General features: G+C 62.6%; 58 protein-coding genes, 1 other RNA gene and 1 pseudogene (1 of these 60 running past the window's edge). 34 read left to right on the top strand and 26 right to left on the bottom strand.

Going from position 1 to position 54,467, the window contains the following annotated elements:
* The 8 genes and pseudogenes from ABJ363_14300 to ABJ363_14265 all read left to right on the top strand — a co-directional run.
* A partial coding sequence (locus ABJ363_14300) for a cyclase family protein (protein ID MEP4380168.1) occupies positions 1–223 on the top strand: 223 nt, incomplete at its 5' end.
* A gap of 45 nt (positions 224–268) precedes the next feature.
* Positions 269–2,080, top strand: a complete 1,812-nt coding sequence (locus tag ABJ363_14295; GenBank protein ID MEP4380167.1) for a CocE/NonD family hydrolase — start codon at positions 269–271, stop codon at positions 2,078–2,080.
* Between the two features lie 192 nt (positions 2,081–2,272).
* Positions 2,273–3,346 (top strand): TRAP transporter substrate-binding protein DctP, encoded by a 1,074-nt coding sequence (gene dctP, locus ABJ363_14290; GenBank protein MEP4380166.1) that lies wholly within the window; start codon positions 2,273–2,275, stop codon positions 3,344–3,346.
* A gap of 92 nt (positions 3,347–3,438) precedes the next feature.
* Entirely contained in the window at positions 3,439–3,948 is a 510-nt protein-coding gene (locus ABJ363_14285; protein MEP4380165.1) for a TRAP transporter small permease, read from the top strand.
* A gap of 74 nt (positions 3,949–4,022) precedes the next feature.
* The gene (locus ABJ363_14280) at positions 4,023–5,399 is read left to right on the top strand and encodes a TRAP transporter large permease (GenBank protein MEP4380164.1); all 1,377 of its coding nucleotides are present in this window, start codon (positions 4,023–4,025) and stop codon (positions 5,397–5,399) included.
* 108 nt (positions 5,400–5,507) lie between these two features.
* Entirely contained in the window at positions 5,508–6,680 is a 1,173-nt protein-coding gene (locus ABJ363_14275; protein ID MEP4380163.1) for an L-rhamnonate dehydratase, read from the top strand.
* 85 nt (positions 6,681–6,765) lie between these two features.
* A pseudogene (locus ABJ363_14270) lies at positions 6,766–6,921 on the top strand (dihydrodipicolinate synthase family protein).
* Between the two features lie 19 nt (positions 6,922–6,940).
* Positions 6,941–7,618 (top strand): GntR family transcriptional regulator, encoded by a 678-nt coding sequence (locus ABJ363_14265; protein MEP4380162.1) that lies wholly within the window; start codon positions 6,941–6,943, stop codon positions 7,616–7,618.
* Here the strand turns inward: ABJ363_14265 and ABJ363_14260 are convergent.
* Positions 7,615–8,550, bottom strand: a complete 936-nt coding sequence (locus tag ABJ363_14260) for an SMP-30/gluconolactonase/LRE family protein (GenBank protein ID MEP4380161.1) — start codon at positions 8,548–8,550, stop codon at positions 7,615–7,617. The two genes, ABJ363_14265 and ABJ363_14260, sit on opposite strands and share 4 nt — an antisense overlap.
* The gene (locus tag ABJ363_14255) at positions 8,544–8,936 is read right to left on the bottom strand and encodes an IclR family transcriptional regulator C-terminal domain-containing protein (GenBank protein MEP4380160.1); all 393 of its coding nucleotides are present in this window, start codon (positions 8,934–8,936) and stop codon (positions 8,544–8,546) included. The genes ABJ363_14260 and ABJ363_14255 overlap by 7 nt, the downstream gene beginning before the upstream one ends.
* Before the next feature lie 24 nt (positions 8,937–8,960).
* Here ABJ363_14255 and ABJ363_14250 point away from each other — a divergent pair, with 24 nt between their 5' ends.
* The 4 genes from ABJ363_14250 (at position 8,961) to ABJ363_14235 (ending at position 11,790) form a co-directional block, all read left to right on the top strand.
* Positions 8,961–9,422 (top strand): hypothetical protein, encoded by a 462-nt coding sequence (locus ABJ363_14250; protein MEP4380159.1) that lies wholly within the window; start codon positions 8,961–8,963, stop codon positions 9,420–9,422.
* Positions 9,423–9,634: 212 nt separating this feature from the next.
* Positions 9,635–10,579, top strand: a complete 945-nt coding sequence (locus ABJ363_14245; GenBank protein ID MEP4380158.1) for a cyclase family protein — start codon at positions 9,635–9,637, stop codon at positions 10,577–10,579.
* 11 nt (positions 10,580–10,590) lie between these two features.
* The gene (locus tag ABJ363_14240) at positions 10,591–11,127 is read left to right on the top strand and encodes an OsmC family protein (GenBank protein MEP4380157.1); all 537 of its coding nucleotides are present in this window, start codon (positions 10,591–10,593) and stop codon (positions 11,125–11,127) included.
* A 321-nt stretch (positions 11,128–11,448) separates the two neighbouring features.
* A complete protein-coding gene (locus ABJ363_14235) occupies positions 11,449–11,790 on the top strand; it encodes a hypothetical protein (protein MEP4380156.1) in 342 nt (113 codons plus the stop codon).
* A gap of 27 nt (positions 11,791–11,817) precedes the next feature.
* On the opposite strand, the gene ABJ363_14230 is transcribed toward ABJ363_14235, so the two are convergent.
* Complete coding sequence (locus ABJ363_14230) at positions 11,818–12,375, bottom strand: pyridoxamine 5'-phosphate oxidase family protein (GenBank protein ID MEP4380155.1); 558 nt, start codon at positions 12,373–12,375, stop codon at positions 11,818–11,820.
* A 67-nt stretch (positions 12,376–12,442) separates the two neighbouring features.
* Positions 12,443–12,988, bottom strand: a complete 546-nt coding sequence (locus tag ABJ363_14225) for a carboxymuconolactone decarboxylase family protein (protein MEP4380154.1) — start codon at positions 12,986–12,988, stop codon at positions 12,443–12,445.
* A gap of 123 nt (positions 12,989–13,111) precedes the next feature.
* Between ABJ363_14225 and ABJ363_14220 the strand changes: the two genes are divergently transcribed.
* Both ABJ363_14220 and ABJ363_14215 read left to right on the top strand, forming a co-directional pair.
* Positions 13,112–14,038 carry a LysR family transcriptional regulator gene (locus tag ABJ363_14220; GenBank protein ID MEP4380153.1) on the top strand — a complete coding sequence of 309 codons (927 nt, stop codon included), beginning with the start codon at positions 13,112–13,114 and terminating at the stop codon, positions 14,036–14,038.
* Between the two features lie 82 nt (positions 14,039–14,120).
* Entirely contained in the window at positions 14,121–14,402 is a 282-nt protein-coding gene (locus tag ABJ363_14215) for a hypothetical protein (GenBank protein ID MEP4380152.1), read from the top strand.
* On the opposite strand, the gene ABJ363_14210 is transcribed toward ABJ363_14215, so the two are convergent.
* Positions 14,399–14,806: a GFA family protein gene (locus ABJ363_14210; protein ID MEP4380151.1), complete on the bottom strand. Its 408-nt coding sequence runs from the start codon at positions 14,804–14,806 to the stop codon at positions 14,399–14,401. The genes ABJ363_14215 and ABJ363_14210 overlap by 4 nt on opposite strands.
* A gap of 66 nt (positions 14,807–14,872) precedes the next feature.
* A complete protein-coding gene (locus ABJ363_14205) occupies positions 14,873–15,709 on the bottom strand; it encodes a CmcJ/NvfI family oxidoreductase (protein ID MEP4380150.1) in 837 nt (278 codons plus the stop codon).
* Positions 15,710–15,857: 148 nt separating this feature from the next.
* Between ABJ363_14205 and ABJ363_14200 the strand changes: the two genes are divergently transcribed.
* Positions 15,858–17,495 carry an FAD-dependent monooxygenase gene (locus tag ABJ363_14200; GenBank protein MEP4380149.1) on the top strand — a complete coding sequence of 546 codons (1,638 nt, stop codon included), beginning with the start codon at positions 15,858–15,860 and terminating at the stop codon, positions 17,493–17,495.
* An 8-nt stretch (positions 17,496–17,503) separates the two neighbouring features.
* Here the strand turns inward: ABJ363_14200 and ABJ363_14195 are convergent, their stop codons facing one another.
* From ABJ363_14195 to ABJ363_14185, 3 genes are all read right to left on the bottom strand, one after another.
* A complete protein-coding gene (locus tag ABJ363_14195; protein ID MEP4380148.1) occupies positions 17,504–18,139 on the bottom strand; it encodes a glutathione S-transferase in 636 nt (211 codons plus the stop codon).
* A gap of 83 nt (positions 18,140–18,222) precedes the next feature.
* On the bottom strand, positions 18,223–18,627 hold the full coding sequence (locus ABJ363_14190; protein MEP4380147.1) for a cupin domain-containing protein: 405 nt from the start codon (positions 18,625–18,627) through the stop codon (positions 18,223–18,225).
* A 92-nt stretch (positions 18,628–18,719) separates the two neighbouring features.
* Positions 18,720–18,887 carry a hypothetical protein gene (locus ABJ363_14185; GenBank protein MEP4380146.1) on the bottom strand — a complete coding sequence of 56 codons (168 nt, stop codon included), beginning with the start codon at positions 18,885–18,887 and terminating at the stop codon, positions 18,720–18,722.
* Between the two features lie 218 nt (positions 18,888–19,105).
* On the opposite strand from ABJ363_14185, the gene cysG reads away from it, so the two are divergent.
* Genes cysG through ABJ363_14160 form a run of 5 tightly spaced genes read left to right on the top strand, consistent with a single transcriptional unit; the run spans position 19,106 to position 23,760 of the window.
* On the top strand, positions 19,106–20,524 hold the full coding sequence (cysG, locus tag ABJ363_14180; protein MEP4380145.1) for a siroheme synthase CysG: 1,419 nt from the start codon (positions 19,106–19,108) through the stop codon (positions 20,522–20,524).
* Positions 20,525–20,536: 12 nt separating this feature from the next.
* Positions 20,537–20,848 (top strand): DUF2849 domain-containing protein, encoded by a 312-nt coding sequence (locus tag ABJ363_14175; protein ID MEP4380144.1) that lies wholly within the window; start codon positions 20,537–20,539, stop codon positions 20,846–20,848.
* Positions 20,849–20,861: 13 nt separating this feature from the next.
* Positions 20,862–22,517: a nitrite/sulfite reductase gene (locus ABJ363_14170; GenBank protein MEP4380143.1), complete on the top strand. Its 1,656-nt coding sequence runs from the start codon at positions 20,862–20,864 to the stop codon at positions 22,515–22,517.
* A complete protein-coding gene (locus tag ABJ363_14165; GenBank protein ID MEP4380142.1) occupies positions 22,504–23,025 on the top strand; it encodes a DUF934 domain-containing protein in 522 nt (173 codons plus the stop codon). Before ABJ363_14170 ends, ABJ363_14165 begins: the two co-directional genes overlap by 14 nt.
* A 3-nt stretch (positions 23,026–23,028) precedes the next feature.
* Complete coding sequence (locus ABJ363_14160) at positions 23,029–23,760, top strand: phosphoadenylyl-sulfate reductase (GenBank protein MEP4380141.1); 732 nt, start codon at positions 23,029–23,031, stop codon at positions 23,758–23,760.
* Positions 23,761–23,838: 78 nt separating this feature from the next.
* On the opposite strand, the gene ABJ363_14155 is transcribed toward ABJ363_14160, so the two are convergent.
* Both ABJ363_14155 and ABJ363_14150 read right to left on the bottom strand, forming a co-directional pair.
* The gene (locus ABJ363_14155; GenBank protein ID MEP4380140.1) at positions 23,839–24,477 is read right to left on the bottom strand and encodes a glutathione S-transferase N-terminal domain-containing protein; all 639 of its coding nucleotides are present in this window, start codon (positions 24,475–24,477) and stop codon (positions 23,839–23,841) included.
* Positions 24,478–24,571: 94 nt separating this feature from the next.
* The gene (locus ABJ363_14150) at positions 24,572–24,985 is read right to left on the bottom strand and encodes a lipocalin-like domain-containing protein (protein MEP4380139.1); all 414 of its coding nucleotides are present in this window, start codon (positions 24,983–24,985) and stop codon (positions 24,572–24,574) included.
* 158 nt (positions 24,986–25,143) lie between these two features.
* Here ABJ363_14150 and ABJ363_14145 point away from each other — a divergent pair, with 158 nt between their 5' ends.
* On the top strand, positions 25,144–26,520 hold the full coding sequence (locus ABJ363_14145; protein MEP4380138.1) for a leucyl aminopeptidase family protein: 1,377 nt from the start codon (positions 25,144–25,146) through the stop codon (positions 26,518–26,520).
* A gap of 13 nt (positions 26,521–26,533) precedes the next feature.
* Here ABJ363_14145 and ABJ363_14140 read toward each other — a convergent pair whose 3' ends face one another.
* Entirely contained in the window at positions 26,534–28,309 is a 1,776-nt protein-coding gene (locus tag ABJ363_14140; protein MEP4380137.1) for a tetratricopeptide repeat protein, read from the bottom strand.
* Positions 28,310–28,536: 227 nt separating this feature from the next.
* Here ABJ363_14140 and ABJ363_14135 point away from each other — a divergent pair, with 227 nt between their 5' ends.
* Together ABJ363_14135 and ABJ363_14130 are read left to right on the top strand one after the other, a co-directional pair.
* The gene (locus ABJ363_14135) at positions 28,537–29,847 is read left to right on the top strand and encodes an LLM class flavin-dependent oxidoreductase (protein MEP4380136.1); all 1,311 of its coding nucleotides are present in this window, start codon (positions 28,537–28,539) and stop codon (positions 29,845–29,847) included.
* Between the two features lie 99 nt (positions 29,848–29,946).
* Positions 29,947–30,567: a glutathione S-transferase gene (locus tag ABJ363_14130; GenBank protein ID MEP4380135.1), complete on the top strand. Its 621-nt coding sequence runs from the start codon at positions 29,947–29,949 to the stop codon at positions 30,565–30,567.
* An 11-nt stretch (positions 30,568–30,578) separates the two neighbouring features.
* On the opposite strand, the gene ABJ363_14125 is transcribed toward ABJ363_14130, so the two are convergent.
* The 8 genes from ABJ363_14125 to ABJ363_14090 all read right to left on the bottom strand — a co-directional run bounded on the left by ABJ363_14125 (position 30,579) and on the right by ABJ363_14090 (position 39,430).
* On the bottom strand, positions 30,579–31,514 hold the full coding sequence (locus ABJ363_14125; protein MEP4380134.1) for a glyoxylate/hydroxypyruvate reductase A: 936 nt from the start codon (positions 31,512–31,514) through the stop codon (positions 30,579–30,581).
* A 17-nt stretch (positions 31,515–31,531) separates the two neighbouring features.
* Positions 31,532–33,181: an ABC transporter ATP-binding protein gene (locus ABJ363_14120; protein ID MEP4380133.1), complete on the bottom strand. Its 1,650-nt coding sequence runs from the start codon at positions 33,179–33,181 to the stop codon at positions 31,532–31,534.
* A complete protein-coding gene (locus tag ABJ363_14115) occupies positions 33,178–34,200 on the bottom strand; it encodes an ABC transporter permease (GenBank protein MEP4380132.1) in 1,023 nt (340 codons plus the stop codon). Before ABJ363_14115 ends, ABJ363_14120 begins: the two co-directional genes overlap by 4 nt.
* A gap of 73 nt (positions 34,201–34,273) precedes the next feature.
* Entirely contained in the window at positions 34,274–35,392 is a 1,119-nt protein-coding gene (locus ABJ363_14110; protein ID MEP4380131.1) for a microcin C ABC transporter permease YejB, read from the bottom strand.
* Between the two features lie 32 nt (positions 35,393–35,424).
* Complete coding sequence (locus ABJ363_14105) at positions 35,425–37,296, bottom strand: extracellular solute-binding protein (protein ID MEP4380130.1); 1,872 nt, start codon at positions 37,294–37,296, stop codon at positions 35,425–35,427.
* A 171-nt stretch (positions 37,297–37,467) separates the two neighbouring features.
* A complete protein-coding gene (locus tag ABJ363_14100; protein ID MEP4380129.1) occupies positions 37,468–37,992 on the bottom strand; it encodes an ACT domain-containing protein in 525 nt (174 codons plus the stop codon).
* A 27-nt stretch (positions 37,993–38,019) separates the two neighbouring features.
* Complete coding sequence (gene hisN / locus ABJ363_14095; GenBank protein ID MEP4380128.1) at positions 38,020–38,850, bottom strand: histidinol-phosphatase; 831 nt, start codon at positions 38,848–38,850, stop codon at positions 38,020–38,022.
* A 40-nt stretch (positions 38,851–38,890) separates the two neighbouring features.
* The gene (locus ABJ363_14090) at positions 38,891–39,430 is read right to left on the bottom strand and encodes a cytochrome c family protein (protein MEP4380127.1); all 540 of its coding nucleotides are present in this window, start codon (positions 39,428–39,430) and stop codon (positions 38,891–38,893) included.
* Between the two features lie 202 nt (positions 39,431–39,632).
* Between ABJ363_14090 and ABJ363_14085 the strand changes: the two genes are divergently transcribed.
* Together ABJ363_14085 and ABJ363_14080 are read left to right on the top strand one after the other, a co-directional pair.
* Positions 39,633–40,409, top strand: a complete 777-nt coding sequence (locus tag ABJ363_14085; GenBank protein ID MEP4380126.1) for a 3-deoxy-manno-octulosonate cytidylyltransferase — start codon at positions 39,633–39,635, stop codon at positions 40,407–40,409.
* Positions 40,410–40,445: 36 nt separating this feature from the next.
* Positions 40,446–41,315: a prephenate dehydratase gene (locus tag ABJ363_14080; GenBank protein MEP4380125.1), complete on the top strand. Its 870-nt coding sequence runs from the start codon at positions 40,446–40,448 to the stop codon at positions 41,313–41,315.
* 129 nt (positions 41,316–41,444) lie between these two features.
* On the opposite strand, the gene nudC is transcribed toward ABJ363_14080, so the two are convergent.
* Entirely contained in the window at positions 41,445–42,356 is a 912-nt protein-coding gene (gene nudC, locus ABJ363_14075) for an NAD(+) diphosphatase (GenBank protein MEP4380124.1), read from the bottom strand.
* A 131-nt stretch (positions 42,357–42,487) separates the two neighbouring features.
* Here nudC and ffs point away from each other — a divergent pair.
* The 4 genes from ffs (at position 42,488) to recR (ending at position 45,556) form a co-directional block, all read left to right on the top strand.
* An RNA gene (ffs, locus tag ABJ363_14070) (signal recognition particle sRNA small type) lies at positions 42,488–42,580 on the top strand.
* A gap of 29 nt (positions 42,581–42,609) precedes the next feature.
* Complete coding sequence (locus tag ABJ363_14065; protein MEP4380123.1) at positions 42,610–44,625, top strand: DNA polymerase III subunit gamma/tau; 2,016 nt, start codon at positions 42,610–42,612, stop codon at positions 44,623–44,625.
* Positions 44,622–44,951, top strand: coding sequence for a YbaB/EbfC family nucleoid-associated protein (locus ABJ363_14060; protein ID MEP4380122.1), 330 nt, complete (start codon positions 44,622–44,624; stop codon positions 44,949–44,951). The genes ABJ363_14065 and ABJ363_14060 overlap by 4 nt, the downstream gene beginning before the upstream one ends.
* A 14-nt stretch (positions 44,952–44,965) precedes the next feature.
* Complete coding sequence (recR, locus tag ABJ363_14055) at positions 44,966–45,556, top strand: recombination mediator RecR (GenBank protein MEP4380121.1); 591 nt, start codon at positions 44,966–44,968, stop codon at positions 45,554–45,556.
* 20 nt (positions 45,557–45,576) lie between these two features.
* On the opposite strand, the gene rmuC is transcribed toward recR, so the two are convergent.
* A complete protein-coding gene (gene rmuC, locus ABJ363_14050) occupies positions 45,577–46,719 on the bottom strand; it encodes a DNA recombination protein RmuC (GenBank protein ID MEP4380120.1) in 1,143 nt (380 codons plus the stop codon).
* Between the two features lie 116 nt (positions 46,720–46,835).
* On the opposite strand from rmuC, the gene def reads away from it, so the two are divergent.
* From def to ABJ363_14030, 4 genes are read left to right on the top strand one after another with little or no spacing between them, the layout of a single operon-like run.
* Positions 46,836–47,348, top strand: coding sequence for a peptide deformylase (gene def / locus ABJ363_14045; GenBank protein MEP4380119.1), 513 nt, complete (start codon positions 46,836–46,838; stop codon positions 47,346–47,348).
* 58 nt (positions 47,349–47,406) lie between these two features.
* The gene (gene fmt, locus ABJ363_14040; GenBank protein MEP4380118.1) at positions 47,407–48,321 is read left to right on the top strand and encodes a methionyl-tRNA formyltransferase; all 915 of its coding nucleotides are present in this window, start codon (positions 47,407–47,409) and stop codon (positions 48,319–48,321) included.
* The gene (truA, locus tag ABJ363_14035) at positions 48,318–49,055 is read left to right on the top strand and encodes a tRNA pseudouridine(38-40) synthase TruA (protein ID MEP4380117.1); all 738 of its coding nucleotides are present in this window, start codon (positions 48,318–48,320) and stop codon (positions 49,053–49,055) included. The genes fmt and truA overlap by 4 nt, the downstream gene beginning before the upstream one ends.
* 1 nt (position 49,056) lies before the next feature.
* Positions 49,057–50,259 carry a multidrug effflux MFS transporter gene (locus tag ABJ363_14030; GenBank protein MEP4380116.1) on the top strand — a complete coding sequence of 401 codons (1,203 nt, stop codon included), beginning with the start codon at positions 49,057–49,059 and terminating at the stop codon, positions 50,257–50,259.
* Here ABJ363_14030 and ABJ363_14025 read toward each other — a convergent pair.
* The 4 genes from ABJ363_14025 to ABJ363_14010 form a co-directional block, all read right to left on the bottom strand.
* Positions 50,256–50,831 carry a hypothetical protein gene (locus tag ABJ363_14025; protein MEP4380115.1) on the bottom strand — a complete coding sequence of 192 codons (576 nt, stop codon included), beginning with the start codon at positions 50,829–50,831 and terminating at the stop codon, positions 50,256–50,258. The genes ABJ363_14030 and ABJ363_14025 overlap by 4 nt on opposite strands.
* Before the next feature lie 28 nt (positions 50,832–50,859).
* Complete coding sequence (gene dapE / locus ABJ363_14020) at positions 50,860–52,047, bottom strand: succinyl-diaminopimelate desuccinylase (GenBank protein ID MEP4380114.1); 1,188 nt, start codon at positions 52,045–52,047, stop codon at positions 50,860–50,862.
* Positions 52,048–52,061: 14 nt separating this feature from the next.
* Positions 52,062–52,907 (bottom strand): 2,3,4,5-tetrahydropyridine-2,6-dicarboxylate N-succinyltransferase, encoded by an 846-nt coding sequence (gene dapD / locus ABJ363_14015; GenBank protein MEP4380113.1) that lies wholly within the window; start codon positions 52,905–52,907, stop codon positions 52,062–52,064.
* 109 nt (positions 52,908–53,016) lie between these two features.
* On the bottom strand, positions 53,017–53,706 hold the full coding sequence (locus tag ABJ363_14010) for a pyrimidine 5'-nucleotidase (GenBank protein MEP4380112.1): 690 nt from the start codon (positions 53,704–53,706) through the stop codon (positions 53,017–53,019).
* A 159-nt stretch (positions 53,707–53,865) separates the two neighbouring features.
* On the opposite strand from ABJ363_14010, the gene ABJ363_14005 reads away from it, so the two are divergent.
* Positions 53,866–54,467, top strand: the 5' portion of a protein-coding gene (locus tag ABJ363_14005) for an EAL domain-containing protein (GenBank protein ID MEP4380111.1). It continues 1,135 nt past the right edge of the window; only the first 602 of its 1,737 coding nucleotides appear in the window; its start codon is at positions 53,866–53,868; the stop codon falls past the right edge of the window.

The following is a 54,467-nucleotide window of genomic DNA, read 5'->3' as shown; positions in this document are numbered from 1 at the left end:
CTGGGGCTGCGAAGTCATCCCGAACGAGACGGATGACGTGTTCCAGCCCTGGCACTGGATCGTGATCCCGCAGATCGGCATCACCATGGGCGAGATTTTCTACCTCAAGGACCTCGCGAACGATTGTGATGCGGACAAGGTGTACGAGTTCATGTTCGTCGCCCCGCCGCTGCCGATCACAAAGGGTGTTGGTTCGCCGATCAACCCGCAGGCCATCAAGTAGGCTCATCCGACCCCGTTCGACACAAGCAAACCCGGGACGAAATCCTTGCGCTACCGATCCGCCAAAATCCACGCGAAGACCGCCAAGCGCGACGAAGATTATCTCGACGAACAGTCCTGGACGAATTTCTGGGACGGGATGCGCATCGACTGGGATGTGCCCATCGAGATGGATGACGGGCTTGTTCTTCGATGCGACGTGTTCCGTCCGGTCGAGGACGGCAAGTACGCGGTCATCATGTCTTATGGGCCGTACGGCAAGTTCCTCCAATTCGACGACCCGGTGTTCGGCGATCAGTGGCGGCAGATGTGCGAGAAGCACCCCGATGTACCGGCCGGTTCGACGAACAAGTACCAGAACTGGGAGGTGGTCGATCCCGAGAAGTGGGTTCCGGACGGCTATGTCGTGGTGCGTGTCGATTCGCGCGGGGCCGGCCGGTCGCCGGGCGTTCTCGACATCTGGTCGGCGCGTGAAGCAAAGGATCAGGCGCTGTGTGTCGACTGGGCCGGAGTCCAGCCATGGTCGAACGGAAAGGTCGGACTGTCCGGCATATCGTACTACGCGATGAACCAGTGGCAGACCGCGTCGCTGCAACCGAAACACCTGGCGGCGATCTGTCCATGGGAGGGGGCCGCCGACTTCTATCGGGACATGGGCCGGCACGGCGGCATTTATTGCGATGGCTTCGCCAAGCCGTGGTCCGAAGCGCAAGTCTACTCGGTGCAGCACGGTCGTGGGGAGAACGGGCTTCGTTCGCGGATGAATGGTGAACTGGTTTCCGGCCCGCCAACGCTCAGTGAAGAGGAGCTTGGTACGAACCGTCGGAATTTCGATTTCGATTGCGTTTCAAACACCCTGGATACGGACGAATACTGGCAATCACGGATGCCCGATTGGGACAAGGTCGAGGTGCCGATGCTGTCTGCCGCAAACTGGGGCGGCCAGGGCCTGCATCCACGTGGCAACTTCGAAGGCTTCGTGCGCGCCAGATCAGCTGAAAAATACCTTGAAGTGCATGGAATCGAGCACTGGACCGAGTACTACACGGATTACGGTGTTGAGCTACAGAAGAAGTTCTTTGGCCACTATCTCAAGGACGAAGACACAGGCTGGGCCGAACAACCAAGGGTCCAGCTTCAGGTCCGGCACGCCGACGGCACGTTCGTTAAGCGCCATGAAAACGAATGGCCGCTCGCCCGGACCCAATGGACGAAATACTACCTGGATGCCGAGACGCACACGCTGTCGACGGCGTCGCAGTCCCTCGATAGTTCCGCCACCTACGCCGGATTTGGCGACGGTGTCACGTTCATGACGTCACCGCTCAAAGATGAACTCGAAATTACGGGGCCGATCGCGGCGAAGCTCTGGGTCTCCTCGGAGACAACGAATGCGGACCTGTTTGTGGTGGTCAGAGCATTCACGTCTGACCTGCAGGAGATTGTTTTCCAGGGTGCGCTCGATCCCTGCACTCCGATCGCACAAGGGTGGCTGCGTGTTTCACATCGTAAGCTCGATCCGGACCTCAGCCTGCCCCATCGTCCCTACCACACGCACGACGAGGAACAGCCCATGACGCCGGGCGAAGTCTACGAAGTGGACATCGAAATCTGGCCGACTTGTATCGTGCTGGAGCCCGGGACGCGGCTGGCCTTTACGGTGCGCGGCAAGGATTATGTCTATCCGGGCAAGTCGAGCATCAATCTCGGCATGTACGAGAACTGGACAGGCTCTGGCCCCTTCACCCATGACGACCCGCGCGATCGCCCCGGCGACGTTTTCGGCGCTGATGTCACCTTGCACGCCGGGCCAGAACGCCAGGCCTATGTGATGCTTCCGGTGATACCGGTGGCATAACTCCCTGACTCCCTGTCCACTCCAGATGCCGGCTGTCCGCCCTGTGACAGTCTGCTTTTTTTTGAATGCTTGCCGGGCAGTCATGCTTAGGGGGTCAATCGGCACCTATAAAGGTATACCAAATACCATATTCGCGTGTATGCTTTGCCGAGTTGTTTGCAAACACCGATATCCATGGGAGGAGGACGCGCAATGTCCATCAGAAAAACATTAACCGCGATAGGCGTCGCCGCGATTGCGGCTGGGGCCGCCTCGGGCAACGCGAGTGCGGAAACGATCACAATGAAACTGGCCACGGGTCATCCGCCGGCGCTCTACTATGTCGAACGTTTCGCTGACTATTTCGCGCCCCAGTTCAAGGCGCGTGTCGAAGCGCAGACCGATCACAAGGTCAATGTTCTCGAACTCTATAGCGGCACGGCAGTCAAGGTGAACGAAACACTCGAGGGCCTACAGAACGGCATCGTCGATGTCGGCGGGCTCGCCTATCCGTTTGAGGCGTCCAAATTGCCTCTGCACGGCTTCCAGGTCTTTCTTCCCTTCTCTCCGGACGACCCCCGGGTTTCCCGGACGGTCGCGCGCGATGTCTGGGGAATGATCCCGGAACTTCAGGGCTCTCTCCACGAGAAATACGCGCAGCGGATGATCACGCTGGTCCCGATCGATCCATATGAGATTGTCTCGAAGCGTCCGGTCAGGAAGCTCGAAGATCTGAAAGGCCTCAAGATGGGGCTGGCCGGTCCGAATGCAATTTGGTTCACGCAAACCGGCGCGGTTGGCGTTCAGGACAATGCGGGGACGGTCTACACCGGCTTGCAGACCGGCGTGATCGATGCGTCGTTAGCCTTCGCGAGCCTCGTTTGGAAGGGCAAGCTGACTGATATCGCCAAGAACTACACACAGCTGGGCATCTCCTCGATGACCTGGATTGGCGTGCATGTCAGCGACCGTTGGTACAACGACCTTCCCCCCGAGGTTCAGGATATCCTCCTCGACCTCGGCCGGGACTTCGAGCACATCGTGTCCGACGGGATTACGGACGCCTATGCGCCGACCCTCCAGAAGATGCGTGATAATGGCGTGACGATTGTCGAGCTGCCGCTTGAAGAGCGCCGGAAATGGGCAGAGACCCTGCGCGATATGCCCCAGAAGAAGGCCGACGAGTTGGAAGCCGAGGGATGGCCGGCGATCCGGACATTCAACGCCACCCTCGATGCGGCCGAGAGCCATGGGCATACATGGCCGGTCCGCTACGAGGTGAAATAGAACCGATCCGGTCGGCGGCGTCGGGTAATCCGGCGCCGCCGAGCCGTTCTTACCGCTGACGCTAAACGTCCGCATTGTGGGAGGCGGTCGCGATGATCCTGAGACTTCATGACCTTGTCAGCCGGGCCCTGATGACTCTGGCGGCGTTCTGGGCCTTCGGCCTCGCGTTCTACATACTCGTCGATGTCGTCGCCCGTAACCTGGGTGTCCAGATTGACGGGACCGCCGAGATCGCCGCCAATTCCATCGTCATCATCGTCTTCATGCAGATCGCCTACTGCATCCATATTCGCGGCATGTTGCGTGCGGACATGCTGACGTCCGTGCTTCCGGAATCCGCGACAAAAATACTCAGGCTGTTCAGTGCGATCCTCGGCGCCCTGTTCTTCGCGGCAATCGTCATCGGGACTTTTGAACCCGCCATCGAATCCTGGAACGTCGGTGAATGGGAGGGCCCGGAGAATTTTCGAGTTCCCGTTTGGCCGGCCCGCTTTGCCGTGGTGATCGGCGCGGCGCTTGCGGTCGTCAGCTATGTGCTCGCGGCCGTGGAAATCTTCCTTCGCTCGCCGCCGCCGTCGGAACAGACGTTGTCGGGGGCCTAGCGGTCGGGATTGCGAGAACCGGGACTCGCGACGACACGTCACGTCCGCAAATCACGAAGCAGGAAACGAGTTGCATGTTCGATCTAAACGCCACGCTCGTCGTCATCAGTCTACTTCTGATCTTCGTGGTGCTCGGGGTGGATGTTGCCGTGGCACTGGGCGTCACGGCGTTCGCGGGCCTTTTCCTTGTGTTCGGCGATGTTCAGGTGGTCTTGAGTTTCCTCGGGTCCACGGCCAACGAATCGCTCCGCGACCAGGTTTTCGCCATCGTCCCGCTCTTTATCTTGATGGGAGAGTTCATCGCCCGCTGCGGTGCGGCAGGCGACATTTACGCCGCGATCAACAGAAACCTCTCCCGAATTCCGGGACGGCTGGCCCACGCCACCGTCCTCGGCAACACCGTGTTTTCGTTTGTGACGGGGACGAGTCTGGCGTCGGCGACAACCTTCACCCGCATCGCCTATCCCGAGATGAAGCGCTTCGGTTATCATCGCGGGTTTTCTCTCGGTGTGATCGCCGGTTCGGCATCCCTGGGGCTTCTGATTCCGCCCAGCATCTTCATGGTGATCTGGGGAATTCTGACCGAACAGTCGATCGGCTCGCTTTTCATCGCGGGGATCATTCCGGGCTTCCTGCTCGCCGGCATGATGATGCTGTACATCAGCACCGTCGGCTGGATTGCGCCGTCCCGGGTCGGCATCGGTCACTCGGAAAGCGTGGACGCACCGCCGACGCCGTCCGCACCGGAGACAGATCCCGCGATTGCGGACATCGTTCCGCCCGGTGATGGAACGAAGAGTTCGGTCGCAATTAGCGGTATCGGCATTCTCGCGATCATCTGCGGCTCGCTCGGCGGAATATGGATGGGCTTCTTTACGCCGACAGAGGGTGCGGGCATTGGTGCGCTGATGGGCCTGGTACTCGGAATCGCGAAGGGCATGCGCTGGCCGGAGATTCAGGCGACCGTGCTCGCCGTCGGCCGCTCGTCCGTGCCGATCATGGTGCTGATCTTTGCGGCACAACTCTATTCGCGCATGTTGGCCCTAACGGGGGTCGGTGCTGCTGTTGCCGATTCGCTTGTCGGCACCGGCTTCGGTCCGATTGGGACCCTGGCGATCATGGTCGCGATCTGGTTCGTCATGGGGATGCTGATCGATTCCGTCTCGATCATGCTCCTGACGGTGCCGATATTCGCACCGGCGTCTGTGCTTCTGGGGTTCGATCCGATTGCCTTTGCGCTTATCGGAATCCTCGCGATCGAAGCCGGCGTGCTGACGCCGCCGTTCGGGTTGCTCGTCTATGCAGTCAAGGCCGTGGTCCCCGACGATGACGTGACTCTCGGCCATATTTTCAGGGGATCGATTGTTTTTTGGGGAATGTTGCTTGGGCTTTCCACCGCCATCGCTTTCATTCCCGAAATCGCGACATTCCTGCCTGGCATCATAGAGTGATAGGAGCCTGATGTTTGAGCTTGCCTGCATCACGAGGCGTTCAGCCGGTCCGAAGAGAGCCGGTGCCGCACGGTGGTGCGATGATTGTCGAAAGCGGGGTGCAGTCTCGTGCCCGTGATCAGCTCAGTACGGACCAAGCTCTACGAGTGGACAGGACCGACTGTCCCGCCGAAGGATAATTTCTGCACCAGCGCATCGGATGCGCTGTTCGATGCGGGTGACTCGATGGGCAGTTTCCGCTTCCACCAGTGGCTTGTCTGCGAGGTCGAAGCGGACGACGGCACGGTCGGCCTGGGCAACGCCGCGCTGGCGCCATGGCTGGTAAAGCCGGCGATCGACCACTACTTCGGTGACATCATCATCGGCGAAGACCCGTTCGACCATGCCTACATCTGGGAGAAGATGTATCGCCAGTGCCTCGCCTGGGGTCGAAAGGGCGTGGGCATGACGGCCATCAGCGCGATCGACATCGCCATCTGGGACCTGATGGGTAAGCTCACCGGAAAGCCGGTCTTCAAACTTCTTGGCGGCCGGACGAAGGACAGGATTCCCGTCTACTACTCGAAGCTCTACAGCGACAAAATTCCAGTCATGCAGGACGAGGCACAGCGTGCCGTGGACGCCGGCCATCGCGCGATGAAGATGCGATTCGGCTTCGGGCCCCGGGACGGCCGTGAAGGGATGATCGAGAACCTGAAGCGCGTGGAAGCCGTCCGCGAAGTAATCGGATACAGCCGGGACCTGATGCTCGAATGCTATATGGGCTGGACCCTCGACTACGCACGGCGGATGCTGCCGTCCCTCGAAAAGTACGAACCGCGATGGCTCGAGGAACCGGTTATCGCTGACGACCTGCACGGATACGCAGACCTGAACCGCGGCCCGATCCCGATATCCGGCGGCGAACACGCGTTCGGGCTCATGGAGTTCCGGCAGCTGCTCGACATGAAGGCGATCGGCGTCATCCAGTACGACACAAATCGTGTCGGCGGCATCACGGCGGCCCAAAAGATCAACGCGCTCGCGGAGGCCCACCAGATACCGGTCATTCCGCATGCGGGCCAGATGCACAACTATCACCTGACGATGGCCAGCCTCAATTGCCCGATGTCGGAATATTTTCCGCAACACGACGTCGAGATCGGAAACGAGCTCTTTTACTATGTGTTCGAGGGTGACCCCGAGGCACGGGACGGATATCTCGACCTCAGCGATGAGGTGCCGGGGCTGGGGCTGACCTTGTCCGACCGTTATCTCGACAAGTTCAATGTCGTCATGTGAATCGGCACGTCGCTTGACGGGTGCGTGCCGATCGCGCCGACCGCGTTTGCGGAAACCGGTGCGCTCGATCTTGAGGGGATGAAGCGGATTCCGGGCGGCGAAGGGAGTGATGAAGGAGGGCGGTGTGATCGCTTCGGATTTCTGCCGGCACCCCATCGCACCGCTGCATCCGGCAGTCCGCGAATCGCTTCCGGAAATCGCGTTGGCCCGCGATCCGATTGCGCTGGAATGGGGACTTTGAACGAGGTACCACACTCGCCATGAATGACATGAACATACGAAAGATAAAGCGGTCGAGCCTCGCGGAGGAAGCCATGCGCGAGCTCCGCCGGCTTGTCCTGCTGGGCGAGCTGGCGCCGGGCAGTGCAGTGCGCGAGCGGGATATGGCCGAACAGCTCGGGATCAGCCGCACTCCTCTTCGTGAAGCGATTCAGCAACTGGCCGTCGAGGGGTTGATCGAGTATTCGGCCACCCGAAGGCCCTTCGTCGCGGACCCCACCATCGACGAGATCCGCGATGGCATGACGGTGATGGCATCACTCGAGGCGCTGGGCGGCGAACAGGCGTGTGAGAACGCAGGCGATGCGGAGATTCACCGGCTCGGCGCCTTGCACGAACGCATGCTGAAGACCTCGGAGCGCGGCGAACCGCTGGAATTCTTCGAGACCGACATGGCGTTTCACCGCACCATCATCGAAGCGGCGCACAACAGCGTGCTCACCGACATTCACGCACAGGTCAACGCACGGCTTTGGCGTGTCCGTTTCCTGTCCTCGCGGATGAACAAACGTCGCGACCGGACTCTCGCTCAACATAGCGAGATCTACGAGAGCATCCAGGCGCGCAATCCCAAACGGGCCGCGAAGGCCATGCGGGGCCATCTCGAGACCGGTATCCGCAATATCCAGGAATTGCTCGAAGAAGATTCCCGGCCTTAGGGCGCTCCGCCTGCTTCGGGTCGCGACGCGCCCTGGGTGTTCAGGTAGACGGCGTAGACCGAAGTTGTGGCTGTAATAAAGAGCCGATTGCGTTTGGGGCCGCCGAAGCACACATTCGCAACGACCTCGGGAATCAGAATTTTCCCCAGAAGATTGCCATCCGGCGCGTAGGCGTGGACGCCGTCACCGGCACTGGTCCAGATATTGCCGTGCACGTCGACCCGAAAGCCGTCGAAGAATCCCGGCTCGCAGGTGGCGAAGACAGCGCCGCCGGCCAGCGACTGCCCGTCATCGGACACCGTGAACTTCCGGATATGGTGTGGTCCGTTTTCGACATGGGTGACCCCCGTGTCGGAGATGTAAAGTTCGGATTCGTCGGGGCTGAACGCCAACCCGTTGGGTTGTTTGAAAGCGTCTGTCACGACATCGAGATCGCCCGAGGCCGGATCGAAGCGGTAGACATATCGTCCGTCCGTCTCGCGCGGCGCAGCATCACCCTCATACTCGCTGTCGATGCCGTAGGAGGGATCGGTGAACCAGATCGTGCTGTCCGAGCGGACGACGATATCGTTCGGCGAATTAAGACGAGCGCCCCGGTAGGAGTCTACCAACACCGTTCGGGTGCCGTCGAATTCGGTGCGCGTGATCGCCCGCGCACGGTGTTCACAGGTAACCAGTCGGCCCTGGGTATCGACGGTGTTTCCGTTGCTGTTCCGCGCGGGCGAGCGGAATATCGAGACATGTCCGTCATTCTCGTCCCATCGCAGCATCCTGTCGTTTGGGATGTCCGACCAGATCAGATAGCGACCGGCGGGGAAATATGCCGGCCCTTCGGCCCAGCGGCAGCCCGTATAGAGTTGTTCGACATGAACATTGGGAATCACCAGCGCGCGAAACGCAGGATCAATCACGTTGAACCATTCCGTCAGCAATCGTCAAAATCCTTCTTTTCGGGGTGTATTCGGGGCTTGTCTCTGGGCCAGACGAGGGGATGTTTTCCGGTCGCGTAGACAATGATGTCGTGGGCAGCGCGCGCCGCGAGACGCACAGATCGGTCCGCGTCCCGCATCAACTCGCTTCCCGGAGACGCCAACGCCCAGATCGCCAGGTTGACGTGCCCTTCGGGATTGAAGATGGGAACCGCGAAGCCTTCCACACCGGGGCGCCACTCACCCTCTTCCGCGCCATGGCCTTGCGCACGAATCCGACGCAGTTCGGTCAGCAACTGACTGACCATTGTCATCGAATTGGCTGTGTGCCGCCGAAGCGTGTTCTCGGCATAGAGTGAGGTGATCTCGTTCTCCGCTGCATATGCCATGAGAACCTTTCCGATCGCCGTTGCATGGGCATCAACGTGGGTGTTGCAGGCTCGCGCCACCGTTGCGGGCAACCGGTCGCGGGCGTCGACTCGCCGATACAAATGAACCTTCGTTCCCTCGCGGCCGCCGATCAGCACGGTCGCATTCAATTCGCCGGCAAGCCGCGCGAGATATGTGTGCGCACGCTGCGCGGTGATCGCACGTGCCGGATCGGAGGCGCCGAGGCGGAAGATCTCGAAGCCGATCGAGTAGCGTCGACTGTCAGGATCCCGGTGGATGTAGCCGCGCTCGACAAGCGCTGCGAGAATCCGATGTGTTGTACCGGTGTCCAGACCGGTTACTTTCGCGACGTCGGTCAGGCGGACCGGAGCGGCGTGGGCGCCGACGGCATCAATGATCGTTGCAACGCGCTCAACGGATCGGTGCGAACGCGGTTTCGGACGATTTTGACCTTGCGGAGCTGTTGTTTGTGGTTGCACGGATGAATTGTTCCAACAATGCTAAATGGTATACCAAATACTAGCATCAGTTTGTGCATCTGATGCAGAAAAACTTCGAATCGAGTTGGGTCTGATTGGCTTGAATGGCGAAGATGGCGCCATCGACGGGAACAACGTCAAGCGCCAGGGGAAACGCCATGAAGATCATTCCAGCCAAAGAATTGAGCCGCGACATCACCATCGCAGACATCGAAGCGATGCGTGAAAAGGTATGCAACTGGGGCAAATGGGGTCCCGACGACCAGATCGGGACACTCAACTATGTGACCGAGGCTGCAGTCTTGCGTGCCCGTGAAGCGATCCGGAAGGGCAAGGTCATCTCGCTCGGCCTGCCGTTCGACAAGGACGGCCCGCAACGCGGTGGGCAGGGCCGTTTCAATCCGATCCACACGATGCTGGCGACCGGCACAGATGCCGTGACTGGCGTACAGGACAGCAAGACAGCCCCGGATATGGTCGAGACGCAGCTGATGTGTCGTTATGCTGACGACATGGTGACGATGCCGCTGCAGTGCGGCACACAATGGGACAGCCTCGCGCACGTCTTCGCCAACGACAAGATGTGGAATGGCTACGAAGCGACATTGGTCGATTCCAACGGCGCCAAGAAGAACGGAATCCACAATACGCGGGACCGGATGACAGGCCGCGGGGTTCTTCTCGACATTCCGCGCTGGCTTGGTGGTGATGTGCTGGATAACGGGTATGGCGTGTCGAACGACGAACTGGACGCTTGCGCGGAGGCCCAGGGGGTGGAAATCCTGCCTGGAGACTTCGTGATTGTGCGAACCGGCATGATGGAGCGTTGCCTGGCGGACGGCACGTGGGGCGGATATGCCGGCGGCGATGCCCCGGGCATGCGCTTTGAGACGGCAGAGTGGGTCCACAAAAAGGAGATCGCGGCAATCTGCACCGATACCTGGGGTGCGGAGGTGCGTCCGAACGAATCCAATGAGGCGTTCCAGCCATGGCATTGGGTCGTGATCCCCATGATCGGCATCACGATGGGCGAGATATTCTATCTGAAGGATCTTGCGGACGATTGCCTGGACGACGGAGTCTACGAGTTCCTGTTCTGCGCCCCGCCGCTGCCGATCACCGGTGCCGTCGGTTCGCCGATCAACCCCCAGGCGATCAAGTAGGCGGTTTACCTATGGGTGACGAACTACAGGACGGCCCGGACAAGGCCGCGGTTCAGGTCGGTGACGAGAAGCGATTCGGGATCGTTTTCGAATGCGATGCGGCCGCGGCGGGAAAGATGCGTACAGACATGCATGTGCGCGTCCTCGAGCCCGAGCAGGAAACATGGGAGTTCGCTACTGATGAGGGGCCGTTCCAGGGTGGAGACGGCACGGCGCCGCCACCGCTTGCCTTTTTCATGGCGGGGCTGGCCAGTTGCCTGATCACGCAGATTCGGAATTTTTCCCGGCGTCTGCGGGTCGATCTCGACTCGTTATCACTCCACACGCGCTGCGAGTGGGAAGGCCGCATGAAGGGGCGTGAGCCCTATCGCAGCGCGCCGGTCAGCTTCGAGATCGACATCGACATCTCGAGCCCGGCGGCGCGTGATGAGATACTGCAGCTGGTCCGTGCCGGAATCGGCGGCTGTTTCATCGAGCAGACGATCATGCGCGAAAACACCATCCGGCACCGGGTCAAGCTCGGTGAGGATTGGGTCGAAGTGGCGTGATCAAACGGGAACATCACTTCGGTCGGCGGCCTGGGAACCAATAGGAACGCGGGTGATATACCGCCCGGACAGCGTCGTGTGCTGCCATGATGTCTCCCAAACGGAAGTCGTTACTTTTGCTTCGCCGAGGCCCGCTATTGGCGGAATTCCACTCCCCCGCCATGCCGCGCTGCGCCGACGCGATTCGCGGTCGATTTTGTTTTCCCGTCACATTGATACAATCACCACATGCAAGAGCCTGTTCCGCGTAAACCGGGCCTGCGAAGCGCGGTCCGCGCGTGACAAAGTACCCAACCGCCAAGTCCCGGAGATCGATCCGCCATGCTGCCCAGACCGAATCCGTTGAAGCTCAACAAGCTGCAATTGCGCACGCTTGCCCTCTTGCAGGTGCTCGGTAGAGATGAGCGTTCGTCCATGGCCGGGCCGGAGACTGACACGGTCACAATCACGCAACTCCCGCAGGTGCATGGTGACCATGTTCATGTCGGCCCGTTTACTGTCAGTGCCCGGGATGCCAGCGGTTTCGCGAATCCGGCTGTCTGGGTCGCCCTGGAACGCAAGGGGATGGCGCGCCATGATGCGAGCGGCACCGTGCTGACGGCGGAGGGGTTGGCCTACGACACCGGACTTGCGGACCGTCTCACCACGCCGTCGGACCATTAGGCAGCGCCGCCACGCCACCGGGATGTGTCATTCGGTATTCGCGGTCGCGATCGCCTCGATCTCGGCGGCCGTGTAGCGCGGTGTGATGTGCTGCGGGCAATTCCAGTCGAAGGCAGCGATATCGATCAGGACACCGCGCTCGACCCGTGCCCGATAGTCGGGAAGCCCCAGCTTGTCGAGCACAATCGGCTCGTCTCCCTCGATGAGCCGCGCATGACCGAGCAATTTCAGCCGCTGCCGATTCGGATAATCCACCAGGATCAGCGACACCCGGTCGTCGTTCATCAGGTTGCCGGTGCTGACATATTGCTTGTTGCCGGTGAAATCCGCGAAACCGATCCTGTTTCCATCTACCACCTTCAGGAACCCTGCGGGCCCGCCACGATGCTGAACATAAGGCCAGCCCGTCTCGCTGACGCTGGCCATGTAAAAGCTGTCTCGTTCGGCGAGGAACGCCCACTCCCGAGGCCCGAGATCGTTTCCGCCACCCTCCATGCGGGCATAGCTTTCTCGACTGCCGGCGTTCGCCTGAAGTGCTTTCACGCTCGGCGTGAATGCGATGTCTGCAAAGCTCTGGATCGTCATGATGATTGTCCTTCCGGTTTACCCCGGTCCCGGGTGAACATTGTCCCGGGACCGGAGATCGCGTTATCTAGGCGGCGGTTCGTAGTTCGACTTCGGGGAAATCGATCTCGACCTGGGTGGCCTTGCCGATCAGGTTGGTGAACAGGTTCAGCGCCACATGGGCGATGATCTCGACGATCTCGCCGTCGGAGTGGCCGGCCGCCCGCACGGCGTCGAATTCGGCGCCGGTCACGTCACCAGTGTTCTCGACCAGTGCTCGGGTAAAGGCCAGAGCGGCGGTCGCCTTGGCGTCCGCCGAAGTACCTCCGCGATTGGCCAGCATCTCGTCATTGTCGAGCCCGGCCTTCCTGCCGAGCGCGGTATGGGCCGAGACGCAATACTGGCAGGCATTCTGTTCGGCCACCGCGAGTGCGATGCGCTCGCGGGTCAACGGGTCGAGCGCACCGTCATGAGCAATAGAAAAGAGACCGAGGAAACCGTTCAGTGCCGCCGGAGAGTTGGCCAGGACGCGCACGAAGTTCGGCACCGCACCGAGAGACTCTTGTACGGATTGGAGGAGTTCGCCGGTTTGGCCGACAGCGGTCTGGGGATCGATTTGGGGGATGCGTGGCATGGGTCTGTTCCTTGATTTGATGATGCCGGATATCTCGTCACCGGCGGTCCCCGATAGATACGGTCAGACTTGATGTGAAATAATATGTGAAATATAAAATATATTATTACGCATATTGAAATAATGGGCTGGGGAATGGGCCGGTTGCGGGAGATGGAGGTTTTTGTTGCGGTCGTCGAAGCGGGTAGCTTCGTCGGCGCGGCAACAGATATCGGTGCCTCCCCTCCCGCCGTCACCCGCGCTGTCGCATCCCTGGAAGACCGCCTTGGTATCCGCCTGTTGACCCGCACCACGCGTGCCTTGCGCCTGACCGAGGCCGGGGAGCGTTTCGTCGAACACGCGCGTCGCTTGTTGGGCGAAATAGAGCAAGCCGAACTGGACACGCTGGGAGAGGCCGGCACCCCGTCGGGGCATCTCACCCTGACCGCATCATCGACCTTCGGGCGGATGGTTCTGGCGCCGATCGTAACGGCGTTTCTGGCGGAGCACCCGAAGGTGACGGCGTCCGTACGCCTGCACGACCGGGTTGTCGATCTGCTCGACGAGAATATCGATGTCGCCGTTCGGATCGCCGAACTGCCGGATTCGAGCATGGTGGCGCGGCGGGTTGGTGAAGTGCGCCGTCTGCTGGTGGCCAGTCCCGACTATTTGAAGAAATGCGGGACGCCGGAAAGTCCGGCGCAGCTCAGGGAGCATGCGGTCATCGCGTTTACCGGGCTGATGCCCGGCCATGAATGGCGCTATCGTGCGGAAGGACGTATGCGGACGATGGCGATCACGCCACGGTTCGAGATCAATGATGCCCTGGCCGCGCTCGCGTCGGCCGAGGCGGGTGAGGGGATCACCCCGGCCCTGTCCTACATGATTTCCGATGCGGTGGCCGCCGGCCGGTTGGTGTCGGTCTTGGACGATTGGGCGCCGGTGCCCGTACCCGTGCATCTGGTCCACCAGCAGGGGCGCCTGGTGCCACCGAAAATCCGGGCGTTCATGGATTTCGCAGCACCGCGGCTGACCGCGGTGCTGGGTGGCCTCGTCAAAATGTCTCGCTAGCCGCAAGCGCGATCGCCCTGGTCTCGCCTGGCTTGAATGTGTATGCGAGATCGTCCGGTAACAACAATCGAGGAGACGGGCCGTGATCGTTGTCACCACGCCCACGGGCGATATTGGAATGCGTGTTCTGGGCCAGGTGCTGGATGGTGGGGCGGATGTGCGGCTGATCGCCCGCAATCCCGCGGGGTTGCTCGAGGGTCTTGGTCAGCGCGTCGAAGTGATCGGGCGCGGAGAGCGTCTTCTGGCTGCCGCCGGGGGCCGGACAGCGCAAGTGCCGAGGCCGCATATGTGGAGTTTTCACGGGCTTTCTGCGTTGCCCTGGCGTCGCAGGGAATGTGCCTTGTGGCACAGCGCTGTCGGTTAGCCCGGCATCCCGGGGAAACCGTTTAACGCAGGGTCGACAGGCGTGGATTCGATCTTGCTGTCCAGGAAGAGGTTGGCAACCGGCTTGACCTCGGATGTCTGGTCCAGCACCCCGGCGCGAATACTCAGGGTGTTCGGGCGGTTTGAATTGCGGGAGAACATCTGCGAGCCGCAGTCGGGACAGAAAATCTTTTCCATTTCCGCGCCGCTGTCGGCCTTGTGTTTGTAGGCCTTCAGTTCGCCACTAATGTTTAGAGCGCCCTCGTCGACGGTCATCAGCGTGGCATAGGCCGCGCCCGTGGCGCCCCGACAATCGGTGCAGTGGCAGTTGGCTGCCCGCAGGATTTCGGTGTCGGCGCTGAAACTGATCTTGCCGCACAGGCATTTTCCGGAAAGCTTGGGCATCTTGTCTGGTCCTGGTCAGTTTCGATTGTCGTCCGGCGATGGCCTCGCCGCCCGCGCGTCGAAGGCTCAATCGTAGAATGCGATGGTCCGGGTCTCGATCGACTGGCGGGGCGCGGCATCGGCCGGGCTGGTCGGGTCGTCGAAGGCTGAATGGGCCGTCCAGCGGGCGCGGCCGTCTGTTTCCGTGTCATAGCATTTGAGCAGGATCAGTTCGTCGGGCTGCATCTGCGGGAAATACACCCAGCGATGGGCCGGGTTGTACCTGGTGCGATGGATTTCGCCGACCCGATCGTCATATTTGAGGTCCATCAGGATCATGTCGTCGTCGGCGATCGACTGGGCGTCGCAAATGCCCAGCGGCGCTTCCTCGACCGCGCCACTGATCGAGCGCCAGACATTTACATAGACGTAGCGCTTCTTGAGCGCGGCCTCTGCCTCGTCGGGCGGCAACAGGTCGCGCACGCGCTGCGGGCCGGACTTGTCGGTGTAGTCGTTGTGGACGACGCGCACCGGCTCGCGCAACTTTCTGGTGGTTCGTGTCTTCTCGTCCTCGACCCGCAGCGTGTGGTCGAACACGATGACCCGCGCGGCACCGGTCGCCTCGGCGACGATCTTCTCTATTTCGGCATTGTAGACCGTCTCGATCTGGCTCGAATCGAGGAAGTCCGTGACCGCGGTGGGGCGGTTGTGAAACTCGAAGCCGTTGGCGTCCAGCGTGAGTTCACCCGCGACCGAACGCGCGTCATAGACCGGGACCGTTCGGTGGTCGGGGGTCTCGTCGCGGCGGTTGGATTCGCCGTAGGGAGAGATATAGGTGACGGGCTTCACGCCATTGTCGAGCACATAGTTCATCGAGGCTTCGACGAAGGGGAGGTCCTGCGTGTCGTATGCGGGTTGCGCCATTTGACGGACTCTTTTCCTGCAGATGTTTTCTGGTTGCCGGTATCAAATAGGTTCCGATGGGCGCCTGTCGAGCGGATTCTCGGTGTCCGGCCCTCCGGTGCCTCTCTAGTATGACCTTCCCCGACACCAATGATCAGTCTGCCGCACTATGGAAGACACCGAAGTTCTCATCGCCGGCGGCGGGCCGGTTGGCCTCATGATGGCCCTCGAACTGACGCGGTTCGGTGTCCGCGCCATCCTGGTCAATGACGGGGCCGAGACCGCGCTCCATCCGAAGGCCAACGCCATCAACGCACGATCGATGGAGCATTTCCGCCGCCACGGGCTGGGGCCGACGCTGCGCGCGGCCGCCCTGCCCGCGGACCACCCCACCGATGTCGCCTATGTCACCAGATTGACAGGGCGCGAGATCGCCCGGCTACCCATGCCCTCGTCCAGGGATGCGGTCGCCGAGGGCCGGGCCGGGACCGGGCCCTATGACTGCGCGGAGCCGCCCCATCGTTGTTCGCAGATATTCCTCGAGGCGATCCTGCGGGATGCCGCACAGACCCGACCCACAATCGATGTCCGTTTCGGTCATCGATTGGAGGATTTTCGCCACGCAGACGGCGGGATCGTCGCGGTGATCCGCGACGTCGCCGCAGACCGGACCTATGAAGTCGCCGCGGCGCATCTCGTCGGTGCCGACGGCGGGCGCAGCGCGGTGCGACGTCAGCTCGGCATACGCTATGCGGGTGAGGGCGGTGTCGTGCGGCGGATGATGGGTGGGGCAATGATGGCGACCTTCTTTCGCGCCCGACGCGATGCGGGTTGGCTGACCATCGATCCGGCTTGGCAATATTGGGTCGTTGCGCCGGATGTTCGTGCGCTGCTGCTTTCGGTCGATGGCAGGGACAGGTTCACATTGCTCACCCGGATTCCTGACGATGTGGACCCGGACACCATCGACGATCGCGCCCTCATCGCCCGGGCGGCGGGCCGTCCGGTCGACATTGAAATCATCCTTCGCCAGCCATGGACGGCGGGGCATGCGTTGCTGGCGGAGTCGTTCGGTCGAGACAATGTCTGGCTCGTCGGTGATGCGGCCCATCTTTTTACGCCCACGGGTGGGCTCGGCATGAATACGGGTATCGACGATGCCGTGAACCTCGCCTGGAAAATCGCGGGAACAATACAGGGCTGGGGCGGCACCGGTCTGATGGCCAGCTACGAGGCCGACCGTCGCCCCATCGGGGCACGCAACCTGGAGTTCGCCCGCGGCTTTGCCGAATCCGTAGGCAGCTTCGAGGTTGACTCGGCGATCGAGGATGACGGTGCGGCCGGCGCGTCCGAGCGGGCGCGGCTGGGTGCGCATCTCACCGATCACGGGCGTCGCGAGTTCATTATCCCCGGAATTGCGCTCGGGGTGCGCTACGAGGGTTCGGCGCTTGTCTGGCCGGACGGTTTACCCGAAATTCCTGACGACCCGTATGACTACATTCCGACCGCGCGGCCGGGGCACCGGGCTCCCCATGTCTGGCTCGAAGATGGTCATGCCCTGTGTGACCGTTTCGCGGACGGCTTCACCATGTTGCGAACGGATCTATCTGTCGATGCGGCGCCACTTCTTGACGCCGCTGGCGCCGTCGGCCTTCCGGTCACGTTGCTCGATATGGACGAGATTGCCGTCGCCAAGCGCTACCAGGCAGCGCTGGTGTTGATCTTCCCCGACGGCCATGTGGCCTGGCGCGGCGATGCGCTGCCGGAAAATTGTACCGCATTGATCGACCGGGTGCGCGGCGCCTGACAGGGTTTCTAGAGCGATGAACTCGGCCGCGCCTTGACGGCCTCGAACCAGCGCAGTGCATTGCCGGCGTCTTCCGGCAGGGTGAGTTTCAGCCAGCCGGCGAATTCGACGGCGACGAAGGCCATGATGTCGGCGGCGGAGAAGGCATCGCCGCCGAGATACTCCCGGTCGGCGAAGGTCTCATCGAGCAGTTCGAAAAAATGCCCGACCCGGGTTTTGCCGCGTTCGGCCAACTCCGGGATTTGCGCGTAGTCATGGGGGCCGGTTAACGCCCGGTCGGCCAGGCGCTTTGCGGCGTTGCGCAGCCCTTCGCCGACGGCGAGGAAGCCCTCTTGCTCGGCCCGCCAGACCCAATCCGCGACGGCGGCCTTCTCGTTCGCGTCACGGCCGAGGAGCATCGGGTCCGGGTGGATCTCCTCCAAATAGCGCCAGCAGCCCTGGCTCGTGAAAAACCGTCGCCCGTCATCGGTTTCGAGCACGGGCACGGTGCAGAACGGATTGATGGCCCGGAACGCGTCGCCCATCTGCTCCTGTTCTCCCAGATTGACCTCGACAGCTTCGATCGTGTCGGTCAGGCCTTTCTCGGCGATGAACATACGCACCAGGCGCGGGCTTGGTGCCGTTGAACAGTCATAGAATTTCATCGGTTGGGTTTCCCGTGGAATTGGCAGGGTTGCAGCTTAGGCGTTCGGGGGCCGGCGCTTCAATCGCCGCTTTGACCGCTGCGTCATTCTTTGACTTGCCAGTGATCGGGCACGCGCACCGCCTCGTCCGCGCCCGGCCAGGGCGGCATGGTCGTAAGCACGAAACGCAGCGGTTCATCGCCCAATGTGCGGAACTGGAAATGGGTGCCCAGCGGGATGGTCAGGGCGGTACCGGCTGAGACGGCGGTGACCTCTTCGGCGCCGTCGAACGACCGCCAGACTTCGCCGTCGCCTGACAGGAAGTACCAGATTTCCTCGACCGTGCGATGGCACACAGCCAGCGAGGTGGCACCGGGCGGCAGGGTGCAGTGCGCGAAGGTACCACCCGGCCGCACGCCCATCACGCGAATTTCCGAGCCGTCCGGTGCGATCGCATCAACGTTTTCGCCGAGGCGTGCGGTTTCGAATGTCTGGGTCCCAGGCGTCATGAAGTGTTCTCCCGGCAAGTGCATGAGTTGATTTACCGAGATGTGAAGCAGGAGATCGATGGACGTCAAGGCGACCTGGTTCGTTACATCGTTCAGGCGCCGCCGATCGTGTCCTGCATCGTCCGGTCGAACCGCGGTAGTTCAAGATCGGTTTCGGCACCGTCGTTGGAACTCCCCGCCGTGCAGGCGCTGAGTGCCAACAGGGACAACAGGCCCACACCAATGAGGCGCGACGGCCGGGCTTTCGGGCTTTGTTTCATCTGGTTCGTCATCATGAATCACAGATGGGATGCGCCGGTTACAAATCCAGCCACAGAAGTGTGAAGTGCTCGTGGGTGCCGTACGCCGTTTGTTGACCCTAAAAAACCCTTTGATTTCAGCGTTCATAACTCATTTTCACAAAAATATGCTGGACTCTCGATAATAATGACGTAGGTATATGTTGAATAGTTTAATACACAATATAATAGTGTGTTTTATGGATAACCTGCCGATCTTCTTTCGTCTTCGTTCGCGTCCCGTCCTGCTCGTCGGGGCAGGTGGCGCGGCCGTCGCGAAGGCACGTTTGCTCCGCGCCGCAGGCGCAGACATCCGCGTTGTCGCGGCCCATGGCCTGAGACAGTTCGAGGATTGGGCCGCGCAGGGTCATGTCCATTGGGATCGCCGTCCGTTTGATGCTGCAGATGTTGCCGGCATGACCCTGGTGATTGGCGCGACGGGCCATCAGGACGCAGACGAAGGCGTGGCCGCGGCTGCGCATGAAGCCGGAATTCCGGTCAATATCGTCGACCGGCCCGAGCTCTCGTCCTTTATCGTACCCTCGATCGTGGATCGTGCGCCGGTCACGATCGGAATTTCAACGAACGGCACGTCGCCGGTTCTGGCGCGCCGGCTGCGCGAACAGATTGAAACGCTTCTCCCGGCCAATCTCGGCCGGCTTGCAAGTTTTCTCGACAGTTTCCGAACTGCGGTGAAGGCCAAGATCGACGGGTTTGATTCCCGCCGACGGCTCTGGGAAGAAATCATCGACGGACCCATCGCCCGCGATGTTCTGACAGGCCGTGAGTCGGTCGCGCGTGAGGCAATGCTGTCGCGTATCAATCGACGTGCGGACAACATGCCCGCGGCGGGCCATGTCGATATTGTCGGCGCCGGCCCGGGCGACCCGGAACTGCTTACGGTCAAGGCCCTGCGAGCCCTGCAGGACGCCGACCTCGTGATCCATGACCGTCTCATTGGCGATGGCATTCTTGATCTCGTGCGTCGCGATGCGGAACGCATCTATGTCGGCAAGGCGCGCTCCAATCATTCCGTTCCCCAGGATCAGATCAACGAGCTTCTGGTCGCGCATGCGCGCGCCGGGCGCCGTGTTGTCCGCCTGAAGGGCGGCGACCCGTTTGTTTTCGGGCGTGGTGGCGAGGAGCTGGACAGGCTCCGTGCGGCGGGTGTCAGCGCCGCGGTGATCCCGGGAATTACGGCGGCGACCGGTTGCGCGGCGTCCGCCGGATTGCCGCTGACACATCGCGATCATGCCTCCGCCGTGACCTTCGTGACCGGCCATGGCGTTGACGGTGAACCCGACGTGGATTGGGCGGCATTGTCGGGACTGCGCCACACGCTGGTCGTCTATATGGGGGTGTCCCGCGCCGGCAGCCTCGCCGCGAATCTGATCGCCCATGGCCGCGCACCCGAGACGCCAATCGCGATCATCGAGAACGGCACGCGACCCGATGAACGAGTCATCACCGGCACCCTGGCAAATGTTTCGTCGCTGGTCCGCACCGCACAGGTCGGCGCGCCCGCCCTGATCGTGATCGGCGAAGTGGCGGCGCTGGCGGATGCCGCGCGCGAACTCGCATTCAACACGGCAGGCATTACCAATGCCCGGGCCGTTTAGGAGACAGAGAAGATGACACAACAGGTGATTTCGGCAAATCGGCTGGGCGACGGGATCGTCGTCTATCTGGCGGCGGACAGCAGCTGGTCCGAACGCATCTCGGGCAGCGTGATCGCGATGGACGAGACGGCTGCGGACGCATTGCTCCGGGAGGCGAAACAGGCCGAGCAGGATCGGGTCGTCATCGACCCCTACCTGATTGACGTGGCCGAAGTGGATGGTGTGGTTCGTCCCATCAAATACCGGGAGTTCATTCGCGCGACCGGGCCGAGTGTACGGCCGGATCTGAGCAAGCAGAGTTACGTGCCCGACACGGGCGCATAGAGGAAAGAGTCGCATGTATATCTACGATGAAATCGACCAGACGATGGTCGACCAACGGGTCAACCAGTTTCGTGACCAGGTCCGCCGTCGTATCGCCGGGGAACTGAGCGAGGACGAATTCAAGCCGCTCCGCCTGATGAACGGCGTGTATTTGCAGCTGCATGCCTACATGCTGCGGGTCGCGATCCCCTATGGCACCCTGTCGGCCGAACAGCTTCGCAAGCTCGCCTGGATCGCGCGTAAATATGACCGTGGTTACGGCCATTTCACGACCCGCCAGAACCTGCAATACAACTGGCCGAAACTCGAAGAGCTTCCGGACCTGCTGGCCGAACTGGCGAGCGTGCAGATGCACGCGCTGCAGACCAGCGGCAATTGCATTCGCAACGTCACCGCCGATCAGTTTGCCGGTGTCGCGGCCGACGAGGTGATCGATCCGCGCATCCATGCCGAGATCATCCGCCAATGGTCCACCCTGCACCCGGAATTCACGTTCCTGCCACGCAAGTTCAAGATCGCGGTAACCGGTGCAGAGACCGACCGTGCCGCGGTGAAGGTCCATGACATCGGCCTGATCGCGAAGCGCGATGTGGCGGGAGAGCTCGGCTTCGAGGTGATTGTCGGCGGCGGTCTGGGCCGTACCCCGATGGTTGGGCCGACCATCCGTGACTTCCTGCCGGAGCGCCACCTGTTGTCCTATCTGGAGGCGGTTTTGCGGGTCTATAACCAGCTCGGCCGACGCGACAATATGTACAAGGCGCGGGTCAAGATTCTGGTGCACGAAACCGGCGCCGAGAAATTTACCGAGATGGTCGAGCGCGAGTGGGAGCAGATCCGCGACACGGCCGTGGACCTGCCCGCCGGCGAACGCGAGCGGATCGCGGCCTTCTTCAATCCGCCGCTCTATGACAAGGCCGAGGATGCGGCGGAGACCCTGACCCGCCAGGTCGCCGGGGATGCGGATTTCGCGCACTGGGTCGAAACCAACGTGGCGCCGCACAAGGCCGACGGCTACGCCATTGCCAATATTTCTCTGAAGCCCATCGGCGGGGTCCCGGGGGACGCGTCGGCGGAGCAGATGGACGCGGTGGCCGCACTGGCGGAGCGATTCAGCTTCTCCGAGATCCGGGTGACGCACGAGCAGAATCTCGTGCTGCCTCATGTGCGTCAGGATGAACTCTACGCGGTTTGGCAGACCCTGAAATCCTACGACCTGCACACGCCGAATCTGGGCCTCGTCAGCGATATGATCGCCTGCCCCGGGATGGATTATTGCGCACTGGCCAATGCCCGCTCGATCCCGCTGGCCCAGGAAATCAGCGAGCGTTTCGCCGATCTCGATCGCCAGTATGATATCGGCGAGCTGAAGCTCAAGATTTCCGGCTGCATCAATGCCTGCGGCCACCATCATGTGGGCCATATCGGCATTCTCGGTGTCGACCGGAAGGGCGAGGAGTATTACCAGATCACCCTTGGCGGCAGCGGCGCGGAGGACGCCAGTCTGGGCGATATCGTCGGGCCGGCCTTCCCTTACGACAAGGTGGTCAATGCGATCGAGACGCTGGTCGATGCCTACCTGGGCGTGCGTGCAGACAACGAACGTTTTCTCGATACCTATCGTCGGCTCGGCGCAGATCCGTTCAAGGAGGCCCTCTATGGCGTTAATTAAGGATCGGGAGCTGTCCGAGGACAGCTGGGTTCATATCGAGGATGGCGTACCCGTGCCGTCAGATGGTGGTGCGATCGTGTCGCTCGAACGCTGGCAGGCCGAACGCGATGCGCTTTCCGGCCGTAACGCGCCGATCGGCATCCGCCTCGACAGCGATACGCCCGCCGAAAATCTCGTTGCCGATATCGACCGGCTCGACCTCATTGCCGTGCCGTTCAGCCAATTCAAGGACGGTCGGGGATATTCGACCGCGCGGTTGCTGCGCGAGCGGTATGGCTTCACCGGGGAGCTGCGTGCGGTGGGAAATATTCTTCGTGACCAGCTGGCGTTTCTCGAGCGTTGCGGTTTCGACAGCTTCGAATATGCGGGCGGTACGGATGCGACCGAGGCGCTCCGGGCGTTCGACGAGATAGAGGTTGTCTATCAGACCGCGACGGACCGTCGGCAATCGGCGGCGGCAACGCGGAACCACCCGTCGCGTGCATTCTCCAACGGGACGAGCGGATAGGCCATGCGCGGCGAATTCGAGGCGCCTTCCCAGTCACATAACGCGGCCCATATGCGGGCTGCGCGGTTGATGAATCTGGTGCCTGACGGGGCCGGCGACAAGGTTTTGCGGGCGGCGATCGAGGATGTATTTCCGTTCCGCGTCGCCGCACTTTCGTCATTTGGCGCGGAGTCGGCGGTCGTCCTGCACATGATCGCGGCAATCGATCCTGCGCTCCCGGTGATCTTTCTCGATTCCGGGCAGTTGTTTGCCCAGACACTCCAGTATCAGCAGGAACTCTCCGAGCGTCTGGGGCTGACCAATGTCCGTGTGCAGCACCCGGACAAGCAGGACATCGCGAAGGCGGACCCTGACGGGATGCTGTGGAAGTCCGACCCGGAAGCATGTTGCCATCTGCGCAAGGTTGTTCCGATGGAACGGTCGCTCGAAGGGTTCGACGCCTGGATCACGGGCCGCAAGCGGTTCCAGGGCGGCCGGCGTGTCACGTTGCCGGTCGTTGAGGTCGAGAACAAGCGTGTGAAAATCAACCCGCTCGCCGGCTGGTCGCCGGACGATGTGGAGGCCTATTTCGCAACCCATGACCTGCCGCGCCATCCATTGTGGGAGTTCGGCTATCTGTCGATTGGATGCCACCCTTGCACGCGTCCCGTCGCGGCCGGGGAAGATCCGCGCGCCGGTCGCTGGGACGGTCTGGACAAGACCGAGTGCGGCATCCACGGAAACCCCTGGGGCTAGGGGCAGGCCCGGAACGAAAAAACCGGCGCCCCGTCTGGCGAGAAGGGGCGCCGGCTTCGTTTCAGTATCGGGTTCCGCCTACTCGGGAATCGGCAGCGGCTGATCGTTCTCCGGAATATTCCATGCGGCCTGAACTGCCGGGCGGTCGAGCATGGTCATGTACCAGCGGCGTACATTCGGATACTCGTTGAGGTCGATCTCCTGCCAATTGTGGCGCGCGGCCCAGGGCCAGCAGGCCATGTCCGCGATCGAATACTCGTCGACGATGAAATCGCGGCCTTCGAGACGCTTGTTGAGCACCCCGTACAGTCGCCGCGCCTCTTCCTCGTAACGCTTGCGCGCATAATCGGACGCATCGGGGTTGTACTTCGTGAAGTGGTGGACCTGCCCCAGGATCGGGCCGTAACCGCCCATCTGCCACATCAGCCATTCCATCGTGCGCCAGTAGGCGTCGCGGTCTTTGGTGTTGAGGAACTTGCCGCTCTTCTCGGCAAGATACAGCAGAATCGCGCCGGTCTCGAACAACGGGTAGTCATTGTTGTCGCGGTCGACGATCGCCGGAATCTTGTTGTTGGGGCTGATCTTCAGAAAGTCCGGATCGAACTGGTCGTCGTTTCCGATGTTGATCGGACAGACCGTGTAATCGAGCCCGGTTTCCTCGAGCATGATCGCGACCTTGCGGCCGTTCGGTGTAAACCATGTGTAAAAATCGATCATCCCAGATCTCTCTTCCCTGTCATCGTTGTGTGGGTGTGAACCTATTGACCGTCTGAAATACGGTCAATTGCCGGAGATTCACAAGTTTTATGTATTATCCGGGGCGTTTCCAGACAATGAACTGGCGGGTCACCCCGTCCGGGCCAAGGCCGGAAAAGACCATTCTGGCGCCGTCTTTGGTGATCTCTCGTGACAGCGCCATGCCGACCATGTTCGGGTCCAGCGCCGTTTGAATGTTGTGGGTGACCGTGTCGTTCTCGAGGCTCCAGGTACCGGCGTAGTTGAAATAGCTTGAGAACCCTTCGGCACGTTCCTCGTCGCCCGGACGATCGGCGGGCAGGAAACGATCCGCGAAATGGGTGATCGCGGACATGTAACCATCCGGCGTATACATGATCATCCCACCCGCGTCGCGCCCCATCGGGTGACTCCGCGTTCCGTCCTCGCTCTCGGAATACATCTCATCCAGTACCCAGGCGCCCACAAGGTCGTTGTCGCTAAGTGCCATTTCCAGTCCTCGAATTCGTTCGACGCGGGAGCCTAGTGCCTTCGCTCGAAAGTTTGAAGCAAATCCGTCATCGGTCGCGTTGATACGTCTGGGCGCGTCAGGCAAAGTCGGCGCTCAACCGCATTTTGTTTCAGAATCGCTCAACCGAGGACCATGCCGTGCCCCACAATCTGATTCCCCGGCCGCGTAAGGATACGCTCACCCTGACCGTGCTCGACAGCGGCCGCGTTGATACCTGGCGCAAGGACCTGACGCCGGCGCAACGCGCCTGGCTGGATCAGACGGGGTTTTCCGGGCGCCCCGGCGGCTGGGCCATACTGCCGAGCCAGAAGGGCGGCGTGAAAGGCGCGGTGTTTGTCACCGGCGCGGACAGCGATATGTGGTCCTGGTCCACGCTCGCGACCCTGTTGCCGAAGGGCAGCTACCGGATCGCCGGACGACTGTCGAAGGCCATGGCGAACGACGCGGCCCTGGGCTGGGGGCTGGCGGCCTACGAGTTCACCCGGTACCGAGCGGCGCGAACCAGCCGCCCCGACCTGGTTTGGCCGGCGGATGCGGATCAGGCCGCGGTTCGCCAGATGCTTGACGCGACGACCTTGTTGCGTGACCTGATCAACATCCCGGCCGAGGATCTGGGCCCGTCCGAGTTGACCGGCGAGGCGCGCAAGGTTGGCCGAAAATACAAGGCGCGGGTGCGTGTGATCGCGGGCGATGCCCTGTTGAAGGCGAATTATCCGATGATTCACATGGTCGGGCGTGCGTCGGATGACGCGCCGCGGTTGATCGATATGCGCTGGGGTACGAAGGGCCCGCTGGTGACACTGGTGGGCAAGGGCGTCTGCTTCGATACCGGCGGCCTCGACCTCAAGCCCGCCGCAGGGATGCTGCGCATGAAGAAGGACATGGGCGGTGCTGCCCATGCGCTGGCGCTCGGCCAGTTGATCATGGCGGCGAAACTTCCCGTTCGGCTGCGGGTGCTGATCGGGGCGGTGGAGAATGCCGTGTCCGGGAACGCCTACCGGCCGTGGGATGTATTGCAGACCCGCAAAGGCATCACGGTCGAGAATGCCAACACGGATGCCGAGGGGCGTCTGGTGATCGGCGATTGCCTGGCCGAAGCCAGCCGCGAGAAGCCCGACATGCTGCTGGATTTCGCGACCCTGACCGGGGCCGCACGGGTCGCCGTCGGCGCCGGGATGGCCGCAGTGTTTGCGAATGACGACAAGCTCTATGGCGATCTGGAAAAGCATGGTGCTGCCGCATCCGATCCGATGTGGCGCCTGCCATTGCACAAGCCCTACCGAGCGTTGCTCGACAGCAAGGTGGCGGATATCTCCAGTGCGGGCGACGGGCCGTTCGGCGGGGCGATAACGGCCGCGTTGTTCTTGCAGGAGTTCGTCGATGACGATGTGCCGTGGGCGCATTTCGATATCATGGCGTGGAACACCGGGGACCAGCCGGGTCGCCCGACCGGCGGCGAGGCGCAGGGTCTGCGCGCGGCGTTCGGGGCCATCAAGGCGCGCTTCGGCAAATAGGCTATCGCCGGGATCAGTCCCCGGCTTCGTAGCGGGCGATTTCCTCCGACAATGCCGCGGCCAGGGGCGCGAGCTGCGCGGCATACTTCACATGCCGACCGAGGCCGGCGGTGTTTATCGGACGGCGCACCTGGGCATAGCTCGCGGTCTTGATGAACCGTTGGTTCCGGTCGAACGCCAGGCAGGCATCGTCCCAGGGAAGGTCGCAGAATTCCAGGATGGCCGCGACGGTTGGCGCGGGGTCTGTCACCAGATCATCGTAGCGTAGATCGAAGCGCGGCAGGTCGAGCACACCGGACCAGAATGCCATGAGCGCGTCATAATGCCTGTAGTAGTCGGCAAGGCTCTCGATGCTTCCTGCAAAACTGTTCTCATTCTGGAAGTTGCGAAACAGGCAGGACAGACAAACATCGAGCGGATGGCGACGGCAGTGGATGATCCGAGCGCCAGGAAGGGCCTGCCAGATAAATCCGAGATGCTCGAAGTTGATCGGCATCTTGTCTGTTACGTAGCGCGAATCGGCCGAGATCTCTGCCAGATGGTCCAGATAGGTTTCCGCCATGGCGTCCAACGCTGACGTCGAGGTCGTTTCCAGCGACGCCGGGTAGCCCTCAATGGCGCGCGAAGCGAATTGGATATTGGGGAGTTCGCCGCCGCCGGTAGTGTCAGGATGACTATCGAGGATCTGCTCGACGAGTGTTGTGCCGGATCGCGGCATTCCTAGAATAAACAGAGGCCTCGAACTCAAAACAGATGCCCGGGCAAGGTTCGGGATTTTTTGAGGGGCGAAAGTCTCACGATAGGCGTTGAATCGCTCTTCGGTGGCGGCGCGGTCATAGGGAATCGATGAAACCGCATTGGCCGCCAGGCAGGTTTCAAAGGCGCGTGGATAATCGCCCAGCTTCTCCTGGAGCCCGGCCAGCATGAACGACAGGCCGCGGCGTTCGAAACGGTTCGAACGAATCTGCTGCAAGCTGTCTTGGATGAGCCCGGCTACCCGGTCGAGGGGCAGAATCGGTTCGCTCAGGTTGAGGGCGACCTGGCCACAGGCACGGGCGAAATCCGGCGACTGCGCGCCTGTCTCAAGGAATGGCAGGAGTAAATCAGCGGCGGCGCGGCTATCCCCGGAACGGTCGAGAATGCCGGCCTTGGAAGAGACAGCGGCGAGGTCGTCCGGTGTTTCGGCGAGCAGGACGTCGATGATTTGAAGCGCTTCGTCGAACTCTCCTTTTGCCCGCAGCATCTCCGCAAAAATCCGCGCGATGGCGGGTTGAATTCCCGCCGCCTCGTAGGCGGGGCGCATGAATTCCACAGCCTCGTCCCGGTGTCCCGAGCGGCTGATGATCGTGGCGATGTTGACCCGTGTGCGCATGTCGTCGGGGGCGAGGGCGATCGTCTCGCGATATATATCGAGCGCCCTTTCCGGATCGCCGGACAGGTAATGCGCATCCCCGAGCGCCGACATGATATCGGCCCTGCCGTGTGCGATCCTGTTTGCCTGGGTCAGAAATTCGATCGCGTCGTCATGGTTGCCCTGCGCGGCGCAGGCGCGCCCGAGGCTGAACAGGATGTCCGGGTCGTTTGGGCGCTCTCGCGCGCATTTGCGCAAGAGCTTTTCACCCACCGCGTGCCGTCCGGCCATGAGCTGCACGACGGCAATCCGGTACTCGGCGCGAAAGTCCGCCGGATCGTGTTTCAGAATTTTCCGATACGTGGCGATCGCCGCGTCATGCCGGCCGCCGCGTATGTGGTTTTCGGCCTGTCTGAAAAGTTCCGTGGTCGACGCCATTACCTGGATTCTGTCTCGCGTTGGGAGGTGTGCTAATCGTTTCGGATCCGTGACCGATTATGACGAACCGCACGTTGTGCTGTCATGCGCCGTTGTCGCCTGTGGTTCGCGTTGAATATATAATATTCATTTATGGATATTATTATTTTACATAATTGGTGATTGGATCAGCGAGGCGCTAGAAAGGGTTCTAATACAGTTTACAAAAGCTGCCCTGGGAGGCCCCGATGGTTAAACCGATTCTCCAGACCTATCCCGTTATTCACGCCGAGAGTGAAGAAGAACGTGAGAAGCTGCGCCCGATCGGCCGCAACAAGGAACGCTATCAGGAGACCGTTCAGGGCTGGCATGAAGTCATCATGGCGGCGGACAACCTCAACTTCTGGGGTGTTGCGACAATCGAGCATCACTTCTGGTCGGAAGGTTATGAGGTCGGCCCGGCGCCGGCGATCATGGACGCGTATTGGGCCGCGATCACGAAGAATGTGCGTGTCGGCCAGCTCGGCTACGTGATGAGTATCCAGAACCCGATCCGCGTGGCCGAGGAGACGGCGATCATCGATCATCTGTCCCAGGGCCGCAGCTTCGTCGGTTTCGCGCGCGGCTATCAGAGCCGCTGGACCAATGTGTTCGGCCAGCATTACGGCACGACCTCGACCAAGTCGCCGACGGCCGCCAAGAACAACCAGACGGCGGTCGGCGCCGGCTTCGCCCAGAGCGGTTTCACGATCTCCGACAAGGACGTCAAGAACGACCAGCACAACCGTGATGTGTTCGAGGAGAATATCGAGATCGTGCTCAAGGCCTGGACCCAGGATTCGATGAACCACAAGGGCAGCGCCTGGCAGATACCGTATCCCGGCGACACGGGTGTGGATGACTGGCAGCTGGCCCAGGTCGGTGTCACCCAGCGCCTCGGCGCCCTGGATGAGGTCGACGAGAACAACAATGTGGTGAATGTCAGTGTCTGCCCGTCGCCCTATCAGGACCCGCACCCGCCGGTCTTCGTGTCAGGCAGCGGCAGCCCCGAGACGATCGACTACAACGCGCGCATGGGCTTCATCCCGACCTATTTCACCGACATCAACACGGCTGCACCGCTCGGCAAACAGTATGCCGAGACTGCGGCCGCGAACGGCTTCAACTGGTTGCCGGGCCAGAACCAGAACATCGTGCGCTGGCTGCAGATCGCCGAAAGTTACGATGCGGCGGTCGATGCGGTGATGGCCCATGATTTCGACATCTGGAAGAACTTCTACGCCGCGATGGGCCGCCGGAAGCTCGATGAAGCCGATGTCATTGGCTCAATGCTCGATTCCGGCCTGTACTGCATCGGTACGGCGGACTCGGTCCGCGATCAGCTGGTCGCCCAGTGGGAAGCGATGCCGGCCGAATACATCACGCTGATCTATCACTATGCGCAGATGCCGAAGGACAAGGTCATCAAGAACATGACCCAGTTCAATGAGGTGGTGAAACCGGCGCTCGACGAGATAACCGCACGCGCAGGCCATGATATGGCCGAAGCGGCGGAGTAGACCCGGAGTCATATCGGGGGAACGCGAGACTGAAGGGTCGCACCTGGTGCGGCCCTTCTGTTTTTCGACCCTCCTGTTTTCGACCAAGGGAGATCTGGGATGTTGAAAATTCTCGGGCGCGCGACGTCCACGAATGTCCAGAAGGTGCTGTGGTTCTGTGACGAAGCCGGGCTTGCCTATGATCATGACAATGATATCGGCGGTGCGTTCGGCCAGAATGACACGCCGGAATATCTGGCATTGAACCCGAACGGCAAGGTGCCGACCGTCATCGACGATGACTTCGTGATGTGGGAATCGAACAGCGTGATCCGCTATCTCGCTCGCAAGCATAAAAGCCCGCTTTATCCGTCGGAGTTTGAGGCGCGGAATCTGGTCGAGCGCTGGATGGACTGGGAGCTGTCGGTCGTGGCGCCGCATCAGGGCACCGTGCTGGTGGGATTGGTGCGCACGAAGCCCGAAGACCGGGACAATGCGAAGATCGAGGCCTCCCGCCAGGCCTGGGCGCGCGGCATGACCATTCTTGACGGGCAGCTTGGCAAGACCGCGCATGTTGCCGGCGATGAATTCACGCTGGCGGATATCCCGCTCGGGCCCATCGCCCACCGGTTTTTCAGCCTCGACATCGAGCGGCCTGACCTGCCCAACCTGCGGCGTTGGTACGAGGCGCTGTCGGCGCGTCCGGCATTCCGGAAATGGTGCCTGATCGAGATGGCGTAGGTGCGTACGCGTTAGTAGCCGAGCGCCGTATCCACCGGGTTGGACAGCGCCTCGCCTCGCCCGTGCCGGCCGATATCGTCGAAGATCTGGGTGACGACGCTGCGCGGGTCGGTGATGGCCGCATTGTGGGGCGTGACCGTGATCTGGGAGTGATCCCAGAAAGGATGATCGCCGGGCAAAGGTTCCTGGCGAAAGACGTCGAGCGTGGCGTGTGCGAGACGTCCGTCTTCCAGCGCGGGAATCAGATCTTCCTCGACCAGATGCCCGCCGCGCGCCGCGTTGATCAGGTAAGCGCCCTTGGGCAGCTTCGAGAACAGGTTCGCGCAGAGGGTGCCTTCTGTCTCGGGTGTGAGCGGGAGCAGGCAGATGAGGATGCGTGAGCGGCCGAGCAATGCGTCGAGGCCGCCCCGCCCGTCGAAGCAGGTGACCCCCGGGATATCCTTTGGCGTCCGGCTCCAGCCGGCGACATCGAAGTTGAGGCCCGCAAGCATTTCGGCGCAGGCCCGGCCCAGTTCGCCGAGCCCGAGAATGCCGACACCCTGCTCGTCGGCCTGGCGCAGTTCACGCGCGCGATCGTCCCAGACATGGTCGCGCTGCTGCTGGTCGAGCGCGGGCTGATTTCTGTGATAGCGCAGCGTATGAAGCAGCACATACTCGCGGATGCCCGCCGTCAGATAGGGGTCGACCACGCGCACGACAGCGACGCGTGTGGGGAAATCCGGGTCGGCGAACAGATGATCCACCCCGGCGCCGAGCGAGAAGACGATGGCGAGGTTGGGCAGGCTGGCCAGTACGCCGGCGGGCGGTTTCCAGGCGAGCACGTAGGTAATCTCGGCCGGATCACCGACATCGGGCCAGATCCGCACGTCGAGGTCGGGCTCGCGCTGCTGGAGTTCACGGGCCCACCAATCGGGGCGGTCATGGGAAGCGATGATCAGGACGGCCATGGGCAATCAACCGTGACTCAGGTCGATACCGTGTCGCCGGCGCCGACCGCGGCAAGATCGAAGGCGGCGGCCATCAGCGCCTTGGTATAGTCCTCGCGGGGGCTATCGAATATCTCCGTCGCGGGACCCTGCTCGACGACCTTGCCGTTCTGCATGACGATCACATGGTTGGAGATTGCCCGCACGACCTTCAGGTCGTGGCTGATGAACAGATAGGCGAGCTTGTATTTCTCCTGCAGGCCACGCAAGAGATCGATGATCTGGGCCTGTACCGAACGATCGAGCGCCGAGGTCGGCTCGTCCAGCACGATGAATTTGGGTTTCAACACCAGCGCCCTGGCGATTGCCACCCGTTGCCGCTGACCGCCCGAGAATTCATGGGGATAGCGGTGCCGGGAGTCGGGGTCGAGGCCGACTTCCTCCATCACCTGGACGATCATCGCGTCGCGCGCGGCGGCCGTGTCGCCGATGTTATGGACCTTGAGGCCCTCGGCGATGATCTGCGCGATGGACATGCGCGGCGACAAGGAACCGTAGGGGTCCTGAAACACGATCTGCATCTCCCGGCGCAACGGGCGTAGTTGCTTGGTTCGCAGGCCCTCGATGGCGTTGCCCTCGAATTCGATCGGGCCATCCGAGGAAATCAACCGCAGCAGGGCCAGGCCGAGTGTGGTCTTGCCGGAACCGGATTCGCCCACGACCCCGACGGTCTGGCCTTCGCGCACCTCCAGGGTGATTCCGTCCACGGCGCGGACATGGTCCACGATGCGGCGCATCAGGCCCGCCTTGATCGGAAAATGAACCTTGAGGTCGTCGGCCCGGACAACCTTCGGCGCGTCGCGCACCGGCTCCAGCGCGGCCCCGGAGGGCTCGGCGTCGAGCAATTGCTGCGTGTAGCTGTGGGACGGCGCGGCAAACAGCGCCTCGGTTTCACGCAACTCGACGATCTCGCCCTGTTGCATGACGGCGACCCGGTCCGCCATCTTTCGCACGATCCCCAGGTCATGGGTGATGAACAGGATCGACATCTTGAATTTGGCCTTCAGGTCGTCGAGCAATTCGAGGATCTGCGCCTGGATCGTGACATCGAGAGCGGTGGTCGGCTCGTCGGCGATCAGCAGCTTGGGTTCGTTGGCGAGCGCCATGGCGATCATCACGCGTTGTCTTTGGCCGCCCGAGAGCTCGTGTGGATAGGCGTTGAGGCGTTGCTCGGCGTTGTTCAGGCCAACGAGCTTCAGCAGTTCGAGCGTCCGCGCGCGCGCAGCCTGGCGTGCCAGCCCCTTGTGGACAAACAGGACCTCGTTGATCTGCTTATCGATCGTGTGCAGCGGGTTGAGCGACGTCATCGGCTCCTGAAAGATCATCGCGACGTCGTTACCGCGGATGGCGCGGAGCGTTGCCTCCTCGGCGCCGAGAAGCTCCTGTCCCTCGAACCGGATCGAGCCGTTCGGATGGCGCGCGGTCGGGTAGGGCAGGAGCTGCAGAACGGACAGCGCGCTGACGGATTTCCCCGAGCCGGACTCGCCGACCAGGGCCAGGGTCTCGCCGGGGGCGATGTCAAAAGAGACGTTCCGCACCGCGTGCACCAGCCCGCTGGGGGTCGCGAAGTCGACGGACAGGTCCTTGATCGAAAGCAGGGGTTTCGAGCGTGATGGATCGGCCATCATCCATGGTCTCCGGTAATCTGCTTGCGCGGGTCGAAGGCATCACGCACCGCCTCGCCGATGAAGATCATCAGGCTCAGCATGATCGCGATTGCGAAGAAGGACGTAAAGCCCAGCCAGGGGGCAAAGAAGTTGTCCTTGCCCTGTTTCAGCATCTCGCCCAGCGACGGTGACCCGGGGGGCAGGCCGAAGCCGAGGAAATCGAGGGAGGTGAGGACCGTGATGGAGCCGGCCGTGATGAAAGGCAGGAAAGTCAGGGTCGCGACCATCGCGTTCGGCAACACATGGCGGAACATGATCAGCCTGTTGCCCATCCCCAGCGCACGTGCCGCGCGCACATAGTCGAAGTTGCGCGCGCGCAGGAATTCAGCGCGTACGACGCCGACAAGCGACATCCAGCTGAACAACAGCATCAGGCCCAGCAGCCACCAGAAGGTGGGCTCGACGACGGAGGCGAGGATGATCAGCAGGAACAGGGTCGGCAGGGACGACCAGATTTCGATGAAGCGCTGGAACAGAAGATCTGTCCAGCCGCCGAAGTAGCCCTGCACGGCCCCGGCCGCGACACCGATCACGCTGGCGAAGACTGTGAGGGTGAAACCGAACAGCACCGATATCCGGAACCCGTAGATCAGTCGCGCCGTGACGTCGCGGGCCTGATCGTCGGTGCCGAGCCAGTTCTGCAGGGACGGCGGCGAGGGCGCGGGCACGGTAAGGTCCGTTACCGGCGTGTCGAAGCTGTAGGGAATGAGCGGCATCACCAGCCAGCCCTTTTCCTCAATCAGCTCGACGACGAAGGGGTCGGCGTAATCCGCCTCGGTCTCGAAGTCGCCGCCGAAAACGGTTTCGGGATAGCTGTTGAAGACGGGCGTGTAGAAGTCGCCGTCGAAACGTACCAGCAGGGGTTTGTCGTTGGCGATGAACTCGGCAAACAGGGTGAATAGGAACAGCACAAGGAAAATCCACATGGACCAATAGCCGCGCTTGTTGGCACGAAAATTGACCAGCCTTCGCGCTGTCATCGGCGTGATTGCCACGCCCAGCAGGCGGCGGCGTTCGGCAGGGTCGTACCGGGTGTCGTCCGCGACCGTCATCTCAAACCTCGCGGCTTTCGAAATCGATGCGGGGGTCCACAGCCACATAGGCGAGATCGCCGATCAGGTTCATCACCAGCCCGAGCAGGGAGAAGAAGAACAGGGTCCCGAACAGGACCGGGAAGTCGCGGTTCAGCGCCGCCTCGAACCCGAGCAGCCCCAGCCCGTCGAGGGAGAAGATCACCTCGATGAGCAACGAACCGGTGAACAGAATGCCGATGAATGCGGACGGAAAACCGGCGATCACGATCAGCATGCCGTTCCGGAAGACGTGCCCGTAAAGCACGCGCTTCTCGGTCAGGCCCTTCGCCCGGGCGGTGACGACATATTGCTGATTGATCTGATCCAGAAACGAGTTCTTGGTCAGCATCGTCAGGCCGGCGAAGGCCCCGATCGTCAGGGCCAGCAGCGGCAGGGTCAGGTGCCAGAAATAGTCACCGATTTTGCCGAGCAGGCTGAGCTCGGACCAGTTGTCGGACACGAGCCCGCGCAAGGGAAACCAGTCCACGAAGCTGCCGCCGGCGAATAAAACGATCAGGAGAACCGCGAACAGGAATGACGGCACTGCGTTGCCGAAAATGATCACGCCGCTGGTCCAGATATCGAACCGGCTGCCGTCATGGACCGCCTTTCGAATGCCCAGCGGGATCGAGATCAGATAGGTGAGCAACGTGGTCCAGAGCCCGAGGCTGATCGACACAGGCATCTTGTCGAGCACAAGGTCGATGACGCTACGCTCCTGGAAGAAGCTGTTGCCGAAATTGAAGGTGGCGTAGTTCTCCATCATCGTGAGGAAACGTTCATGGATCGGCTTGTCGAAGCCGACCATCGCCTCGATTTCGGCGATCAATTCGGGCGGTAGGCCACGCGCGCCGCGATATTTGGATTCGAAGCCGCCGCCCTGATCGAGGCGCTGCTGCTCCCCGAGACTGTCCTGGTTGAGGTCGGAGCCGCCGCCGCTCACCCGCGACGTGGCGTCGACGGCGTTGCCCTGAATCTGCGCGATGATCTGTTCGACCGGGCCGCCGGGCGCGGTCTGGATGATGGCGAAGTTGATGAGCATGATCCCGAACAGGGTCGGGATGATCAGCAACAGTCGGCGGATGATGTAGGCGAGCATCGGGGTAACCTAGCGACGCGCGTGAATCGGCGCTACTGGCCGTCCGGCGAACGCCTGCCGGTTCCCAAGGCGGCCTCCCTGGCGGGATCGACCCACCAGGCGGAGATGTTGGTGGCCTCACCCAGCATCGGAATTTTCTCGGGCCGGCCGAACTTGTCCCAGAAGGCGATTCGATCGACGGGCAGGTGGAAGTGGGGGATCACATAGTTGCCCCACAGCAATGCGCGGTCGAGGGCACGGGTTCGTTGAACCAGGCTCGCGTGCGAGGGTGCTGAGATCACCAGTTCGATCAGTTCGTCGATCACCGGATCCTCGATACCGATCAGGTTGCGCGATCCGGCGGCTTCGGCGGCCCTGGTGCTCCAGAAGTCCCGCTGCTCGTTGCCGGGTGACAGGGACTGGCCCCACGACCCGATAATCATGTCGTAGTCGCGCGCGTCGGTCCGGTTCTGGTACTGGGCGCTGTCCACGACCCGGACTTTTGCCGCGATACCGAGACGTTCGAGATTTCGGGCGAAGGGCAGGGCCATCCGCTCGAAGGTCGGCTGCACCAGCAGGATTTCGAAGCTGAACGGCGTGCCGGTCTGGGCGTTCACGAGGATGCCGTCGCGGATGACCCAGCCGGCATCCTCGAGCAGCTTGCGGGCTGCGCGAAGATTATTCCTGATGCCGCGCGCACCCGATCCGTCGGTCGTCGGCGTCGTATAGACCTGCGTGTAGAGCGCATCGGGAAGCTGGCCGCGGAAGCGCTCCAGAATCTCGCGTTCTTCTGCGTCGGCATCTGAAAGCAGCCCCCGGCTGCCGAGTTCGGAATTGTCGAAATAGCTGTCGGTCCGGGCGTAGGCGTTATAGGCGAGGTTCTTGTTGTACCACTCGAAATCCCAGGCCAGGGTCAGGGCCTGACGAACGCGGCTGTCTTTGAATATCGGTTTGCGGATGTTGAAGACGAAACCCTGCATGCCGGCCGGGCGGTCATGGGCAAACTCCTCCTTGATGATCCGGCCGTCGCGGACTGCGGGCACGTCGAACGCCGTTGCCCATTCCTTGGCGGAATTCTCGATCCAGATATCCGTGTTGCCGCCCTTGAAGGCCTCACGCGCGATGCCGCGGTCACGGAAATAGTCGATCCGGATGCTGTCGATATTGTTGAATCCCACCTGGGTCGGGTGATCGGCTGCCCAGTAATCGGGCACCCGCTCGAAGGTAAGCGAACGCCCGGGTTTGACGTCGGCAATCCGGTAGGCGCCGCTGCCGAGAGGCGGTTCGAGAGTGGTTTTCGAAAAGTCGCGCGTCTCCCAGTAATGTTTCGGGAGAATCGTCAGGTCGCCGATGATCAGCGGCAACTCGGGGTTCAAATCGCCGCCGAACGTGAACCGCACCTTGCGCGGTCCCGTCTGGGCCACGTCGGCGACGCTGCCATAGTAGAAGCGATAAAAGGGCCGGCCCTGATCACGCAATGCATGGAACGAGAAAATCACGTCGTCGACGCTGACCGGCACACCGTCGTGCCAGCGTGCATCCTCGCGCAGGGTGAACTCGACCCAGGAGCGGTCGTCCGGTGTCTCGACCGTTTCGCACAACAGGCAATAGAGCGTGAACGCCTCATCGACGGACTGCACCATCAGTGTGTCATAGATCAGACTGACGCCCGCTGGGGTGCCTTGCAGGATAAAGGGGTTGAGGCTGTCGAATGTGCCGGTTGCATCGGAGACCCGCGATCCGCCCTTGGGGGCGTCCGGATTGGCATAGTCGAAATGGGTGAAGTCGGGGCCGAATTTGGGCTTGCCGTGCATGGCCAGGGCGTGGGCCGGACCGTTGGTGCCTTCGAGCGCGTGTGCGCTGGTGAGCGCCGTTGCGGCGAGACCGATACCGGCGACGGCCGCGATGAAATGATTGCGGAGCATGACCCCTCCAGACCCTTGAATATGTTCCCACCTAAGTGGGGGCAGAAGGGGTCGGCAATCAAGGCAAACCCACGTTTTTTCACGCGGAAGTTAGTGGTCGCCGCGCCGGTGCCGTAATTCCGGCCCGGATTGGTCATTTTGTTTGAAGAATTCGCCGTTTCGGTCCGCGCGCTAGACCTTCTCGGCGGTGGCCGACAGGCCGAGCGACTGCGCGGTGTTGTCCACGGCGGCCAGGCAGGTCTCGGCGCGGTCGTCGGGAATCCAGGCTTCGATGCGAATCACGTAATCCTCGGCGCGGCCGCCCGATATGCGTTCGCAGTCCATCCGCACGATATTCGCGCCGTAGTCCGCGAAGGCTTCCGTCAGGCGGGCGACCAGGCCCGGCCGGTCGGTACCGCGCACCTCGACCCGATGGGTCACATGGGCGCTTTCCCCGTGGGTAACGCCGAGTGCGAAGGCGCTGACGGAGATTTCGGCGCCGTCGAGTTCGGGCAGCGCGGTCAGCGCGTCGCGGACGTTGCCGGCTTCGATCCCGTCCGGCAGGCGGGCGACGGCGGCAAACTCGGCGGCCGCGCCCAACACGGCAAAACTGGCGTCGCCCATATCGGCGCCCAGATCGAACAGCCGTCCGGTCAGCGCCGAAAGCAGGCCGGTGCGGTCGGGACAGGAAATCGCGATACGAACGTCATGCGCCATGTCGGGTTCCTTGTTTTCAGGCAGGTCTCAGATGGACGTTAGCAATGCCAGCGCCTCGGTGTGGCGTTGGGCGTCGCCGGCCGCGAGCACCGAGCCGGGCGAATCCATCCGTAGCGGTCGGCCGTCCCAGTCGGTGATGGTGCCGCCGGCACCCGCGACGACGACGGCGTGTGAGAGATAGTCATAGGGCTGCATGCCGGCTTCTGCCGCCATGTCCGTATGCCCCGATGCGACCATGGCGTAGGCCCAGGCGTCGGTGCCGAAGCGCGTGTCGCGCACGGCGTTCTTCAGTTTCGTGTAACGGGCGGCGTCTTCGGTGCCGAACATGTCGGGTGACGTCGTGCACAGATGTGCGTCGTCAATCGAGGCACATGATCGCGTCCGGACCACGCCGCTCTCCTTGGCGCCGTACCAGTGGCGGGTCGGCTTTCCCTGAACTCCCAGCCAGCGCTCAGCCAGCGCCGGGTAGGCGTTCAGACCCAGGATGGGTTCACCGCCGCGCACCAGCGCAATCAGGGTCGCGAACAGGGGAATGCCGTTGACGAAGGCGCGGGTGCCGTCGATCGGGTCCAGGACCCACACAAGATCGGCATCGAGCCGTTCGCTGCCATGTTCCTCGCCCATGATGCCGTGTTCGGGATAGGTCTGGTTGATCAGGGCGCGCATCGCCGTTTCGGCTTCACGGTCGGCCTGGGTCACGGGGCTCGCATCCGCCTTGATCTCGACATCGACACCGGCGCGGAAATAGCGCAAAGCCGCGGCGCCGGCTGCGTCGGCCAGCGCGTGGGCAAAATTTTCGAGTTCCGGATCGATCAGTTCGGACACGCTGTCACTCTCCGCATATGCAAAGCGGCGCATGAAGCGCCGCCTGCAACTTACTTCCTGTGGCGGGAGACCGCTACTGGGCCGGCAGCGGGAACGGCGTGTCCGCATACTGCCGAAGGAAGGCGATGATGTCTGCGCGATCCTGCGGCTTCTTGATGCCGGCGAAGGTCATCTTGGTGCCGGCCAGGAAATCCTTGGGCTTTGTCAGGAATGCGTTCAACTCTTCATAGGACCAGGTGCCGGCCATGGTCTTGAGTGCATCGGAATATGCGAAGCCCGAGGCCCTGCCCTTGTTGCCGCCAACGACGCCGTAGAGATTGGGGCCAACCTTGTTGGCGCCGCCCTTGTCGAAGGTGTGGCAGGTGGCGCATCGCTTGAAACCCTTCTCGCCCGCCGTGAGATCCGCGGAGGCCAGCAACGGGCCGACCGGCTCGATCGACGGTGCTTCGGGTGCTGCCGTTGTCGGGGCCGCGCCTTCGAGCACGTCGACCTTGTAGGCGTTGGTTTCGAGATGATCGGTGTGTGTTGCTTCGTTAATCACGATGCCGATCGCGAGCGCCACTGTCAGCGCCACGAGGACCGATCCCCAAATCTTGTAAGACTCGCCACCCATACGTCGTATTCCCCGCTTGAACCGGATCGTTTCGCGGGCGGAATATCCCGCGCGCCGCGAATTTAGCGAGCGATCGTGCACCTGTCCACGGCCCCCCGCAACGCGGTGACGGTTCCGTTCTCGCGCTTCGAGATATATCTTCCGTCTGGCCCCCCGGCCAGCGCCGATCGGGGCCTCGCGGCATTAGGTCGCAGCGCCTGCAATGGAGATCCGAACCCTGTCAAATCCCGACGATTCCCGCACCCCGCCGACAAACCCCGTGGTTCTGATTCCCGCCCGCATGGCGTCTACCCGTCTGCCGGGCAAACCGCTGGCCGATATCTGCGGTCTTCCCATGATCGTGCAATGCCTGCGTCGCGCCGAGGAAGCCGCGGTCGGGCCCGTAGTGATCGCCTGTGCCGAGGCGGAGATCGCCGACGCCGTCGTGGCCGCGGGGGGGCGCGCGGTGTTAACGGCGCCGGACCTGGCGTCGGGCTCGGACCGGATTCAGGCCGCCCTGGCGGAACTCGATCCGGACGGTACCTATGACGCGGTGGTGAACTTGCAAGGCGATCTGCCGACCCTCGACCCGGCCATCGTGCGGGCCACGGTTGCGGTGCTCGACGATCCGGACGTGGATATCGCCACGGCGGTGTGTGCCATCGCGGAAGAGGCCGAGCGTGACAACCCGAATGTCGTGAAGGCGGTGCTGGCGGGCGACGGGGCGGCCGGGTCCGGCCGGGCGCTCTATTTCAGCCGCGCCACGGTGCCGACCGGCCCGGGGGACCATTTCCACCATATCGGGCTGTACGCCTATCGCCGTGCCGCGCTGGAGAGGTTTGTCACGTTGCCGGCCAGCCCACTGGAGCAGCGCGAGAAGCTGGAGCAGTTGCGCGCACTGGAGGCCGGCATGCGGATCGATGCGGCACGCGTTGACACTGTTCCGCTCGGTGTCGATACTCCCACCGATCTTGAACGCGCGCGGGCATTGCTGGCATAGCAGGCACGCGCGTTTTCGCGAAAGAAGCCGACAACGATGACCGATACGAACCAGCAGGCCGGCGACCCGGCCACCACCATCGCCTATCAGGGTGTTCCCGGGGCCAACTCGCACATCGCGTGCCAGCAGGCGTTTCCCGACATGACGCCGCTCGCCTGCGCCACGTTCGAGGATGCGTTTGCAGCCGTCGAGAGCGAGGGCAGGGCCACGCTGGCGATGATCCCGATCGAGAATTCGCTCGGTGGGCGGGTGGCGGATATTCACCACCTGCTGCCGGAATCGAGCCTCTACATCATCCGCGAGCATTATCTGGAGGTGCAGTATCAGTTGCTGGCCACCAAGGATGCGACACTCGAAGGCCTCGTCGAGGTGCGCAGCCATGCCCAGGCGCTGGCCCAGTGCCGCGAGCAGCTGGCGCAGCTGGGCGTGCGCACCGCCGCGCGGGCGGACACGGCGGGATCGGCCCTGGAGATCGCCGAGCTGGGCGATCCGACCATCGGCGCGCTGGCACCGCCGCTCGCGGGTGAGATCTATGATCTGCAGGTGCTGCGCTCGCGTTTCGAGGACCGGATCGGAAATACCACGCGTTTTGTGGTTCTGGCCCGTGCGCGGCGCGACCCGGACCCCAATGACGGCCCCTGCATGACGTCGTTCATCTTCCAGGTGCGGTCGGTCCCGGCGGCGCTTTACAAGGCGATGGGCGGGTTTGCGACCAATGGCGTGAACATCACCAAGCTGGAAAGCTATATTTCCGGTGACCGGTTCTCGGTGGCGCGCTTCTATGCCGAGATTGAGGGCCATCCGGCGGATCCTGCGGTGGCGCAGGCATTCGAGGAGCTGGACTACTTCTCGAAGAATGTCCGGGTGCTGGGTGTGTTTCCGGCAGCGGATTACCGCAAGCAGTAGCCAGGTAGATTGCGTTCTCTGGATAGAACGTCATGCCCGGACTTGATTCGGGCATCTCATGCACTATTCGGTTGAGAGACAAGATACGCGGGTCAAGCCCGCGTATGACGAAGATGGGGCCGTTTCCGCCTAGTCCTCGGCGAGCCATTCCTCGATCAGGCGTCGGGCGATCGAGTCCGGTCGCGGCAACTGTACGGGTGAGTCCGGCGTGGTCGCCTTCAGCTCCGCGCGGGTCAGCCATTCCGCCGACAGCAATTCCGTCTCATCGATGGTGAGCTCGAAATCCAATGCCCGCGCCCGGAATCCGACCATCAGGGAGGACGGGAATGGCCAGGGTTGGGAGTGCTGGTATTCCACATCGGTCACCCGAACACCGACCTCTTCGAAGACTTCGCGGGCGACGCAGTCCTCCAGGGTTTCGCCCGGTTCGAGAAACCCCGCGAGCACCGACTGCATGCGGCCCTGGAAGCGCGGCGACTTTCCCATGATGATCCGGTCCTCGTCATGGACCAGCATGATGCAGGCGACATCGGTCCGCGGGAAATGCGAGGCGTTGCAGGCCTCATCGGTGCAGCGGCGCTGATGCCCGGCCGATTCGCTCCGGGTCGGCGCACCGCACACGCCGCAGAAACGGTGGCGCTGGTGCCAGTAGTTGATGCCGCGCGCATAGGCGAGGAGGTTACCCTCTTCGCGGCCCACATAGGGGCCGACCTTGCGCAAATCCTCGAACAGGCCTGCCGCGGCCAGGACCTCATGTTCATGGGGGTCGGGGATGTGGCTGACGTCGAGCGTGAAATAGGCGGTCCCGTCCACCAGGCCCAGCAGGATCGGCTCCACATCGTCGGCGCGCAGGGCCTCGATGTGGTGCACCTCGAGGGCCGCCGCCGCGACCGTCTCGCCGCTGACGACGAGATTGTTCTGCTGCCACACGGGCAAAAGGCGGCTGGTCGTCGCGGACAATTGCCGGGCGAGCCAGTCCAGATCGTTGCGCAGGTGCGAAACGCGGTCGAGATAGTCGCTGGAATAATAGTTGCGGGGCACCGGCTGGCCTTTGCTGAGCGGGGAGGGAACGGGCGGTAACCTGTCATAGCTTTCGGCCTGTGGAAAGAGCCCGGATTTGTCGGTTTGGCCGTTGTTTATCGTGCCTCATGATCTGGTATAGTGCGCGCGGGAGGCCGGGCGGACGAGCGCCTCGCCAACCCGGTCAGGTCCGGAAGGAAGCAGCCGTAACGAGTTTCGCCCGGGTCGTATTCAACCGGTCTCCCACCTCGAACACCGAATCGGATATTGGTAGTTGAGCCAATCTGTCCGGGAACACGTGACACCGATGACCGCCGACCTCGAAGACCAGCCGGGTGAACCGCCAGTTGCGGACGCGGATGAGTCTCTCGACGGCAGCCCGACCATCGACGATCCCAACCAGGCCAGTTTTCTCGATGGCGGCGGCGATGCTGCGCCGGCACCGGAGCCAGCGCCGGCGGTTTCGGAAGCTGCCGAACCGAAACCTGCCGAACCGAAAGCGGAGCCCGTCAGCGAGAGCGACGCCACGGCGGATTACCAGGTGCTGGCGCGTAAATACCGCCCGCTGGGATTTGACGGGCTGATCGGCCAGGAGGCGCTGGTACGCACCCTGACAAATGCGTTTGCGCTTGACCGTGTGGCCCATGCCTTCATCCTGACCGGGGTGCGCGGTGTCGGCAAAACCACGACCGCGCGGATCATCGCCAAATGCCTGAATGCGCTGGATGGGCCGACGATTTCGCCCGCCGCCGATGACGAGCAATGCGTGGCGATCACCGAGGACCGCCACCCGGATGTGATCGAAGTCGATGCCGCGAGCCGGACCGGGGTCGACGATATTCGTGAAATCCTCGACGGTGTGCGTTACCGGCCGGTGTTCGGGCGCTACAAGGTCTACATTATTGATGAGGTTCACATGCTGTCACGGCATGCGTTCAACGCGCTGCTGAAGACGCTCGAGGAACCGCCGGAGCATGTGAAATTCATCTTCGCGACGACCGAGATCCGCAAGGTGCCTGTGACGGTCCTGTCGCGGTGCCAGCGTTTCGATCTGCGCCGGGTCGGCGCGGACGAACTGATGACCCATTTCGGCGGCATCGCGGAGGCCGAGAACGCGAAGCTCGAGGACGGCGCCCTGCGCCTGATCGCACGTGCGGCCGATGGATCGGTGCGTGACGGCCTGTCGCTGCTCGATCAGGCGATCTCGGCTTATTGCTCCGCCGGCGCGACGGCGACCGAAGAAGATATCCGGATCATGCTGGGTACCGCCGACAGTGCGGCCGTGTTCGACATGTTCGAGGCGCTGATGGCCGGACGCATTTCTGATGCATTGGCGGGGCTGGGCACACTGCATGATGCCGGTGCGGATCCGCTCGCGGTGCTGCAGGATTTGCTGGAACTCAGCCATTGGATCACGCGGGTCAAACTCGTGCCCAAGGCGGCCGAGGACGGTGCGGTTTCCGAGCTTGAGCGCACGCGTGGCCTGGCAATGGCGGAGGGGTTGAGTGTCGCCATACTGTCGCGTGCCTGGCAGATGCTGCTGAAGGGTGTCGGCGAGGTACAGCGTGCGCCGTCGGCCATGCCCGCCGCGGAGATGGTGCTGATCCGGCTTGCCCACGCCGCCGATATGCCGTCACCGGGGGACATCGTCAAGAAGCTTGAAAGCGAGCCCGCACCCGCCCCGGCGACCGCAGAAACACCGCCGACCGGGAATGGCGGTCCGGGCGGTGGTTCGCAGTCTGTTGCCGGAAACGGCGGCGGCGCGGATGCCGCGGCGGCCGCAACGGCGACGGCGCCGGTCCCGCGTGAAATGCCGTCTCCCGTACAGGCACCCGATCCTGCACCCCAGGCGCTCGCCGACCCGCAGAGTTTCCGCGAGCTTGTCGAACTGTTTGGCGAGCGCCGCGAGATCGGCCTGCGTAGCCACCTCTACAACAATGTGCACATGGTGACTTATGAGCCCGGGCGGCTCGAATTTCGTCCCAATGAGCACGCGCCGTCCGACCTGCCGGGCCAGGCGCTGAACCGGTTGCGGGGATGGCTGGGTGCCCATTGGCAGGTGAGTGTTTCGGGTGCCGAGGGCGACGCGACGCTGGCCGAACAGGACCGGGAAGCCGAGGCCACGACCTATCGCGAGGCGGCCGAGCACCCGGTTGTGCGGGCCGCGCTGGAGGCATTCCCCGGCGCGAGTATCGAGAAAGTTGAAGCGCGTGACCCGGGGATCGCGGATCTGCTGCCGGACGCCGCACCCGCGGAAGACGACGACGAAACTGAGGATGACGACGCATGAAGAATCTCGGCCAGTTGATGAAGCAGGCACAGGAAATGCAGGCCAAGATGGGCGAGATGCAGGAGCGCCTGGCGGAGATGTCGGTTGAGGGCTCGTCGGCGGCCGGGATGGTCACCGTGACTCTCAGCGGCAAGGGTGAGTTGAAGGGCATCAAGATCGACCCGAGCCTGGTGAACCCGGCTGAGGCCGACATTCTCGAAGACCTGATTGTCGCCGCCCATGCCGACGCGAAGGCAAAGTCCGAACAACAGGCGGCCGACCAGATGAAGGAACTCACGGGCGGCCTGAACCTGCCACCGGGCTTCAATATGCCCTTTGGCGGCTGACGCGCCGGGTTCGAATGTCGACACCTGAAATCGAACGGCTCGTCGATCTGCTGGCGAAGCTGCCGGGGCTCGGGCCACGTTCGGCGCGCCGCGCAGCACTGCACCTGATCAAGCGGCCGCAGTTCATGCAACCGCTGGCCGAGGCGCTGACGGGCGTGGTGACCGCGATCCGGACCTGCAGCAACTGCGGAAATATCGATTCCGTTGACCCCTGCCGGATCTGCGACGATGCGGAGCGCGATCGCGGCGTGATCTGCGTGATCGAGGATGTGGCCGATCTCTGGGCGCTCGAGCGTACGGCCTCCTATGGCGGGCTTTACCATGTTCTCGGCGGAACCTTGTCAGCGCTCGACGGGGTTGGGCCGGATGATCTGCGGATCGGAAAGCTGCTCGACCGCGCCCGGTCCGAGGCTGTCGGCGAGGTGATCCTCGCGACCAACGCGACCGTCGCGGGCCAGACCACAGCCCACTACATCACCGAGCGGCTGGTCGATTCCGGCGTTCGAATTTCGCGGCTGGCCCACGGTGTGCCGGTGGGCGGCGAGCTCGACTATCTGGATGACGGGACGCTGACCGCAGCGCTGAAGAGCCGGCGCGAGGTTTAGGCTGTCGACGAATCCGCTCTCTATTCGACCGTGCGGAGGAGGGGGCGGTCGTCGGGAGGGCTATCCGGCGCATCTTCGAGGGCTGGAACGTCGCTTTCACCAAGCTGGATGTCCTGAATCTGGTCGCCGCGCCGGGTAATCTTGCCTGTCGAGGTGCGAATCTCGCGGATGTCCTTCTCGGCCAGTGCGAAATGGGCTTCCAGATGCCCAACGCGTTTTTCCAGCCGCTCCACATCCTCGAGCATCTTCATGACCTCGATCTGGATGACCCCGGCGGCTTCCTTCATGCGCACATCCTTCATCACCGCGCGCATGGTGTTGAGCAGCGCCCACAATGTCGTCGGAGAGACGATGAAGACCTTGGCGCGGTTGGCGGCGTCGACGACATCTGCGAAGGACGAATGGAGTTCTGCATAGACGGCTTCGGACGGCAGGAACATGAGCGCCGCGTCCGCTGTCTCTCCGGGAACGATGTATTTTTCGGCGATCGCCTTCACATGCGTGGCGACATCGCGCCGCAGCGCGCGCTCGGCCTCCTTGCGTTCGGTGTCGGAACCGGCGGCCTGCAGCAGGCGCCACGCCTCGAGCGGGAACTTCGCATCGATCACGATCGGGCCGGGTGGATTGGGCAGATCGAGCAGGCAGTCGGCGCGTTTGCCGTCAGCCAGTGTCGCCTGGAATGTGTAGGTGTCGGGCGGCAGCACCGCCTCGACCAGGCCTTGCAGCTGGACCTCGCCGAATGCGCCGCGCGCCTGCTTGTTGGACAGGATATCCTGTAGTCCGACGACCTGAGACGAAAGGTCGGACAGGTTTTTCTGGGCGGTGTCGATCCGCACCAGCCGTTCCTTGAGCTCGTCGAGATTGGTCTTCTGGGTCTTGTTGGTTTTCTCCAGGGTCTCGTTGATTTTCCCGGTCAGCAGCTGCAGCCGGTCGTCGACCGCCTTGGCGAGTGCGCGCTCCTGGGCCTGCAGGGTCTGGGCGAGCTGGGCCTGCTGGGCCGCCTGGGCCTCGGTCATCTGGGACAGCCGTTCGGCCAGGGCAATGACATCGCTGTTCGGTTCAGGCGCGGCCCGGTTCGTGCGTATCCGCAGGAAATAGGTGGCGACCGCAGCACCAATCGCCACGGCGCCGACAACGGCGACGATCACAAGCAGGATATCCATGGGTTCATTCTAGCAATCATGGCCATGAGTCGCCGGTCGGCTTGACGCCGGGCATGGGAGGTCATAGGTAACAGCCGGAATTGTCTGGATTTTCTCAGTTTTAGAGGTCACGCGCGATGGCGAAGTTGCCGATCGTTCTGGCACCGGACCCGGTGCTCAAGGTGAAGTGCGAACCGGTCGCGTCGATCGATGACGGGGTGCGCCGGCTGCTCGACGATATGCTCGAGACCATGTATGAGGCGCCCGGAATTGGCCTGTCGGCGCCCCAGGTGGCCGCGGAACAGCGCGTGATCGTGTGCGATGTGGCGCGCGAGGATGAGGCGCCACAGCCCTATCGGATGATCAACCCCGAAATTACCTGGCGGTCGGAAGAGAATGTGCTGGCCGAAGAAGGTTGCCTGTCCATTCCCGACCACTATGGCGAGGTGTCGCGGTCGCGCGAGATCAAGGTCGGCTTTCTCGACCCCGACGGCGACACACAGGAGCTCGACGCGAGCGGCTTGTTGTCGGCCTGTATCCAGCATGAGATCGATCATCTCGACGGGGTCCTGTTCATTGATTATCTGACGCCGCTCAAGCGGAATATCATCCTGCGCAAAATGAAGAAGCTGAAGCGGCAGCAGGCCTAGACGGCGCGAACGGCAGCCACGCCTCCGCCGCGCAGATGAAGACGGGACGGCACGGAACATGCGTATAGCCTTTCTCGGCACCCCGGATTTTTCGGTCCCGGCGCTCGATACGCTGCGTGCGGCAGGGCATGAGGTTACGTGCGTCTATACCCAACCGCCGCGTCCGGCCGGTCGAGGACAGAGCGGGCGCCGCTCGCCGGTCCATGACCATGCCGACGCCGCAGGAATTCCGGTGCGTACGCCGGCAACCCTGCGCGACGAGGAGGCCCAGGTCGCGTTTGCGGCGTTGAATCTCGACGCCGCCGTGGTTGTCGCGTACGGCCTGATCCTGCCCCAGCCGGTGCTCGATGCGCCGAGGCTCGGCTGCATCAATATTCATGCGTCCCTGCTGCCGCGTTGGCGCGGTGCGGCGCCGATCCAGCGCGCGATCCAGGCCGGTGATTCAGAGACCGGGGTCACGATCATGCAGATGGACGCCGGGCTCGATACCGGCCCGGAATTGCTGCGTGAAGCCCTGCCGATCACCGCCCAAACCAATGCGGGCATGCTCCACGACGCGCTTGCGGCACTGGGCGGGAAGCTGATCGTCGAGGCGCTGGCGGGTCTGGAGGCTTGCACGTTGGAGGCTGTCCCGCAGCCGGACGCGGGCGAGACCTATGCGGCGAAGATCACGCGTGGCGAAGAGCGGATCGACTGGGCCCTGCCGGCGGCACAGCTCGAACGCCATGTGCGCGCCTTCGCCCCCTGGCCCGGCGCCTGGTTCGAACATGACGGCGAACGGATCAAGGTGCTGGCGGCCGACATGGTCGCGGGTCACGGTGAACCCGGAACGGTGCTCGATGATATGCTTACCGTGGCCTGCGGCGACGGAGCGTTGCGGCTGATCACCGTCCAGCGGGCGGGCAAGGCTGCGCTGGCGGCGGCGGATTATCTGCGTGGCCGACCGGTCACGGCGGGCACGGTGTTCACATGACTCGCTACAAGCTGACGGTCGAGTATGACGGGACTGGTTATGTCGGCTGGCAGCGGCAGGATAATGGTCCCTCAATTCAAGCCGAACTCGAACGGGCGGTACATGCGTTTTGCGACGAGGCGGCGATCGTCCACGGCGCGGGCCGCACCGATGCCGGGGTCCATGCCGAGGCGCAGACCGCACATGTGGATATCGAGAAAGACGTCAGTGCCGAGACGGTGCGCGACGCGATGAACCATTTTTTACGCGAAATTCCGATTGCCGTGCTGCGGGCCGAGGTGGTCGACGATGATTTTCACGCCCGCTATGCCGCGACCGCGCGGCACTACCGCTACCGGATCCTCAATCGCCGGCCGCAGCCGGCCCTCGACGCGGGGCGGGTCTGGTGGGTCCGGGTCCGGCTCGATGCCGACACGATGGCGGACGCCGCGCAGGAACTTGTCGGGCATCACGATTTTACCTCGTTCCGCGCGACCCTGTGCCAGGCCAGGTCGCCGGTGAAGACGCTCGACCGGCTGACGGTTTCAAGACATGAAGATGAACTGGTCGTCGATGTGTCGGCGCCGTCTTTTCTGCATCACCAGGTGCGGAACATCGTCGGTACGCTCAAGCTGGTCGGCGAAGGCAAGTGGACGCGCGGAGATGTACGCGATGCCCTGGCGGCGCGCGACCGCGCGGCGGGCGGCCCCACGGCACCGGCGGACGGGCTCTGCCTCGTACGCGTGGAGTATTGAGTTGGCGCAGAATTCGGATTCGCAGCGCCCGTCACGACTGATCCTGTTTATTCTCATCGCGGCCGGCGGCGCCTCGCTCCTGTCGACCGACCTCTACGCGCCGTCGCTGCCCCATCTGCCGGGCTATTTCGATACCGACGCTGAAACGGTGCAGCTCACCATGGCGTTGAATATGGCTGCTTTTGCGGTGGCCCAGCTCATCTGGGGGCCGTTGAGCGACAGATATGGCCGGCGCATCGTGTTCCTGATTGGCATGACCGCATTCCTGTTTACGGCGATTGGTGCCGCCCTGTCACAGACTATCGGACATCTCCTGGCGGCGCGCATCCTGATGGGGGCGTCGGCCAGCGTCGAGGCAGTGATCGTCCTCGCGGTGATCGGCGACATCTACAAATCCGAGGATTCGGCCAAGGTCTATGCGATTTACGGCATGATCATCGCGCTGGTGCCGGCCGTCGGCCCGATCATCGGCGGGTTTGTTTTCGAATGGTACGGCTGGCAGGCGAACTTCATCCTGCTGACCGGCATTGTTGCCGCGGTCCTTTTGTTGGCGGTCCTGCGCCTGCCGGAGACCCTGGTGTCGGGCGAGCGGGTGGCGTTGCGGATCGGCTCGGTCGTGACGGGCTATGCCCGGCTGTTGTCTTTGCCGGCGTTTGTGTCGATTGCGCTGACCCTCGGGCTGGCCCTGGGTGCGATTTTTGCTTTCATCACCGAGGCGCCGTTCCTGTTGATCGATCGGCACGGCGTTGCCACACGGCATTACGGGTTGTTCCAGGGCGCAATCGTGACCGCGTTCTTCTTCGGTAGCATGCTGTCGAACAAGGTCGTCGCCCGGATCGGTGTCACAAGGCTCTTCGCATTGGGGGTTGTGACGGCGTCGGTATCGGGGTTGCTGATGCTGCTGGCCGTCGCGGTCGGCGATACGCCGGTCACCCTTACGGCGGCGATGAGCGTGTTTGCCTTTGCCCTGGGCCCGTTATTTGCCTCGGCGCCGGTCCTGGCCTTTCAACAGGCCGGCGATCAGGGGCGCGGGATGAGCGCAGCGATGCTGGCCACATTCGAGATGACGGGCGCGGCGGCGGGTGCGTTTTTTGTCAGCCAGGCCCCGGACGGCACGGCATGGCCGTTGGCGGTATGTGTTGCGGGTGCATCCGCGCTGATTCTCGTGGCGGGTCTGGCTGGATTGCGCGCCTGCCGCAATTAGACGATCGCGTTGAACGCGAAGGCGAACATGCCGGCAATCGCGATTTCGATGACGACGGTCATGATCGCCGCACCGCGTGGCGCGTCGAGGGCAATGCGCGCAATTACCCAGGAATAGACCCAGAGGCCGACCTGGGCGGCATAGAAGATCGCGATACCCCAGCCGGAGCCGTCGACGCCGTCGACCGCAAAAATGGCCACGGCGGGTAGCAGGATGACGATCCGGACGATTTGGGACCAGTTGTATGCAACGGCGTAGGTAACGAAGTGTTCACGGCGCAGGATGGCTTCTGAAAGTTCGGCAATCGCCGCCAGATAGGCGAGCCAGCGCACGACGAATATGAATACGAAAACCAGGGTGACGCGGCCGAGACTGGCCTCGGGTGCGGTCTCGGGCAGCGCCGAAAGGACCAGAAGGCTCATAATTGCCTCGGCCGGGAGCGCGAGGACCGCGACCCAGAACGAATTCCAGAACCCTTCCGGAGTCGACCGGAAATGGCGCAATCCGGACCGGTCGAAATGCAGCAGGCGCCAGGCGCCGAATACTCCGTGAGCGGCTTCCAGTGGGTTCATGTCGCGCGCCGCGGCGCATCCCCGATCGTTATTGGCTCAGTCCGAAATAGGTTTCGAGCACCTTGAGATAGATTTCTGCGAGCGCCTCGATGTCGGCGCAACTCACATTCTCGTCGACCTTGTGCATGGTCTGGCCGACCAGGCCGAATTCGGCGACCGGGCAGAAGTCCTTGATGAAGCGGGCATCCGATGTGCCGCCGGTCGTGCTGAGCTCCGGCCGCCGCCCCGTGACGGCCATCACGGCATTCGCAATTGAATCGCTCAGGGCACCGGGTGGCGTGAGGAAGGCCTCGCCCGTGATACGGAATGCGAGATCGTAATCGCCGCCTCCGCTGGCGGCATCCAGTGTTCCGTGGAGCCGAATTTTCAGGCTTTCCGACGTATGCAGATCGCAGAACCGGATGTTGAAGGTCGCACGTGCCTCGCCGGGAATAACGTTCTCCGCCGGGTTCCCGATATCGATTGTGGTGATCTGCAGGGTCGAGGGCTGGAAATGTTCGGTGCCCTCGTCGAGAGGCTCGGCGGTCAGGGCGTCGAGCAGGCGCACGATCCGATGGGCCGGGTTATCGGCCAGATGCGGATAGGCCGCGTGACCCTGAACGCCGCGGACGGTCAGATAACCCATCATGCTGCCGCGGCGCCCGATCTTGATCATGTCACCCATGGCGTCCGGATTGGTCGGCTCACCGACCAGACAGGCGTCGAGCGCCTCGCCCCTGTCTACAAGCCATTCCAGAACCTTGCGGGTGCCGTTGATGGCGGGGCCTTCCTCATCCCCGGTAATCAGCAGGCTGATGGAGCCGGGTTGTGACCAGCTGTCAGGCGCGCCATGGCGGGCGATGAGACGACCGGTGGCGGCCGTGAACGCCGCGATGGCGCTCTTCATGTCGGCCGCGCCACGGCCGAAGAGGTGACCGTCGATCACGTCACCCGCGAACGGATCACCCGCCCATGCGTCCGGATCGCCGACCGGGACGACATCCGTATGCCCCGCGAAGCAGAAATTCGCACCACCATCGCCGAGGCGGGCGTAAAGATTATTCACATCCGGTGTATCCACATCGGTGAAGCGAAGCCGGTGGACGGTGAACCCCAGCGACTCGAGCGCCGAATCCAGAACGCCGAGCGCGCCGCCGTCTTCGGGCGTGACGCTGGGGCAGCGGATCAGCGCCTGGGAAAGCGCGATCGGGTCGTCTGTGGGTGTGGGTTCGGTCATGACGGGCGCGAATATCAGTCGCGCAGCAGCTCGTTGATGGAGGTCTTGGACCGGGTCTGGGCATCGACGCGCTTGACGATCACCGCGCAGTAGAGGCTTGGGCCCGGGCTGCCGTCAGGCAACGGCTTGCCGGGCAGACTGCCGGGAACGACCACCGAATAGGCCGGTACGCGGCCGGTCAGTGTTTCACCGGTCTCGCGATCGATGATTTTGGTCGATGCACCCAGATACACGCCCATCGAAAGCACGGCCCCTTCCTCGACAATCACGCCTTCGGCGACTTCCGAGCGCGCGCCGATGAAGCAATTATCCTCGATGACGACCGGGTTGGCCTGCAGCGGTTCCAGGACGCCGCCGATCCCCGCGCCGCCCGACAGGTGCACGTTGGCACCGATCTGTGCGCAACTGCCGACCGTGGCCCATGTGTCGACCATGGTGCCGCTGCCGACATAGGCACCCAGATTGACGAAACTCGGCATCAGCACGGCACCGGGCGCGATGAAGGCGGAATGACGGACGATCGCATTCGGCACCGCGCGGAAACCGGCGGCCTCGAACTCACCCGGCCCCCAGCCGGCGAATTTCGACGGGACCTTGTCCCACCACGCCGTTCCGTCGCCCGGGCCGCCGGAGATCATCTCCATATCGTTCAGCCGGAACGACAGGAGAACGGCCTTCTTGAGCCATTCGTTGACCTGCCATGCGTCGTCAATCTTCTCGGCGACGCGCGCGGCGCCGCTATCGAGCTGGGCGAGCGCGGTCTCCACGGCTTCGCGGTCGGCGCCCGTTGTGGCCGGCGTCAGGGATTCACGGTTGTCCCATGCGGTTTCGATCGCGGATTGAAGATCACTCGTGCTCATTGGCTTTTCCTGTCAGTGCGCGCCCTTGCGGGCGTTGTCCATGCTTGGTTTGGTTGGCGGCGCGAAGATGGCGGCGGTCAGGCCCCGATGTCAACGCGCATGGGCGTTTTCATCGGTCATGCGCCGCCACTTTTTCCAGCCACGCAACAAGATCGTCGGTCTGATGGTGCACATAGTCGTCGTCTTCGGATGGTGCTGCCCAATAGGCATCCACCGGGCCATTCGTGCGAACCCACAGTGTTGTCATGCCCATCGCAGCGGCCGGGGCCAGATTGTGGGCGATATCCTCGACCATGACCGCGCGCGACGGTTCGACCCCGTGGCGTGCCGCGAGGACGTCATAGGGGCGCGGGTTCGGTTTGGGCACATAATCGGCGGCGGCGACGTCGAAAATTCCCGCAAAGACGTCCGCGATGCCCAGCCTTTCGAGCACGGATTCGGCATGCGGAACCGACGCATTCGTGTAGACAATTTTCTGCCCGGGCAGTGCGCGCAGCACACGCGCCAGGCGGGGGTTCTCATCGACCAGCCCATAGTCGACGGCATGGACATAGGCCATGAACGCGGTGGGGTCGACCGCATGATAATTCATCAGGCCGCGCAGGGTGGTTCCGTGTTCGCGGAACATGCGTTTTTGTTCAACCAGTGCGGACTCGGGCTCAACGCCCAACAAGTCTGCGACGAACGTCGTCATCCGGGACGACACCTGCGCCATCAACCCTGTGGATGCAGGGTAGAGGGTGTTGTCGAGATCGAAAATCCAGCTTTCCGTCTGCTTCAGTTCCGCAATCGGTTTCATACGTTCCTCAACCCCGGGATTCCGGGCGTGGCGGGAGGGAATCCCGGCCGCGTCAATAAGACTTCGTTAACCGCGGTGACGGTAGGATTGCACCGCATTGAATTTATCCGCGCGTCATCACCGTTGCGGAGATCGTTGAAACGAAGCGGAGACAAGGGATTGAGTCAATCCCCGGGAACATTGGGTCTGTCTGACGACGCGCGCCGGGACCTCGGCGGCTTGCGCGCGGAGCGTGATCGTTTCGTTGCGCTCGCATTCTGCAACGCCGACCTGCTCTTCGAAGTCGACGTGGCAGGTGAGGTTACGTTTGCGGTGGGCGCCACGAAGGCCTTTACCGGAAGCGATGCCGAGCAGCTCAAGGGTGCCCGTCTCAAGGATCTCATTCACGAGGCCGACCAGAGGAAACTCGATCGACTGCTCCGGGATGCCCGCGCCGGCACGCGGATCGATGATGCGCTGATCACATTCTGCACACCGGCCGGTCAGTCGGTCGTGCTCAGCCTGAGCGGCTTTCACATGAGCGATCTGGGTGGACACACCTACCTGTCGTTCAGGGTGAAGCCGGCCGTCAGTCCGATTGCCGACGAGGACGCGGTGCGCGTTGAGGGTATGGAGGTGTACGACAAGGGTTCGTTCGCCGAGATCGCGACGCAGGCACTCTCCGAAGCCAGCACCGATGGTGAAGAATGCCAGCTCACGATGATCGAGCTGGGGGATTACGACGAACTGCGAGAACGCCTGACCGAGGAAGCGCAGGACGA

The organism is Alphaproteobacteria bacterium, assembly GCA_039980135.1.
Lineage (GTDB): Bacteria > Pseudomonadota > Alphaproteobacteria > UBA6615 > UBA6615 > UBA8079.
Note: the sequence above shows the minus strand (reverse complement) of the source record. Positions and strands in the feature narration are given on the sequence as shown.

What these genes read in the sequence shown, in the direction of transcription:
- ABJ363_14255 (MEP4380160.1), bottom strand. Translation starts at nt 8,936, where the DNA reads ATGGCATATGCAGCGGAGAACGAGATCACCTCACTCTATGCCGAGAAC.
- ABJ363_14160 (MEP4380141.1), top strand. Translation starts at nt 23,029, where the DNA reads ATGCGCGGCGAATTCGAGGCGCCTTCCCAGTCACATAACGCGGCCCAT.
- cysG (MEP4380145.1), top strand. Translation starts at nt 19,106, where the DNA reads ATGGATAACCTGCCGATCTTCTTTCGTCTTCGTTCGCGTCCCGTCCTG.
- rmuC (MEP4380120.1), bottom strand. Translation starts at nt 46,719, where the DNA reads ATGGATATCCTGCTTGTGATCGTCGCCGTTGTCGGCGCCGTGGCGATT.
- ABJ363_14060 (MEP4380122.1), top strand. Translation starts at nt 44,622, where the DNA reads ATGAAGAATCTCGGCCAGTTGATGAAGCAGGCACAGGAAATGCAGGCC.
- ABJ363_14250 (MEP4380159.1), top strand. Translation starts at nt 8,961, where the DNA reads ATGGGCATCAACGTGGGTGTTGCAGGCTCGCGCCACCGTTGCGGGCAA.
- def (MEP4380119.1), top strand. Translation starts at nt 46,836, where the DNA reads ATGGCGAAGTTGCCGATCGTTCTGGCACCGGACCCGGTGCTCAAGGTG.
- ABJ363_14110 (MEP4380131.1), bottom strand. Translation starts at nt 35,392, where the DNA reads ATGCTCGCCTACATCATCCGCCGACTGTTGCTGATCATCCCGACCCTG.
- ABJ363_14105 (MEP4380130.1), bottom strand. Translation starts at nt 37,296, where the DNA reads ATGCTCCGCAATCATTTCATCGCGGCCGTCGCCGGTATCGGTCTCGCC.
- ABJ363_14185 (MEP4380146.1), bottom strand. Translation starts at nt 18,887, where the DNA reads ATGAAACAAAGCCCGAAAGCCCGGCCGTCGCGCCTCATTGGTGTGGGC.
- ABJ363_14210 (MEP4380151.1), bottom strand. Translation starts at nt 14,806, where the DNA reads ATGCCCAAGCTTTCCGGAAAATGCCTGTGCGGCAAGATCAGTTTCAGC.
- ABJ363_14165 (MEP4380142.1), top strand. Translation starts at nt 22,504, where the DNA reads ATGGCGTTAATTAAGGATCGGGAGCTGTCCGAGGACAGCTGGGTTCAT.
- ABJ363_14125 (MEP4380134.1), bottom strand. Translation starts at nt 31,514, where the DNA reads ATGGCCGTCCTGATCATCGCTTCCCATGACCGCCCCGATTGGTGGGCC.
- ABJ363_14285 (MEP4380165.1), top strand. Translation starts at nt 3,439, where the DNA reads ATGATCCTGAGACTTCATGACCTTGTCAGCCGGGCCCTGATGACTCTG.
- ABJ363_14115 (MEP4380132.1), bottom strand. Translation starts at nt 34,200, where the DNA reads ATGACAGCGCGAAGGCTGGTCAATTTTCGTGCCAACAAGCGCGGCTAT.
- ABJ363_14235 (MEP4380156.1), top strand. Translation starts at nt 11,449, where the DNA reads ATGCTGCCCAGACCGAATCCGTTGAAGCTCAACAAGCTGCAATTGCGC.
- ABJ363_14200 (MEP4380149.1), top strand. Translation starts at nt 15,858, where the DNA reads ATGGAAGACACCGAAGTTCTCATCGCCGGCGGCGGGCCGGTTGGCCTC.
- ABJ363_14080 (MEP4380125.1), top strand. Translation starts at nt 40,446, where the DNA reads ATGACCGATACGAACCAGCAGGCCGGCGACCCGGCCACCACCATCGCC.
- ABJ363_14225 (MEP4380154.1), bottom strand. Translation starts at nt 12,988, where the DNA reads ATGCCACGCATCCCCCAAATCGATCCCCAGACCGCTGTCGGCCAAACC.
- ABJ363_14150 (MEP4380139.1), bottom strand. Translation starts at nt 24,985, where the DNA reads ATGGCACTTAGCGACAACGACCTTGTGGGCGCCTGGGTACTGGATGAG.
- ABJ363_14130 (MEP4380135.1), top strand. Translation starts at nt 29,947, where the DNA reads ATGTTGAAAATTCTCGGGCGCGCGACGTCCACGAATGTCCAGAAGGTG.
- hisN (MEP4380128.1), bottom strand. Translation starts at nt 38,850, where the DNA reads ATGCGCCGCTTTGCATATGCGGAGAGTGACAGCGTGTCCGAACTGATC.
- ABJ363_14230 (MEP4380155.1), bottom strand. Translation starts at nt 12,375, where the DNA reads ATGACGATCCAGAGCTTTGCAGACATCGCATTCACGCCGAGCGTGAAA.
- ABJ363_14240 (MEP4380157.1), top strand. Translation starts at nt 10,591, where the DNA reads ATGGGTGACGAACTACAGGACGGCCCGGACAAGGCCGCGGTTCAGGTC.
- ABJ363_14170 (MEP4380143.1), top strand. Translation starts at nt 20,862, where the DNA reads ATGTATATCTACGATGAAATCGACCAGACGATGGTCGACCAACGGGTC.
- ABJ363_14280 (MEP4380164.1), top strand. Translation starts at nt 4,023, where the DNA reads ATGTTCGATCTAAACGCCACGCTCGTCGTCATCAGTCTACTTCTGATC.
- ABJ363_14245 (MEP4380158.1), top strand. Translation starts at nt 9,635, where the DNA reads ATGCGTGAAAAGGTATGCAACTGGGGCAAATGGGGTCCCGACGACCAG.
- ABJ363_14205 (MEP4380150.1), bottom strand. Translation starts at nt 15,709, where the DNA reads ATGGCGCAACCCGCATACGACACGCAGGACCTCCCCTTCGTCGAAGCC.
- ABJ363_14155 (MEP4380140.1), bottom strand. Translation starts at nt 24,477, where the DNA reads ATGATCGATTTTTACACATGGTTTACACCGAACGGCCGCAAGGTCGCG.
- ABJ363_14085 (MEP4380126.1), top strand. Translation starts at nt 39,633, where the DNA reads ATGGAGATCCGAACCCTGTCAAATCCCGACGATTCCCGCACCCCGCCG.
- ABJ363_14010 (MEP4380112.1), bottom strand. Translation starts at nt 53,706, where the DNA reads ATGAAACCGATTGCGGAACTGAAGCAGACGGAAAGCTGGATTTTCGAT.
- ABJ363_14175 (MEP4380144.1), top strand. Translation starts at nt 20,537, where the DNA reads ATGACACAACAGGTGATTTCGGCAAATCGGCTGGGCGACGGGATCGTC.
- ABJ363_14195 (MEP4380148.1), bottom strand. Translation starts at nt 18,139, where the DNA reads ATGAAATTCTATGACTGTTCAACGGCACCAAGCCCGCGCCTGGTGCGT.
- ABJ363_14135 (MEP4380136.1), top strand. Translation starts at nt 28,537, where the DNA reads ATGGTTAAACCGATTCTCCAGACCTATCCCGTTATTCACGCCGAGAGT.
- ABJ363_14120 (MEP4380133.1), bottom strand. Translation starts at nt 33,181, where the DNA reads ATGATGGCCGATCCATCACGCTCGAAACCCCTGCTTTCGATCAAGGAC.
- fmt (MEP4380118.1), top strand. Translation starts at nt 47,407, where the DNA reads ATGCGTATAGCCTTTCTCGGCACCCCGGATTTTTCGGTCCCGGCGCTC.
- ABJ363_14140 (MEP4380137.1), bottom strand. Translation starts at nt 28,309, where the DNA reads ATGGCGTCGACCACGGAACTTTTCAGACAGGCCGAAAACCACATACGC.
- dapE (MEP4380114.1), bottom strand. Translation starts at nt 52,047, where the DNA reads ATGACCGAACCCACACCCACAGACGACCCGATCGCGCTTTCCCAGGCG.
- recR (MEP4380121.1), top strand. Translation starts at nt 44,966, where the DNA reads ATGTCGACACCTGAAATCGAACGGCTCGTCGATCTGCTGGCGAAGCTG.
- ABJ363_14220 (MEP4380153.1), top strand. Translation starts at nt 13,112, where the DNA reads ATGGGCTGGGGAATGGGCCGGTTGCGGGAGATGGAGGTTTTTGTTGCG.
- ABJ363_14265 (MEP4380162.1), top strand. Translation starts at nt 6,941, where the DNA reads ATGAATGACATGAACATACGAAAGATAAAGCGGTCGAGCCTCGCGGAG.
- truA (MEP4380117.1), top strand. Translation starts at nt 48,318, where the DNA reads ATGACTCGCTACAAGCTGACGGTCGAGTATGACGGGACTGGTTATGTC.
- ABJ363_14025 (MEP4380115.1), bottom strand. Translation starts at nt 50,831, where the DNA reads ATGAACCCACTGGAAGCCGCTCACGGAGTATTCGGCGCCTGGCGCCTG.
- ABJ363_14190 (MEP4380147.1), bottom strand. Translation starts at nt 18,627, where the DNA reads ATGACGCCTGGGACCCAGACATTCGAAACCGCACGCCTCGGCGAAAAC.
- dapD (MEP4380113.1), bottom strand. Translation starts at nt 52,907, where the DNA reads ATGAGCACGAGTGATCTTCAATCCGCGATCGAAACCGCATGGGACAAC.
- ABJ363_14090 (MEP4380127.1), bottom strand. Translation starts at nt 39,430, where the DNA reads ATGGGTGGCGAGTCTTACAAGATTTGGGGATCGGTCCTCGTGGCGCTG.
- dctP (MEP4380166.1), top strand. Translation starts at nt 2,273, where the DNA reads ATGTCCATCAGAAAAACATTAACCGCGATAGGCGTCGCCGCGATTGCG.
- ABJ363_14100 (MEP4380129.1), bottom strand. Translation starts at nt 37,992, where the DNA reads ATGGCGCATGACGTTCGTATCGCGATTTCCTGTCCCGACCGCACCGGC.